The following is a 56401-nucleotide window of genomic DNA, read 5'->3' on the forward strand; positions in this document are numbered from 1 at the left end:
TCAGTGAGGAGGAGCGCGACGCGATCTTTTCCGGCAATGCCCGCAGGATATTCCCGCGGCTCGACGCGCTGTTGAAAAGGCAGGGGCGATGATGACGGGCGGCCGTTCGACCGCCAGCGCTCCATCCATGAAGGAAAACCACGAATGGCCCGCATAACCGCCGGTATTGGCGCCAGCCATGTTCCCGCACTTGGCGCGACGATCGATCAGGGCAAGACTCAGGAGCCGTACTGGAAAACATGTTTCGCCGGTTTCGACTGGACCCGCGCTTGGGAAGCGGCGCAAAAGCCCGACGTCGTCATCCTGGTCTATAACGACCATGCCAGCGCCTTCGACATGAATTTCATTCCTACCTTCGCGATCGGTTGCGGCGAACGGTACAAAAGCGCGGATGAGGGATGGGGACCGCGGCCCGTGCCCGATGTGATCGGCGACCCGGACCTCGCCTGGCACATCGCCCAATCCTGTATCCTCGACGAATTCGACATGACCATCGTCAACCATATGGACGTCGATCATGGCCTGACCGTGCCGCTCAGCCTGATGTTCGACCAGCCTGCGGCATGGCCGTGCAAGGTCGTTCCGCTCGCGGTCAACGTCGTCACCTATCCGCCGCCGACCGGCAACCGCTGCTACGCGCTGGGCGAAGCGATCGCGCGTGCGGTGAAAAGCTATCCCGAGGACCTTAATGTGCAGGTCTGGGGCACGGGCGGCATGAGCCACCAGCTCCAGGGGCCGCGCGCTGGCCTGATCAACGCGCAGTGGGACAATCGCTTCCTCGACGACCTCGTCCATGACCCGGAGCGGCTTCGTCACATCCCGCACATCGAATATCTGCGCGAAACCGGATCGGAAGGGATCGAGATGGTCATGTGGCTCATCATGCGCGGGGCGCTCGGCGCCAATGTGCGGGCGCTGCATCGCCATTATCACGTCCCGGCATCCAACACGGCGGTCGGACATATCGTGCTCGAACCGATTGCCTGATATCAGACGGAAGGATTTCTCATGCGTATTGCCCTGGCTGGTGCCGGCGCGTTCGGCGAAAAGCATCTCGACGGTTTGCAGAAAATCGATGGGGTGGAGATCGTCTCGATCATCAGCCGGACGGGCGAGCAGGCCGCAGCGGTCGCCGCCAAATATGGCGCAAAGCATAGTTCGGAACATCTGGAGGACGCGCTCGCGCGAGCCGATGTCGATGCCGTGATCCTGTGCACCCCCACGCAGATGCATGCGAGCCAGGCTATCGCCTGCATGAACGCGGGCAAGCACGTGCAGGTCGAAATTCCGCTTGCCGATAGCTGGGCCGATGCGCAAGCCGTGGTCGCCAAGCAGCGGGAAACGGGCCTTGCCTGCATGGTCGGGCATACCCGCCGCTTCAATCCGTCACACCAATATGTCCACAACCGGATCGTCGCGGGTGAACTGAACCTGCAACAGATGGATGTGCAGACCTATTTTTTCCGCCGGCGGAATATCAATGCCAAGGGCGAACCGCGCAGCTGGACCGATCATCTGCTCTGGCACCATGCGGCCCATACGGTCGATCTGTTCGCCTATCAGGCGGGCAGGATCGTCAAGGCCAATGCGATCGAGGGGCCGATCCATCCCGAACTGGGTATCGCGATGGACATGTCGATCCAGCTCAAGAGCGAGCGCGGCGCGATCTGCACCCTGTCGCTCTCGTTCAACAATGACGGTCCGCTGGGCACCTATTTCCGCTATATCGGCGACAGCGCGACCTATATCGCCCGCTACGACGATCTGGTCACAGGCAAGGAAGAGCCGATCGACGTGTCGCATGTGGCCGTGTCGATGAACGGCATCGAATTGCAGGATCGCGAGTTCATCGCGTCCATCCGCGAGGGGCGGGAGCCTAACAGTTCCGTCGGGCAGGTGCTCGACTGCTATCGCGTGCTGGGCGATCTGGAAAAACAGCTGGCATCATAAAGGCGGACGGCGTCATCGGGGAAGGCAATGTGCTTCCCCCGATGACATGCGCGATCAGGCGTTCTCCAAGGCGACGACGTTGACGACATGCGCCTGGGTATATTCCAGCAGACCCGCTTCGCCCAGTTCCGCGCCCAGGCCCGACTGCTTGACGCCGCGGAACGGGATGCTGGGGTCGATGGCCAGGAACTGGTTGACCCACACCGTCCCCGAATCGATCCGCATGGCAACGTCGGTGGCGCGCGCCACATCCTTCCCCCAAACCGTCCCGCCCAGGCCATAATCGGAATTATTGGCGCGGGCGATGACGTCGTCGACATCGGTATATTGCAACACCGGCAGGACGGGACCGAACTGTTCCTCCGATACCAGCGGCGCCGTGTCGTCCAGATCGCGGACGATGGTGGGCGGGATGAAATAGCCGGGCCGGTCGAGCGCGTCGCCCCCCGCCAATATGGTCCCGCGGCCCCGCGCATCCTCGATCAATGCCCTGACCTTGTCGAACTGCATCCTGTTCTGGATCGGGCCGATCGTCGTGCCCTGCTTGGCACCATCGTCGACGATCGCCTCGTTGGCCAGCCTGGCCAGTTCGTCGCAGAAATCGTCATACAGCGCGGCGGGCACATAGGCGCGCTTGATGGCGACGCAGATCTGGCCGGCGTTGGTCATCGCGCCCTGATAGACCTTGCGGGCGATCTGGCGCGGATCGACGTCGTCCAGCACAATGGCGGCATCGTTGCCGCCGAGTTCCAGCGTGACCCGCTTTACCGTCCCGGCTGAAGAAGCCATGACCTTCCGGCCTGTCGCGGTCGATCCGGTGAAGGCGATCTTGGCAATATCGGGGTGTCCTGTGATCAAACCGCCCAGTTCATTCTGGTCGCACAGGATGTTGACGACGCCCGCCGGCAGTATCTGCTGGCACAATTCGCCGAACAACAGGGTGGTGAGCGGCGTGGTTGGCGCGGGCTTGGCGATCATCGTGTTGCCGGTCAGCAGCGCGGGCGCCAGCTTGTTCATCAGCAGGATGACCGGGAAGTTCCACGGGGTAATCGCAGCGACGATGCCCAGCGGCGTTCGATGTTCGATGATCCGGTTGCCATTTTCCTCGCGCAGTGTCTTGGGCGCGATCCGCATTTCCGCGATGGCGCGCAGCGTGTAGACGCTGCCCATGATCTCATATCCGGCCTGATCGAGCGGCTTGCCCTGTTCGCGGGTTAGCAGGCTGGCGAATTCCCCGCTGCGTTGCTCCATCGCGTCGGCGAGCTTGAGGATCAGCGCGGCGCGCTCGTCCATCGTCAGGGCGGACCAGGCGGGCAGCGCGCGCTTCGCCGCGATTACCGCCTGCTCCAACATGGTCGCGTCCGCCTTGGGGCACTGGGCGAAGGTCTCCGCCGTAGCGGGGTTGACGACGTCAAAGCTGCTGACTCCTGGAACCAGTTGTCCATCTATCAACATATGAAATTGATGATCCACTATCGCTCTCCACTGGCCGTCATGATCCCCGTCGGCATTGGGTGTCGCTTTTTTAGAATGCAGACTATACTCTGGATATGTACGCCGCGGATACAATTTCGGCAAGAGGTATCGTTCAGATATGAAACAGGGCTCCGACCTCCAGTCGCTGATGGGCTATCAGATCCAGAGGGCGCATCTGGTCATGGAGGCGGACGCCAGGGTGGCCCTGTCGTCCTTCGACATTTCGCCGGCCAAGCTGACGGCGCTAATCCTGGTCCGCGACAATCCAGGCAGTGATCAGACCGCGCTCGGCAAGGCGCTGAGCGTCAATCGTTCCAGCGCAATGAAACTTGTGAATATCCTGGCGGAGCGCAATCTGATCGAGCGTCGGCCTGGCCGGGATTTGCGCACGAACGCGTTGCACCTGCTGCCCGAAGGCGAATCGCTGGTGGCGGCGATGCTGGACGCTACCCGCCAATCGGACGCGCGCATGACCGGCCGCCTGACGGCGGAAGAAGCGCGGACATTGCATATGCTTTTGCGCAAGCTTGGTCCCGAGACGCCAAAGCGCAAGCCTGCGGTCAGGCGCGGGGACAAGGACGACTGACAGGCTCGCAGCGCGAAACAGGGTTGCGCGAAATGTATCTCTAGCGCACAATTAGAGCCGTTCAAAAGGCTGATTCGGGGCAGGATGCGAGGCGATTGCATGGCTGCGGACGTGCATGGGTGCGCCCCTTCCGATTACGCCCGAAAAATATGGGAGTCGTGCGCTTGATCGAAGTTGCCAGCCGTGCCGAACAGGATGGGCATGATCGCGCGATGCTGCCGCTCGATCGCCTGTTGCGACCGCGATCGGTGGCGATCATCGGGGCGTCAGACAAGCCCGGAGCCTTGGGCGCGTCGGTGCTGGCCAATCTCGTTAATCAGGGGTTCGAGGGCGATATTCACCTGGTCAACCCGAAGCGCGCGGACATCGGCGGACGACCCTGCGTGCCATCAGTGAACGATCTGCCCGAAGGGGTGGATGTCGCCGTGCTCGCCATACCGCGCGCGGGTGTGCTGGATGCCATGCGTGGGCTGGCACAGCGCAGGGCGGGCGCGGCGGTGATCTTTTCGGCGGGCTTCGCCGAGGACGGGCCACAGGGTTTGGCCGATCAGGAAGAAATCGGCCGGATCGCGCGCGAAGCGGGCATGGTGGTGGAAGGTCCCAATTGCCTGGGCTTCGTCAATTTTCGCGACCGGGTTTCGCTGACCTTCATCGAAATGCCCGAAGCGCGGGCGCAGGGCGCGCGGCGCGTCGGCATCGTGTCGCAGTCCGGCGCCATGGCGGCGGTGCTGGCGACCACGATGATCCATCGCGACGTCCCGCTCAGTTGCTATATCTCCACGGGCAACGAAGCCGCCAGCGGTGTGGAGGATTATCTCGCCCATCTGATCGATGACCCCGATACCGCCGTCGTCGGCATGATCGTCGAGCATTTTCGGAACCCCGCCCGTTTTCTGGCGCACGCGCGCGTGGCCCGTGACCGGGGCAAGCAGGTGGTGCTGCTGCATCCGGGACGCAGCGACGCCGGCGCGGCCAGCGCGGCGACGCATACCGGGGCGATGGCGGGCGACTATGCCGTCATGCAGGTCCATGCCGAACGCGCCGGTGTCATACTGGTCCAGTCACTGGAAGAACTGGGCGACGTGGTGGAGATCATGATCCGCTGCGCGCACCTCGGCGCGGGTGGAACGGGCGTGATCGCCGAATCGGGCGCGTTCAAGGCGATGATGCTGGACCTCGCCGAAGCGGTCGACCTGTATCTGCCGGTGCTGACCGATGCAGACAGCCCGGCGCTGCGCGCGGCGCTGCCCGATTTCGTGCCCGTCACCAATCCGCTGGATATTACCGCGCAGGGCCTGGTCGATTCGGGCCTGTACGGGCGAACGCTGGCGGCGCTGGCCGCCGATCCGCGCATCGGCACGATCGTGCTGACGCTCATTCAGACGACGACCGGCACCTCGCGCATCAAGTTCGCGGCGGTCATGGAAGCGTTGAAGGCGATCGAAACGGCCAAGCCGATCATCATCGGCGGCGTCGATGAAGGCGGCGGCGTGTTCGAGGCGGATATCGCGGCTTTGCGCCGGGCCGGCGTCACCTATCTGCCGACAGCGGAGAGGGCGTTGCGGGCGCTGGCGCGGATCACGGCCTTTTTGAAGCGGGATAGGAGCGCCGCATCATTGGCGACGACGCCCGTCGCCGGGCTGACGCAGGTGGGCAGTAGCCTCCCGGAATATCGATCGAAGGAGATCATGGCGGAGCATGGCATCGCCTTCCCCGCTTTCGCATTGGCCCGCACCGTGGACGAAGCGGTGGCCGCGGCGGAGCGGCTGGGCTATCCGGTCGTGCTGAAGGCGCAATCCCCCGAACTGCCGCACAAGAGTGATGCGGGCGGCGTGATCATCGGCCTGAAAACCGGCGAGGAACTGGTGGAGGGATGGAACCGCCTGCACGCCAATATCGCCGCCTCCCGCCCTGGACTGGCGCTGGACGGCATATTGGTCGAAGGCATGGCGGAAAGCGGGGTCGAGATGATCGTGGGCGCGCGCAACGATCCGCACTGGGGGCCGACCATCCTCGTCGGCTTCGGCGGGGTGGCGGCGGAATTGCTGCACGATGTCGCGCTGCTGCCCGCTGATCTTGGGCGCGACGCCATTATCGCGGCGATCAGGGGGCTGCGCATGGCGCCGCTGCTGGACGGCTTTCGTGGGGCGCAGGTCATGGATATCGGCGCGCTCGCCGATATGGTGCAGCGGCTGGCGCACATGGTCGCGGCCACGCCGATGATTGGAGAAGTCGATCTCAATCCCGTGATCGTCTATCCCGAGGGAAGGGGCGTGCTTGCCCTGGATGCGCTGATATCATTGTGAGGAAGCAGGAATGATCGCCGATATTCACAGCTATCTGGCCGAACTGGAAGATATTCCCGGCACGCGCATATTCACCGCTGCGCGCGCACGGCGCGGGTTTCATCTCAACCAGTTCGCGATGAGTCTGATGCACGCCGACAACCGCGCCCGTTTCAAGGCCGATGAGGCCGCGTATCTCGACGAATGGGCGATGACCCCCGACCAAAAGGAAGCAGTGCTGGCGCGCGACTATAATCGCTGCCTCGACCTGGGCGGCAACGTCTATTTCTTGGCGAAGCTGTTTTCCACCGACGGGATTCCCTTCGCACGGGCCGTGTCGACCATGACCGACATGAATTTCGAGGATTATACGGCGATGATGATCGCTGGCGGGCGATCGCCCGAGGGATTGCGCTCCATCCGGGACAAAAGCTGAAAAGGGCGCGCCGGCATGTCTCGGCGCGCTCCTTTAGCGTGAGACCTTTTCGGCTTTAGCCTTTCACCTCCGCCTTGGTGAGGTCATAAGCGCCAAGACCGGGCTTGTAGCTTTTCTCGTCGATGAATTGGCGGATGCCTTCCTTGCGCCCGTCAGTCTTGTCATGAAAGTTGGCGGCTTCCTGCATGCGGACCAGATAATCCTCTGCTTCGTCATAGGTCATCGTGCCGACCCGGCGGACGGCATCCTTGGCGAACTTCAGCGCGACCGGGTTCTTCTTGAGCAGGATGTCCGCCACGGCGCGCGTCCGGTCCTTCAACTGGTCCAGCGGCACGCTTTCATTGACGAGGCGCATCGCTGCGGCCTGCTGGCCGTCGATCAGTTCCCCGGTCAGCGTCAGCCACATCGCATCGCGCATCGGCAGTAGATCGACGACCACCTTTGTCACGCCGCCACCGGGCAGGATACCCCAATTGATTTCGGACAGGCCGAACTGCGCCTCGTTCGCGGTGATCGCCAGGTCGCAGGCGAAAAGCGGTCCAAAGCCGCCGCCAAAGCACCAGCCATTGACCATCGCGATCGTCGGTTTCTGAAACCAGCGCAAGCGGCGAAACCAGCCATAGCTTTCGCTTTGCGACTTGCGCACGCCGCGCAGGCCCTGCGACTCGGTTTCACGAAAATATTCCTTCAGATCCATCCCCGCCGACCAGGCCGAACCTTCGCCACCCAGAACCAGCACGCCGACGTCGTCCCGAAATTCCAGCTCGTCCAGTACCTCCATCATTCGCCGGTTCAGCGTCGGACTCATGGCGTTGCGCTTTTCAGGTCGGGCGAAATTGACCCAGGCGATCCTGTCCTCGACATGGACCGAAACAACATCCTTTTCTTGCATCATCATCTCCGTGCAGTGGTTTTGAAACATAAATGACATCAGTGGATATGTATCCCAAGCATACATTATCGACGCCCGCGCGCGCAAGGTGAAAAAATCGATCTTGCCCGGCTCGCTACCGATAATCCTGTTGCGAATCTAGTATGCCTAGGATACATTCCCAATAATTAAAAACGCTGCGTAGATCGACTGGCGTAAATCGGGGGAAGGTGCAGGGTGTGATGGCATGTCCAGATTTTGTCGGCATGCCGCCGGGGCACGCCCTTTGAGCGTGGTGGAGCGTTTCTCCACCAGTCTGGTGCCGCATCAACGCAGGCGCCTGTTCTGGCACGATGTCGTGGCCGAAGCCTTTCCCGGTATGACGGTCACCGCATCGGAAGGCATTCAGGCAGACCTGACGCGCTGCTCTGTCGGCGCGGTGGGCCTCGCACGGGCACGGAGCGACCGGGCCAGGGTAAGCCGGGTGGCCGCGCAGAGCGACCGCCATCTCCTGCTGCACATATTGCGACGTGGCACTATGACGATGGTCCATGGGGATCAGAACAGCTGCGGCCGGGTTGGCGAGGTCATCGTGGCCGACGATAGCCAGCCCTATGCCATCGAGATATCGCAAGCGAATGACTGCCTGATCCTCCAGGTGCCAATGGCCATGATGGGAGAGGCGATAGCGAGCCGCGACTGGCATGGCTGTCTGCTACCCGCCGACAATCCCAATGTGGCTTTCCTGGGACATGTGTTGCAGGGCATCTGGTCGCAGCGGGAGCATCTGGCGGAGTTGGATGACGATACCGGCGCATTGCTGGCCGATGCCGCGCGTATGGCCTGTGGACGCAGACTGGCCGGTGATCGGGCGGTGCGACCGCCCGTCTCCCCCGTGCAATATGCGCTGGATAATCTGGGCAACCCCGACCTTGGCACGGCACTGATCGGGGAGGCGCTCGACCTGTCATCGCGCGCGGTGCAGAAATCCTTTTTCCGCCATGTCGGCCTTACACCGACGAGTTTCATCACGACGCGCAGGATGGAATGGGCCACCAGCCTGCTGGCACGCGACGACGGCCAGACCATCACCGACATCGCCTTTGAAGTCGGTTTCAACGATTCCGCATTCTTTACGCGCTGCTTCCGCCGACAATTCGGCCTGTCGCCGCGTCAGTGGCGCAGGGCGCGGAGCGGCCCTTGTCGTGACGCCACGTCGATCGGGGGATCGCGATCGGGTTCGCGTTCCTCCTGATCACCCGTTCGCCTGCGTCCAAGACCGGCGATGCGTCGACATCTAAAAGACATGCCAAATCGCCGGAACAGGCGTGAATGGAACGGGAGGGATATTCCATGGATAAAACGACCATTGCGCTCTTGCTGGCCTCGACGGCATCGATAGCCGGTCCGGCTATCGCGCAGGGCAGCCCGCAATCAGACGCCAACGCAGCAGCCACCGGTCAGGGCGGGATTGTGGAGATCGTCGTCACGGCACAAAAACGCGCCGAGAATGTCCAGGACGTGCCGATCGCGATTTCGGCTTTCACATCGGAGGCGTTGCAGGAACGCGCGATCGGCAGCGTATCGCAGTTGTCGGCGATCGCGCCCAACGTCAATCTGGATGCCGGCACGCCATTTTCCGGTTCGACGGCTGTGCTGGCGGCCTATATTCGCGGCATCGGTTCCGACGACTTCGCGTTCAATATCGATCCTGGCGTCGGCATCTATCTCGACGGCGTCTATCTGGCGCGGACGGTGGGCGCGAACCAGGATCTTCTGGACGTCGCCCGCATCGAAATATTGAAGGGGCCGCAGGGTACGCTGTTCGGCCGCAATACGATCGGCGGCGCCATCTCCATCGTCACCGCCGATCCGGGCAAGGAGTTCAAGGCCACCGGCGACGTGACGGTGGGCAGCTATGATCTGCTGCAGGTCCGTGGGTCCGTGACTATCCCGATAACCGAGGGTCTGAGTTCCGCCGTCACCTTCGGCGTCAAGACGCGCGACGGCTTCCTCAAGCGCGTGCCCTTCCCTGACGCGCGCGCCAACAACACGCCATCGTTCAACGCCTTTTCCGCGGCCGGCTATGACAGCGCCAGCCGCGAAGGCGGAAACAACAATTGGAACTTGCGCGGCAAGCTGAAGTGGGATGATGGCGGCGCGATCCGCGCGACCTTCTCCGGCGACTACAGCAAGGACAAGGGCACATCGGCCAACAAGCTGCTTGGCACGGCGGAGTTCGTGCCCGGCAATTTCGCGGGAACCACGAACCTGCCGGGCACTGCGTTCGACCCAACCGGCACCACCGGCTTCCTGTTCGCCGGCCTGTATAATTTCTGTATCGGCAGCACCGGTGCGGAAATCGCGGCGCGTAATGCCTCTGCCCTGTGCGGGGTATCGGGCACCCAGTTCAATCCGCAATTCCAGCTGCCAAGCTACGCCAGCGTCAATGTGGACGGCAACCCGGCCAATGATCGTCTGCCATGGGACAACCGATATTTCCTGGCCGACAAGGATCGCAGCTATGCGACCGGGAACAGCTACTCCAGCCTCAAAACCTGGGGTCTCAGCGGCATCGTCGATTTTGATCTGGCGGACAATGTCGCGCTCAAGTCGATCACCGCCTATCGCGAATTGCACTGGAATGCGGGCCTTGATGCGGACGGATCGCCCCTCAATTTCGGGCAGTTAAGCTTTACCATGAACCAGAAGCAGTTCAGCCAGGAGCTGCAACTGTTGGGCGACGCATTGAACAAGAAGCTGCGCTACGTCCTGGGCGCTTATTATTTCAGCGAATCCGGCGACCTGCACGATTATGTCACCTTTGCCGAAGGTCAGGTGCAGGTCGATGGTCCCAATCAGCTTTCGACGAAGAACTACGCCTTTTTCGGCCAGTTGGACTATCGCCCGATCGACCTTATCGGCCTCACCATCGGCGGGCGGTATACCAATGAACGCAAGCGGTTTGAGGGCGGCCAGCAGGAATTGAATGGGTTCAACTACAAGCTGTTCGGCTGCGCCAACGCGGACGGCACCATCAACCCCGGCGGTCCCTTCCCGCTCGCCCCGATCCCGTGCCAGGCGGGATTGAGTTTTCCCGATCCCACCAATCCCGTGCGCGTCTACACGCCCGGCGTGAACCGCAAGAAGTTCAGCGACTTTTCGCCAAAGGTCGGCGTGCAGCTGCACCCGAGCAAGGACCTGATGATCTATGGCAGCTGGTCGAAGGGCTACAAGACTGGCGGCTGGACCACGCGCTTGACGAACCCGCAGGGCAATGTCGCGCCCGACTTTAACGAGGAAAAGGCGACGACCTGGGAGGCGGGTATCAAATCTACCCTGCTGGATCGCCACCTTCAGCTGAACGCGGCGGTTTTTTCGACCAAATATCGGGACATCCAGCTCAACATCCAGGTCGGTACGTCGCCCACCATTTCCAATGCGGGCGACGCGCGTATCCGCGGTTTCGAGTTGGAGGTCCTCGCCGCGCCCGTCGATGGCCTGACGATCAACGGGTCGGTGGGCTATATCGACGCCACCTATTCCTCGGTGTCTCCCGCGACGGCGGCGGTCGGCGGCGCCAATGTCTTTCAGGCCGGAACGCTGGTGGGCGAAACCCTGCCCAAGACCCCGAAATGGAAGATCAATGTCAGTCCCCGGTACGAAGCTAGGCTGGGCAATGGCGGCTCGCTCGTTCTGCTGGCTGATTGGACGCACAGTTCCAGCGCTTGGAACGACACGCAGCGCACGTTCCTTTTGCAGCGCGTGCCCAGCGACATCGTCAACTCCAGCATCAGCTATCGCGAGCCGGGTGGCCATTGGTCGCTGACAGCAGGCGGCACCAACCTTACCGACAAAAGGTTCCTGACCTCGGGGGGATCGAACATCGCGGCAGGAGCAATATTCGGCACTTATAATCGGCCGCGCGAATGGTATCTGCGCTTCGGCTTCGATTTCTGATCGGTGGAGGCGATCAGCATAGACGCGGTTGTTGTCGAACATGCGGGCGGTCCGCTGCGGTTTCAGCGATTGACGATGGATCCGCCGGGGCCAAGGCAAGTAAGGGTACGCATCGTTGCCTGCGGCATCTGTCATACCGACATGGTAATGCGCGACGGGGCGTTGCCTGTGCCCTTTCCCGTCATATTGGGACATGAGGGGGCAGGGGTCGTCGAAGCGTTGGGCGCGCAGGTCGGCGACCTCTCGGTCGGCGATCATGTGCTGTTGAGCTTTCATAGCTGCGGCGCGTGTCCCGCCTGTCACGACCATCAACCCGGCTATTGCAGCGACTTCGTGCAGCGTAATTTTCTGGGGCTGCGCGATGCGGGCGAGGGGACCGTCCGGCGCGGGGGGCATCCGATTGGCAGCAATATTTTCGGTCAATCCGCCTTTGCCAGCCATGCGCTGGCGCATCGGGATAATGTCGTGCGGATCGAGCCGGACCTGCCGCTGGACCTGCTCGCGCCGCTGGGGTGTGGTGTGCAGACCGGCGCCGGGACCGTGCTGGAAACGCTGAACGTGCAGCGGGGACAGTCGATCGCGATAATGGGGGCGGGGGCGGTCGGCCTGTCGGCGCTGATGGCGGCGACAATCGCAGGCGCGGCGCGCGTGGCGATGCTTGACCGGCATCCCCACCGGCTCGATCTGGCGCGCGAACTGGGCGCGACGCAGACGGCTGGCGAGCTTGGATCGCTGGAGGGGTTGTTCGACTATATCGTGGATACGACCGGCGTGCCGATCCTGCTTTCTCAGGCCATCGCTATGCTGGCGCCGCGCGGTACGCTGGCGCTGGTCGGTGCCTATCCCCGCGGTGGCCTGACGATCGACCCTTCGGCAATCATGAGCATGGGGCGGCGGATCGTCGGCGTGGTCGAAGGCGGCGTCGATCCCCAACGCTTCATTCCCCGCCTGATCGGTTATTACCGCGACGGCCGCCTGCCATTGGAAAAGCTGGTCCGACACTATCCCTTCGCCCGGATCGAGGACGCGTTCGCGGCGTCGGAGCGGGGCGAGGTCGTCAAGCCGGTTGTCGTGATGCCGCTCTAATGATCCTTTACCGGCGGCAGTTGCAGTTCGGTGCCGAACCGTTCGAATACACTGCGATTGCCCACGGAGGCGCGTGCGTGGTGGCGCATCAGGCGTTCCGCCTCGTCCGCCTCGCCCGCCAATATCGCGGCGCTGACGGCGCGATGCTGATGATGCGCCGATAGCAGATGCCGATATTCCGTTTCGAGATCGTCCCAGTCCAGAGCAAGGGCCGCCGCAGAGGCGAAGGGCAGGTGGTTGTTGCGCGACAGGGCGATGAGGATCGCCTGATTGGCGCTGCCCTTCACCAGCAGGTCGTGAAAGGCGAGATTATAGCTGTAAAAACGCTCAAGGTCGCCTTCTTCCAGATGGCCCTTGGCGAAAAGCGCGTCGCCAAGCTGGAGGCAGGCATTCAGGCGCATGGCAAACTCCGGGTGCACGGGTCGGGACGCGACGATCTTGGCCGCCAATCCTTCCAGCACGCCGCGCACCTCTATCGCGCCATCGATCTGCGCGGCGCTGGGTCCTCGCGCCGCATAACCGCGCGCGCCCAGTTTCACGACCAGCCCTTCCTGTTCCAGCGTTCGCAGGGCGGTTCGCACGGGCATACGCGATACGCCAAGTCGCTCGGCCGTGGCAATTTCCGCGATCCGCGCGCCATCGGCCAGTTCGCCCGAAGCGATCATCTTGCGCAATGCCACGACCACGCGCTGGCCCGGTTTCATACGCTGTTCCATAGCGACGTCTTAAGGCGTGAAAAGCCCGCAGCAACCCTCAATCGTCCTTGACTCATACGGGTCGAATTGCTCTATTGGATCCAATAATAAGGGGCGGGAGCCGTCCCGCGACGTCAAGGAGACGGCAGTGGACCACCAGCAACCGCCCGCAAAGCCATGGCCCCGCAATGCGTGGTACGTCGCGTGCACGCCCGACGAAATCGACGGCAAGCCGCTAGGTCGCCAAATCTGTGGCGAACGGATGGTTTTCTTTCGCGGCGCCAGGGGTAGCGTCGCAGCATTGGACGACTTTTGTCCGCATCGTGGCGCACCATTGTCGCTCGGCACGGTGCAGGATGGGGCGCTTGTGTGCGGGTATCACGGGCTGGCCATGGGGTGCGAGGGCCGCACGGTCGGGATGCCGGGACAGCGCGTGGGGGGCTTCCCGCCCATTCGCACTTTTCCGGTAATCGAACGCTATGGCTTCATCTGGGTCTGGCCCGGCGATGCGGATGCCGCCGATCCGGCGAAGCTGCGTCATCTGGAGTGGGCCGAAAGCGACGAATGGGCCTATGGCGGCGGCCTCTATCATGTCGGCTGCGACTATCGGCTGATGGTCGACAATCTGATGGACCTGACCCACGAAACCTATGTTCATTCCACGAGCATCGGTCAGAAGGAGATTGACGAAGCGCCCGTGAAGACCCGCATTGTCGGCGATGAGGTCGTTACCAGCCGCTTCATGGACGGGATCAAGGCGCCCCCCTTCTGGCAGATGGCGCTGCAAGGCGCAGGACTGCCCGGCGATGCGACGGTCGATCGCTGGCAGGTCTGCCGATTTTCCCTGCCCAGCCATGTGATGATCGAAGTGGGCGTCGCGCTGGAAGGGAAGGGCGGCTACGACGCGGAGGACCAGTATAAGGCGTCCAGCATCGTCGTCGATTTCATCACGCCCGAAACCGAAACGTCGCACTGGTATTTCTGGGGCATGGCCCGACGCTTTGCTGTCGCGGACAAGGCGCTGACGGATACGATCCGCGAGGGCCAGGGCAGGATTTTCGGCGAGGACATGGAGATATTGCAGCTGCAACAGCGCAATCTCGACCGCTATCCCGACCGCAAGCTGCTGCTGCTGAACATTGATGCGGGCGGCGTTCGTTCACGGATGATGATCGAAAAGGCAATCGCGGATGAAAGTGCGGCGCAGCCGGCGGTCGAACCCGTCCATGCCTGACCCGCGCCGGGGACGTTGGGTAAAGCCGACCCAAATCGGCGGATAATAGGAGAGAGTGATGAGCAGCAATAGAGGCGTGGTCTATGTCGGCCCCGGCAAGGTCGAGGTGCGGGATATCGCGGATTCGAAACTGGAGGCGCCCGACGGTCGCCGGATCGAACATGGCGTGATCCTTAAGGTCTTGTCGACCAACATCTGCGGTTCTGACCAGCATATGGTGCGTGGCCGCACGACGGCACCAGCCGGATTGGTGCTGGGCCACGAAATCACCGGCGAAGTGATCGAAAAGGGCGTCGATGTTGAGATGCTGGAGATCGGCGACATCGTTTCGGTGCCCTTCAATGTCGCCTGTGGCCGCTGTCGAACCTGCAAATCACAGGACACCGGCGTATGCCTGACAGTCAATCCGGCGCGGGCGGGCGGCGCCTATGGCTATGTCGACATGGGAGGCTGGATTGGTGGGCAGGCGCGTTATGTGACTGTGCCTTATGCCGATTTCAACCTGCTCAAACTGCCCGACCGGGATCGGGCGATGGAGAAGATCCGCGACCTGACGATGCTGTCCGACATCTTGCCCACCGGCTTTCATGGCGCGGTGATGGCGGGCGTCGGGGTCGGATCGGTCGTCTATGTCGCGGGCGCCGGACCGGTTGGCCTTGCGGCGGCGGCGTCCGCGCGGATACTGGGCGCGGCCGTCGTCATGATCGGCGATTTCAACAAGGACCGGCTGGCCCATGCCAAGAAGGTGGGCTTCGAACCAGTGGATCTGTCAGCCAGCGACCGCCTGGGGGATATGATCGCGCAAATCACCGGCAGCAACGAAGTGGATGCCGCGATCGACGCGGTCGGGTTCGAGGCGCGCGGGCATACCGGCGGGGAACAACCCGCCGTCGTGCTGAACCAGATGATGGAAATCACGCGGGCCGCCGGGTCGATCGGCATTCCGGGCCTTTATGTGACCGAAGATCCCGGCGCTGTCGATCAGGCCGCCAAGCAGGGCAACCTCTCGCTGCGTTTCGGCCTCGGCTGGGCCAAGGCTCAATCCTTCCACACCGGCCAGACGCCGGTCCTGAAGTATAATCGCCAGTTGATGATGTCCATCCTGCACGATCGCCTGCCGATCGCCGATATCGTCAATGCCAAGGTCATATCTCTGGAGGATGCAGCCGCTGGTTATGAGACGTTCGACAAGGGGGCTGCGGAAAAGTTCGTGCTCGACCCGCACGGAGCAATCCTGAAAGCGGCGTGACGAAATAGGGGGGTGGCGGGCCGCCTTCCCCCCACTCGCCGTTTAGAAAGCGAGCGTGCCGCGCCGGTCGGCAAACAGCCACAAACCGTCTTGCAGGATCAGTCGGTCGAAAAAGTCGCCGACCAGGGTCCTGTCCGCCATGTGCAACAGAACATAGCTGTGCGCGCGTACCTCATGGTCCGACACGATATCGACCACCGTATTGGCCATGACATGGTGCGTCATCCGTTTGGCCCGATCGCGGAAGAAGATGCGAATCGCGTCCCTGCCAATGATCGGCTTGTCCGGTTCGGTGGGCCGGGCGAAGCGACCGTCTTTAGTGAACATCGCCGCAAGGCCGTCATGATCGTGCGCGTCGTTCAACATGGCGAAGCGTCGGATCTGTATTTCCACCGCCCAGACGGCGGCGGTCGTATCGGGCCTGTTCCCAGCGGGCGCATCATGCGGCATCGGGCGTATGCATCCAGCGTTGCAAGGCTTCGGTGACGGCTTCCGGCGCTTCCATGGGCGCCATATGGCCACTGCCGGCAAATAGGACGTAGCACGCCTGGGGAATGATCGCGGCGATCGCCTCATGCTGATCTGGCGGACTCCAGCGGTCCTGGTCGCCAACCCCGATCATGACCGGGCAGGTAATGGCGTTGAGCTGTTTCCGCGCATCGGGCCGGGCCAGCAACGCCGCGATCTGCCTGCGGTGTATCTCCGGCGACATGCGCTCGACCATGCCATATAAAGTATTGCGCAGCGTCGGGTCCTGTTCCAGCGCGCCGTCCCTGACCATCGGCGGCAGCCAGCGGTCTGCCAGTGCCCGCATCCCCGATTGCGCGCTCACGTCCAGCAATGCCTGGCGGCGCGCCGGCTCCTCCGCGGTCGCGGGATGGACGCCGGTGTCGAGCAGCGCGATGCGACTGACCCGCTCGGGCGCCCTGGCGATTACCTCCAGCGCCACCCGCGCGCCCATCGAATGGCCCGCGATCGAAAAGCGCGCCGGGCTGTCGGTCAATATGTCGGCGGCCATTTCACCGATGGATGACTGGCGGGTCAGGTCCGGGATCCGCACGTCATAGTCAGGCGACAGGGCGGCAATCTGATGATGCCAGACAATGGCGTCGCACAAGAGTCCAGGCACCAGATAGAGTGTTTCGCGCACGCTTCATCCTTGTCGGAGACCCCTGTGGAAGAACTGCGCGATCAAGGCATAATGCGCCCGGCACCCACGGCTCTCCAAAAGTCGGACAGTCCTTGATTGTGTCCTTGGGAGACATTTATCATGCCCCGTCGTGCGTCGCAACGGTCAGACTGCCGCAGCGTGACTAAGTGGCGCGGTCATGCCGATCAACTGTCGTTAGAATCACCCGCCCATGCGCGCGATAATCGGGCCAGCATTTCACGAAGCATCATCCGTTCGCCGGAACTCAATGTCGTCCAGGCCCGTTCCTCCGCTTTCCGGATCGTCGGCAGTACATGGTCATGCAGCGTCTGGCCCTTGGCGGTCAGGTGCAGCAGGCTCTGCCGCCGGTCATCGCGATCCGCCTCTGTGGCGATCAGGCCAGCATTTTCCAATTGCCGAAGCACGCGACTGGCGACGGATTTGTCCACCATCACGATTTTGGCCACGACGGCGGCGCTCGATCCGGGCGACATCGCCAGCACTCTGAGCACACGCCATTCGGTCAGCGTCAAATCGGCCAGCGCCCGCGCGCCTCGCGCGGCGAGGATGGTGAGCCGGTTGGCGGCTGAAAGAAAGTCGAAGCTGAGCGAAAGGTCCGTCGGCAGGCCAAGTTCTGGCGGCGGCTCGTCCTTCATCGTCGCAGGTCCTTCACGTTGTTCAACCATCGCGATGTCTGTCCGAAGTGATGAACAGCATCGCAGCGACTGATACGATCCATCCCGCCGCCATCGTCAAGATGAAAGGTCCCCACACGCCGCCCGCCAGCATCGATCGCCACAGCGGCGGGTTGACGAAGGTGGCGAGAGCGCCCGCCTGGTTGACGAGCGCGGCGGCAGCGCCATGACGGGCGGGCACGGCGGCCAGCGGCAATGTCGCCGTCACGATCGCCAGCGAGGCGCCGGAGCACAGAATCCACGCCCCCGCCACGACGTAGCGCGTGGTCAGTCCCAATTCCGGCTGGAACGACAGCGCGCCGGTCGCGAAGCCGAACAGCGCCACGACGAGGAACAGGCGCGACGGCGACAGATAGGCCTTGTTCATCAGCGCGCCCGCGCCGAACGATCCCGGCAGCATCAGCAACGTCAGCAGCGAGAACGCCCCGGCGGCGGAAGCTGGCGAGATATGATGCACCCGGACGAACCAGTCGGGAAAGGTGATGTTCGCGCCAAATCCCATGCTGATAACCATGAATGCCGCCAGGCCGAGCGCGAGCAAGGGAGGACTGGCGCAGGCGGCGGCAAGATCCGCAATTTGCTGCCCCAGCTTCGGTAGCGCGGACGCGTGATGCTGGCGGGGTAGCAGGCAGGCCAACAGGCAGGCCCCTACCATCAGCGCGCCGAAAAGCGCGAACGGCAGCCGCCAACTTTCCGACCCGGCACCAATGCTGCCCAGCCCCAGCCCGACGGCCGTTCCGATCGGCGCATAGGTGGCCCACAATGTCAGCGCCTGCGTGCGCCGGGGGCCATCGACCGTGGCCATCAGCAATGCTGGCGCGGCGGTGTAGATGTGGACCACCGCGACCCCCTCGATCAGGCGTGCGGCCTGCAACATCCAGAAGCGGTCCGCGACGAGATCGATGGCATTGGCGAGTGCTCCGACCACGGCGGCGCCGATCAATACGGCTCGTGCGCCGAAACGCCCGATCACGAGGCTGCTGGGAATGGCCAGAAGCACCGCGGGCACGGCGATCAGCGCGATCAACCAGCCGAACTGCCGATCGTCGATCCCGAAGCGCGACATGATGTGCGTCGCCAACGGGATGATCCGGGCCACGGCTGCCGAAGCGCAGACGCCGAACAGGTAGATGACAAGGATCGACGACCAGCTGCCGGGCTTCATGTGCTTTCTCCACAGCTTAGGTCCGACCTGGCTGTCACTCGGGCGGTTGCGTCGTTATGCTGGAGCGAAGCAAAGCGCCCCGCGTCGTTCCCGGAATCGCCAGCCGTCCGCCGTCAATATGAGATCGTCGCTGGTCGTGCCGATCAGGACGTGCGGATCGCGATGAGGCAGGCCGCCTTCTGCCGGTAGCTGGCCGGTGTATAGAAGGATGTTCGCCGTCACGCTTGCGTGGTCGCAGGCAAGCACTTCGACCAGAATGTTGGAGACGAAATGGCGCACGGCCTTGTTCGATCGGTCGGCATAGGCGGCGCGGATCGCGGCTATTCCCTCCAGACGAACTGCGTCGCGCGGCCCTATCAGGATGGCGGAGGGCACGAACAGGGCAAGCGCGCTGTCGACTTGGCCGGTGTCCACCAGTAAAGCGTAGGTCAGCAGAAGGCGCGTGCAGTCCCGTTCGATCGACATCCGCTGCACCGGCGTCGTGCTCGTTGCCGGGATCTTATCCGCAAGGGACTCTCCCACGGTCGGTTGCATAGTCAGTAGCCGACCGTAAAACGCTGCCGAACGTGAGCGGGCGTTTCCAGTTCGTCTACCATCGCAACGGCATAATCTTCGTACGAAATTGCGCTCGATCCGTCGGGCCTGACGATCAGTTCATCCAGGCCCGTGCGGAACACTCCCGTCCGGCCGCCCGGCTCGGTGCCGTAAGATTCGTCGTTGGAAAACATCATCGCGGGCGAAAGGAAGGTCCACTTCAGATCGTCCGCCTTTTTCAGTTCTGCGAAAAACGCGATACCAGCATTTGGCTCTTCCAGGAACGCGTCTGGAATCTGGCCGCTGTCGATGACCTTGGTAGTGGTTCCCGGCAGGTACAGGCTCGCAGCGCCGCCAACCATCAGGTAGCGTAGCACGCCCGACTGCCGGACCGCGTCGAGTAGGTCGGCCGCATTCATCTTGAGAAAGCGGATCGAGACCATCACCGCGTCATGGCCGCGCAGCAGTTCGATCAGCTCATGCGGTCTTTCGACATTGCCGGCGCGCGGCGTGACGTTGGGATGGGGCGGAACCTTGTCGGGATGGCGCACGATCGCGGTGACGTAGTGCCCGCGATCCAGCAATTCTTGCAGCAAGCGCTTTCCTACAGGTCCCGTCGCGCCGAGCAGTGCAACCTTCATCACGGCCTCTCCATTTTTCGCGACGCTTCTAGCGCCACTTAATCATATAGTTGTCAATGCAACCATGTGTCGATAAGGTCAACCATCATTTGCCGCACCGTCGGGTGCGGCACTGCAAAGGGGAATGCGGCATGCCAGGCGATACTATCACAATCATGGATTCGGCGGAACGGCTGGCCGCGCAGGATTGCCTTGGCCGCTATCTCGCCGCGCTGGATCGGGGTGATCTCGATGGCGTGATGGCGGAACTGGCGATGCCGGATTGCCGGTTCACCGACACGCGTGGGAACGTCCATAGCGGTCATGGGGAGATTCGCGCGATGCTCGCCGGACTGGTCGGTGATCCGGATTTCCGCGGCCGTCAGCACATCGTAACGCCGCTGTTCGCGACGCAGGAAGGGCGCGCCATCGTCGTCGAATCCTACTGGATGGTGGTGAAGTGGACTTTTGCGGACAATCGGAAGGAAATCTTCTCGATCGGCCATTCGCGTGACACGCTCGTACCCGGCGAGGGCGGTTGGAAGATCAGCGAACGCAGCCTGTCATGGCGAACCGAACAGCATGGACCGTGGATCGGCCTAGACCAGGCGTGATCGACTCGCGAGCGCTGCCGATGGCTGTCCGACGGCCAGCAATGCGCCGGACAGCCATCGACCGGACAGTCATTGGCCGGCCTGCGCGAGGGACGCGATGATCGCGTCATGCCGTCGTTGATAGTCCACCATCAGTTCCGGGTGCGTGATCGCCCAGAAGCGTCCTTCGCGATAGGCGTCGATTGCTATTGCGGCGGCCTCTTCCGCCGGCATGCGCGGATAGGCCAGACGTGCCACCACGTCACCCGATGGCGGCGGTGCGACGGGCGGCGGCTCCGTGCCTAATCGAGCGGCGTGGCGTGCTTCGCTATCGCCGATATCTGTATCGACCGGGCCGGGACAGAAGGCGATGCACCCGACCTTGCTGCCGTTCGCGACAAGTTCCGCCTGCAAAGCCTCCGTGGCGCCGAGTGCGGCGAATTTCGATGCAGCATAGGCGCTTGCGCCGACCTGGCCGGAAAATCCCATCATCGACAGCGTGTTGATGATGTGTCCACCATCGCCGTTTGACTGGAGGATAGGCAGGAACTCATCGATGCCGTGGATTGTGCCCCAGAAATTGATGTCCATGATCCAGCGCCGATCCGCATCGGTCAGATCCAGGAATGGGGCATATTTGCCGACGCCCGCATTGTTGCACAACAGGTGAACGGTGCCGAAGGTTTCCACCGCATGCTGGCGCAGAGCACTTATCGATTCCCGGCTGCTGACGTCGACGATCCTGGTGGGCAGGCCCAGTTCGTTGCCGGCAGCTTCCAGCCGCGCGGCATCGACATCGGCGATCATCACTGTCATCCCGGCGTTGCGCAAGCCTTTCGCCAGTGCCTTGCCGATGCCCGATGCGCCCCCCGTGACGACCGCGAAACCCTGCTGCGCCGCGATATACTCCATTTGCCCTTCTCCCATGTCCTTTATTAGCCATGCCTAGCGTCAATCAGTTGCATACACAACGTTATTGGGGTGCGTTACAGCAGGCTGGCTTGCCGCTGCGAACACTGATGACTCCATGTGCTGCCGCGACCTCGCATGCGCCGGCTCATAACCCGCGACTTCACCGCACGTTACAGCCCAACGCTTGACATGTTACCGCGCTTCGCCGATGATAACGATCGTTATGATAAGATCGACGATGATCGGCGAAGCGAGGCGAGATGGATCCGAGAGGTAAAATTGCGGTCGTAACCGGCGGCGCGTCGGGACTGGGTGAGGCGATGGTCCAGCGCTTGCGCGATATGGGTGCCCGCACGATCATACTGGATTTGCACGCGCCCGCCTCCGCCGATGACGACTTTCTGTGTTGCGACATTGCCGATCCGCAGGCGGTCGCCGCCGCCGTCGCTGCGATCGATGGCCCCATATCTATCCTGGTCAATTGCGCGGGGATCGGCGGCATCGGGCAGATTGCGACGACCGATGCGCCGGGGGATGTCGCGGCCTTTCGCAAGGTGATCGACGTAAACCTGATTGGCGCGGTCCATGTGACCAGCGTAGTCGCGCATCGCATGATCGGCAATGATCCCGAGGGGCCGGACGGGGAGCGCGGCGTCATTGTCAACGCCTGCTCGATCGCGTCTTTCGAAGGACAGGAGGGGATGGGAGCCTATGGCGCGTCGAAAGCGGCATTGGCGGCGCTCACCTTGATCTGGGCGCGTGATCTGTCGCGCCACGCCATCCGGTGTGTGGCCGTCGCGCCAGGGTTCTTCGAAACGCCGCTGACGGCGCACATGCCGTCCGACCTGGTAGAGGAACTGGTCCAGGGCGCCGAGTTTCCCAGGCGCGCCGGTCGCGCGGAGGAGTTCGCCGACGCCGCATCGTTCCTGATCGGATCGCCCTATATCAATGCCGAAGTGCTGCGCCTGGACGCTGGCGCCAGGCCTCCCGCGCGCACGCGTTGGACCGCCCCGGCCTGAATCTTCTTCGAAAGGCTTCTCGAATATGCGCTCCACCATCGACCCGGCTGCCGTCGCTGCGGCAAAACAGGCTTTCGCCGCGATCGTTGGCGCGGATAACGTCTTTTTCGATGAACCGGATCAACTGTCCTATCAGGACAAGTTTGCTATCGATGACGCACGCCATCATCCGGCGGGGGCCGTCGCGCCAACGACCGTGGAGCAGATCAAGGCGATCGTGCGCGTGGCGAGCGAGCGCAGGCTGCCGCTCTGGCCGATAAGCCGGGGCAAGAATCTGGGCTATGGGGGATCTGCTCCCCTTATGGCGGGGTCGATCATCCTCGACCTGAGCCGAATGAAAAAGATCGAATATGATGAAGCGAATGGGACCGTGTTGCTGGAACCGGGCGTCGGCTTCTACGATCTTTACGATTTCCTGAAATCCAAGGGAATGAAGCACTGGTTGTCGGTTCCCGGCAACAGTTGGGGGTCCGTCATCGGAAACGCCCTCGACCGGGGGGTGGGCTATACCCCGTATGGCGAGCATACGACGAAGATCTGCGGCATAGAGGCAGTGATGGCCGATGGTCTGGTCGTGCGTACAGGGATGGGGGCGCTCGACGGCGCACCGACATGGCAACTCTACAAGTTCGGCTTTGGCCCGTCCTGGGACCAGATGTTCGTGCAGTCCAATTTCGGGATCGTGACTAAGATGGGCCTGTGGCTGATGCCAGCCCCTGAGTCGCTGATGGGCATGGATCTGGAATTTGACCGCCCCGAAGATCTTGGGCCGCTGATCGACGCGATCGCCCCGTTGCGGCGGGAAGGGCTGCTCCAGCAATCGCCGACCATCGGCAATTGGCTGCGCGCGGCGGCCGTCGTAACGACGCGCGATCAGTGGACCGACAAGCCGGGCGCTTTGTCCGACGACGTCATCGCGGCGATCCGCAAGAAGTTTCACGTTGGCTGGTGGGGCGTCAGCTTACGGCTCTATGGTCGAGAAGGGGTGAACAAGGCCGCCTACGCCGTGCTGGAGCAGGAATTGACGAAGCTGAAACCGATGAGCCTGCGACCCACAAGCTGGAAGACGGGTGAGCCGCTGGAGTCGACCGGGTGGACCGGCACGCCGCTGACCATGCCGATGCAGAACGCGAACTGGCATGGCGGGCGGGGCGGGCATATCGGCTTCTCGCCCATTCTCCCGCAATCGGGGAAGGCGGCGATGGAGCAATTTCAGCGAACCTACGCCTGTTACAAGGAGTTCGGCATGGATTATCAGGCGAGCTTCGCGTTCGGCGAACGGCACCTCATCAACGTGAACGCGGTCCTGCTGAACAAGGATGACGCAAACATGATGAAGCGGGTCGATCCGTTTTTGAAACGTCTGATCTCGGACGCCAAGGCGCAGGGCTATGGCGAATATCGCACCCATCTGGACTATATGGACGCGGTTGCTGGAACCTATGACTTCAATGGGGGCGCTCTGGCAAAACTGAACCGCAAAGTGAAGGATGCGCTGGATCCCCAGGGTGTCATCGCGCCGGGCAAGAGCGGGATCTGGCCTTCCTCCATGGCGGGAGAGCGAGCATGATGCGGCATAAATGGCTTTTGCTTGTGCTCGCAGTGGCTGCGTGCGGGGGCGCGTCGGAAGATCGCAAAGACGCGGTCGATCAGCCCAAAGGCCCGCCACCGCTACCGGCACCTGAAACATTGTCGTCGCGCCCCGGTGCGGCACCGGGCGAGCGGTTGTTTCTGGGTAAGTGTGCGATGTGTCATGGGCCGGGCGGTATGGGGACTGGCCTGTTGGCGCGACGCACCGAACAGCCGTTGCTGGAAAAGCGCACCGACCTGACGCCGGATTTCGTGATCCAGGCAGCGCGCATGGGCATTGGCAACATGCCTGCCATTCCTCGCGGCGAAGTGAGCGATGCCGATCTGGAGCTGATCGCCAACTATCTCTCTGCGAAGAAAGGAGGAAGCAAATGACGCCTGTCTCACGGCGAAGCTTCGTTTCAGGCGCGATGGTCGTCACCGCCGTTGGTGCTACCTTTCGGTCGACCGCGATCGCACGGCCCGGCAATGCCCTATTGCTATATGATGCCGATCTGGCAGCCGGGGCGCGCTTCGCCTCCCATGCACAGGCGCTGGGCGGCGAAGCCAGCCGGTTGGAGGGCGACCGGGTCAGGCAGGTGCAGGCACTGCTGGCAAATGACCCTACGACTATTTTCGGCGTGTCCCGCCATGGCGACGAATGGCTTGTGACAGATGTCGCGGCGCAGGCAGGCTATCGCCGGCTATCGCTGATCCAGCATCGCGTAGCGGGCGACATCCTTCCGTCCTGCTCGCCCGAAAGCGCGTCAATCGCGACTTTGGCTCGGCTGGCTGGCGGGCGCTGGCCGGAGGCTTTTGCGGAATTGGCGATGGGCGGGATCGAGCGTTGCGAAACACGATACCATCCGGCGGCGGCCGAGCCGGCTTTCAGTTGGGTGTTGGCGCGCGGATGACCGTGGCCCGGTTGAGCTTTTTCAAGTTATTGGTGGCTGATCTTGACGCCATGATCGCCTTCTACGCGGCGGCCTTCGACATGACAGTCCATGCCCGCATCAATGACACCGATTTTGAAGAGGTGTTGGTGCGGCAGCAGGATCAAGACTTTCTGCTCGGCTTGCTCTGTTGGAGGAAAGACCGTCCCGTCGATGTACGCCCAACGGGCTGCGTGACCGGTTTCGTCACGCAGGATATCGATGTAGCGGTCGAAAAAGCGATTGCGGCGGGCGCTTCGTTGAAGCGCGCGCCCTTCGATATTCCCGGAACCCGCGTGGCTCTGGTCTACGATCCCGAAGGGCATGAAGTCGAGTTCGTTCAGTTTGTGTAACTGACAGAGACTGGCGTCGACAGAAAAACCCGATAGCGATCGTCCCGGCGCCGGACTCCAATGTTGCAGAATCACATTCACATGTGACGCTGGTCGGCCCTGGACGCGGGATGTTGCAACGTTTTTCTGGGCCAACGATGTGTCTTGCCGCCAAAAATATGGCGCCCTACCCGGTCCGGGTGGAGCGCCATTTCATCAGCGTTATAATTTAAAAACAGAGGCGCGGTCAGAACTTCCGCTTCAGGCTGACCACGAACTCGCGGGGACGACCGGGCTGACCATAGGCGTTGCCGGACTGCGCGAAGCGGTCAAACTTGTTCGTGTAGTAGAATTTGTCGGTCAGGTTGGTGACGGCCAGCGCCGCTTCCCATCCTTCGTCCGGCGTGCGGTAAGTGATGCGGGCATTGAGGAGGCCGCGCGACTCCACCTTGCCGAGCAGGAAGTCGGGAATATTATTGGGGATCGTCGTTTCGAATTGCGACTGCCAGGTATAATCGACGCGCGGCGTCAGCGAACCATGGTCGCCCAGGTTGATTTTATACTGACCACCCAGTGCATATTTCCATTTCGATACGAATGGCGCTTTGGTCAGGCCCGGCACGATGCCGCTTCCCGCCGTCGCGCTGACGAAACGAAAATCGGTGTAGCTGACCGAACCATCGATCGAGAGGCCCGGCAAGGGCCGCGCATCGAATTCCAATTCCACGCCATCGATCTTCGCGTCGCCCACATTGCGGGTCGCCGAACAGAAGGGGAAACCGGGCGGGCTGATATCCGGACAGCTTGCGGTTTGGCCCTGATAATTTTTGTAATCATTATGGTAGTAAGCCCCGTTCAGACGGAGTTTCCGATCGAACAGAAGCGTCTTGAAGCCGGCTTCGTAGCTGGTCGAGGTTTCCTGTGCGAACGGCACCACCTGCTGCGCGAGATAGGGACGCGGGTTGACGCCGCCGCCCTTGAAGCCTGTAGCGACCTGCGCATAGAAGCGAATGTCGGGCACGATCTCATAATCGACCGCAACCCGGTAATCCCAGCGATTTCCGGAAAAACGGCCCACTAGCCCGTCGAGCGAAGCGACGCGAAAATCGGTCGGCACGCCCGGTATGGGGCTCATGCGATGGAAAATGTAGCTCTTGCTCTCGTCCGTGTAGCGGATTCCGCCGGTGATGTTGACGTTTTCAAGGGGATGCAGCACGCCATGCAGGAATGCCGATTTGGACGTCTGCTTGAACGGATCGTCATAGAAAAAGTCGAGCTGCGCCACACCGACCTGAATACGGCCGCTCTGGTTGCTGTTGCCCTTGTAATAATAAGCGCCCGTGGTGATGTCGAGTAGCTTGCCGAAGGTGGCGGATAGCCGCAATTCCTGCGTGAACTGCCGGTGCAGGAATGCGACGGCGTTGTTCGATATATCCTCGGGCGAATTGTCCGCGTCCCAGGAGCTCGCGCCCTTGGCGTAGCGATAGGCGGTGATCGACTTCAAGGACAGCATGTCCGATAGCCTGATATCCAGCGTGTTCGAAATGCCCCAGCTGCGCAGATCGCTTTGGCCCTTGTTCGTGTATTGATTGGCGGTGCCGGGAAGGCCGGTGTAATTAGCGTAACTGGTGTAGCTCTTGGGTCCCGTCACATAGTTGCGGCCACCGATGGGCGCCAGAAAAATGGCCTTGCCCGGCGACGCTTCGGAATCGTCCTGCGTAAAGTCGGTGATCAGGTTGTTTTCGATGTTATCCGACGCGATCCAGCGAAGCGCGCCGCGAACGGCATAGATATTCTGCCCACCCTCGGTGCCGATCACGCATTTGTCGGCCGGCGAGGCGAACGTACCGCCCGGCGCGGCGACGCCGTTGACGCAGCCGTAGTCCAGCCGTTTGAAGAAGCCATCGACATGGCGCGCCATGCCCGAAATGCGTGCGTACAGCTTGTCCTGCGCCAGGGTCACGTTGGTTGCGCCGCGAATGCCGACGCGGTTATAGGATCCGTACAGCGCCTCGACATAGGCGTCCGCATCATCGTTGGGCTTGCGCGAAAACAGCTTGATGGAGCCGCCGATCGAGTTCTTGCCGGACAGCGTGCCTTGCGGCCCGCGCAGGATCTCGACGCGGTCGAGGTCGACCAGATCGAACGCCGCGCCCGAACTGATGCCATAATAGACGTCGTCGATATAAATGCCGACGCCAGGCTCGTTGGGAAACTGAAAGTCGGTGGCGCCGATGCCCCGGATGCTGACGGCGGCGGTTTGTGCGCCGCCACCCTGGCCACCGGCTGAAAAGGTGACGCTGGGCGCGCGCTGGGCCACGGATTCGACGGTGGTCTGGCTCCGCGCTTCCATCAGCGATGCATCGACCGCCGTAATGGCGAGCGGTGCTTCCTGCACGCTCTGGTTGCGGAATTGCGCCGTGACGATGATGTCCTGGATGCCATCGGTGGGCTGAGCCTGGGCCGTGGTTGCGCTGGCATTATTCTGGGCCAGCGCCGGTGTGGTGATCGACCAGGCCAGGGCGCTGATTGCGACTCCCGCCCGGATTGTGATCAACGGATTCCTTGTCATACTATCCTCCCCTACGAAGTCAGGGAGTGCCTGCATCGAAGACCCTCATCACAACCCGATTACAGCATCCTAGTGCATCGCTGTCGTCGCGTCATTCTTCAGGTCGAACGTCGTGTCGCAGACCTCTCCTCATTCGACTCTGAAACTGCGAAGCCGCATGTCCGGTCGTGAAAAAACGATAACGAACGTTACGAATGTAAGCAAGCGATGAATGGATAATAATATCATTCGTTATGGTATTTTGCCGTATCCGTGGCTTCGTTCCGAACGTCCGGCGGCTGATCCGGTACATCAATGGCGCAATCCGGTGTCCGACAGTGATAAGGGTTCAGCCCTCTATTCTGTTTTCATTGGGGTCGATCCGAAGCATCGCGGCACTTTTTATCGCAGGGTCCCAATGTTCGACGATCCTGCCATTCTCGATACGGAAGAGATCGAACCAGCTCGTATAATAGACATCGCCCTTCGCATCTTTCTCCGTCCGCACAAATGTAAAGCTCACCATGTCCCGCTCGGCGACGATCGACACCAGCGGCAATTCTATGCGGGGGGCGATGGCGCGTTGCGGGCGGGAGCCCCGAATAAAGGCTTGCAACGCTTTGACGCCGCTCACGACGTTGGGATTGTGCTGAATATAGTGCGGACCGATGAAATCGGGCGCGCGGTCGGCATGGCCGCCCTGCAAGACCGTGCGATACATGTCGTAACACAGGCGCTTGTTGGCCGCGAGGATGGGGTCGTCGCTGTGCATCAACTGCGCATGATCTGCGGAAACGACGGGCAGGGTCTGCCCGTCGGGCATCCGCTGCGTCGCGGGCTTCAGCGTGGTCGTCCGTTGGGTCATCACATCCTCGTCAAATCCGCTGCGCCTGCGGGCGCTTACCAGGGCTTGGGCCATTTGCGGGTGTCGTCCCAATGTTCGACGATCATGCCATCTTTCAGGCGATACATATCGAAGGCATGACCCGCATAGGTCTGGCCCGGATGGTGCGGGTCGTCCTGCGCCTGTTCCCAGATCACGACCACGGAGTCGCCCTGCGCCATCGTCCGTACCAAATGTTTGTGATGGGGCGGCTTGAAATCGGCTGGTTTGTCGTTGATCATATCGACCAGCCGCAGCAGATGGTCGCGGCCTGACGGCATGTTCACATTATGCTGGATATAGTCCGGCGCGATATAGCGCAGCACCGCATCGCGGCTGCCTTCACGGATCACGCCTTGCCACATATCCAGGACGATCCGCGTGTTGCGATCTTCCAGGGACTCGTCGTGCTCGGACATCGGGATAGCCTTCAGGTCAGCGCATAGTAGCGCAGGACATTGCCATCGGCGCGACGTTCGCCGACGCCGATGAAGACATGCTTGGTCAGCCAGTCATGCTTGCCGACGGAACATTCGAAGCTGGGATTGCCGCGCAGATAATAGTCCTGCTGCTCGACCGGATCGCCATCGCCAAAGGCCCAGTCGCGCAGCCTTGCCATCGTGTCGGGCTTGCGACCCCATAGAAAGCCGCGATTGTTCAGCAGGATGAGCGTGCCGTCCTCTTCTTCCAGCATATAGCGCGCGTCGAACACCGCGACATCATCCGGCCGGAAATAGGCATAGTCGCCGCCTGATCCGGGGACGGCCTTGCCCCGCAGCCGCGGTCCTTCGAAAGTGCCGCTTTCGACATAAACCGCGCTGCGCGTTCCGCCCCAGGGGCTGTTCGCGATCGTCTGGACGCGGGGAAATTGCAGCCGCACCTCCATCGCCAGTTCCAGCCGGGGGTTGTCGAGCGTCGAAAATGGGCCATTCATGGTCTTTACTTCCTGCGTTGCCAAAGCCTTTGCGGACCCGGTCCTGTTTCACCCCAGTTCAAGTGTCCCGCCATCCACGAACAGGTTGGCGGCCGTCACATAGCTGGCGTCCTGCGACGCGAAGAACAGCACGGCGCGCGCGACTTCGTCCGGGTGTCCCATGCGACGCATCGGCACCGCATTGATCATGGTTTCGCGCAACCTGTCGACAGCATCCCCCGATATGCCCGGATTGCGATAGAGGAGCGGCGTTTCGATGGGGCCGGGGCTTACCATATTGACGCGGATGCCTTCGCTCACCAATTCCCCCGCTATCACCTTCAGGGCGGCGTAAAGCCCACCTTTGGCTGCGGCATATGTGGTGTTACCCGGCACGAAGGCATGGCCGCCGATCGACCCCGTCGCGACGATGGAGCCGCCCGATCCCATCAGGCGCAGCGCCTTCTTGATAGTGAAGATGCAGCCGCGCAGATTGACGTTGTGAACATGATCCCAATCTTCTGGCGTGATGTCGCGCACGGGCGCAAAGCCGCCGACGCCCGCATTGGCAAACAGCACATCGATACGGCCATGTTCAGTCTCGATCGCGTCGATGACGGGATCCAGACTGTTCAGGTCCGCGATGTCGGCGCGATATCCTCTCGCCCCCGGAATCGAGGCGATTGCGGCGTCGATCGTTGCCTGATCACGGCCGGTCAGATGGACGATGCCCCCCTCCTGTGCAAAGGCTTGCGCACTGGCAAGGCCGATGCCGCTGTTCCCACCGACGACCAGGATGATCTTGTTCTTGAAGCGCATGTATCTTCTCCCTGTTCTCAAAAGGGCGAGTTGGGATTGGGGCTGCTTGTTGCGACATCCTGCACGACATCCCAATGTTCGACGATCAGGTCAGCGTCGATGCGGAAGATGTCCATGACGGCGAAACCGGCGTCGCCGTCCCATCGACGGACATGATAATGGACGATGACATGGTCGCCATCGGCAAACATGCGTTTGATGTCGTGAATGGCCTGGGGATTTTCGCTCTTCACCTTGCGCAGGAATACCTTGAGCGGTTCCAGCCCCGTATCGACCCACTGATTATGCTGAATATAATCGGGTGCGATATAATCATCGGCGGCGTCGCCATTCATGGGGATCAGGACATGGTCGAACATCGCCTCGACCAGTTTCAGGTTGCGCTCTTCCTGCGGGCTTCGGCTCATGTCTCGCATCCTCACTTGGTCCGCTTACGACGAACTCTTGCAACAACCGTAACGAACGTTATTAAATGACGCAAGCCGAGAGTGCGGTGAGGGGAGAGGGCGATGGAACGGGCGGAGTATGAGCGTTACGCGCAGGCGTTCAACGATCGGGACTATGACAGCGTGTTCGACTTCTATGCGCGGGGCGCTCGCATCGGCTTCTTCGGCGTCGATCTGAGCGATCGCGATGCGTTCAAGCGTTTCTACGGCTTTCTCCATAGCTATGTGAAGGAAAGCATCGTCATCGAACGCTTTGCGAGCAGCGACGAACTTGTTGCGCTCGAAGGGATCATCCGTGTGGAGGGGCTGCGCGACCTCAGCGTCGATATGCTAAAGGCGAACGGGCTGGATCAGTTCTTCCCCATCGCCGAGGGCGAGGTGCAGGAAATGCACCAATATATTCATTATCATATTGCCAATGGCAAGTTCACCCATGTCGGTTGCGCCATCGTCAGATCGCAGGAGGCTTGACTTACAAGCATCCAACCGTGCTAGGCGGGGACATGCCGAAGAACAGCGCCCGAGAGAGCCTGGATGCCACCGAAACGCCATCGGCGTTGGCAGGGCGCGAAAGCAGTTCCACCGACGCGCTGCACGGCGTCCTGAAACTCGCCAACAAGTTGATGGCGCCTTTCGCCACGTATCTGGAACATCGACATAATATCAGTCTCAACGAGTTTCGGCTGCTGATGCTGATCGGACGTTACCCCCACACAGCAAGTCATGAACTGGTCGATCTGACCGGCGTCAATCCCATGAGTGTGTCACGTGCCGTCGCCGCCCTGCAAAAACATGGCCGCATCATGGTCGACCGTGACGAGACGAATCGTCGCCGCAAGACCCTTAGCCTGACTGAAGAGGGCACGCGCCTGTACGAGGCAATGCGACCGCAGACCGATTCCGTTGCCGAATATCTCGTTTCTGGCCTCAAACCAGCGGAGATCGTGAATTTCAACAGCATGCTACGCAAGTTGATTGATACGCTGGAGGCGCGGGACGAGCAGGGTGCATCGCTGTTCCTGGAGCGTACCAAGCCGTCCGATGCGTAAAAGGCACGATATCAGCGCCCTTGGGGCCGCAACAGGGCCATCGTCACCAGTACCAGCACAAAGCCGCAGCCCAATATGCTGATGAGCGGAACGATGGTGAAGGACGGGAAGAACGACACGGCCGCGCTCGCCCCCGCCGTCACCGCGAGCTGGAGCGTTCCAAGCAATCCCGCCGCCGCCCCGGCCCCCTGATCGGACGCATCAAGCGCGGATATGGCCGCCGGGGTCAGTATCAGGCCTGATGCCGCAAAGATCAGCATCGAATAGGCTTGTAACAGGGCGAGCGGCAGATTGGTTGTGGCCGCGAAGGCCATGCCGCCCGTCGCCAGGGCCGCGATCAGCACGACGCGCGTCACCAGCCGCCGGACCCCTAGCCGCCGCATTAGGCCGGGTGCGAATTGTGTGGCGATGATCGATACCACGGCGTTCATGGCCAGCAATAGGCTGTAATGATGTGGCGTCAGCCGGTAGCTCTGGGTGAACAGGAACGGAGCCGCGGTCACGAAAGCGAACGGAATGGTCGTCGCCATGCCCGCGACGAAGGCCCAGGCGATGAATGCGGGCTTCGCCAAAAGATGCCTGCACGCTTGCAGGATTGAGCGGGATGCGACGCGGCGGCTCGGCGGCAATGTCTCCCGCAGCAACAGCAGGACGGCGAGCAGGGCGATCAGTCCGCCGCTTGCCAGGATGACGAACAGCCCCTGCCACGATGTGGCCCTGAGCAGATAACTGCCCGCAAGTGGCGCCAGCACCGGCGAGATGCCGATAATCAGGAAGGTGAAGGCCATCAGCCGCGCCGCATGATGGCCGCTATATTCGTCGCGGATCATCGCGCGGACGCTGGACGTGCCGGCGCAGGCTCCCATGCCTTGCAGGAAGCGCAGGGCGATCAACTGATCAATGTCGCGGGCCAGCGCGCAACCGATCGAGGCGGCGACGAATAGCGCAAGTCCCCCGATCAGCGGTCTACGCCGGCCGAAGCGGTCTCCCATCCAGCCCAGCGGAATCTGAGCAAGCGCCAGTCCCAGGAAAAAGGCGGACAAAGTGCGCTGCACCGCACCGCTGTCTGCGGCCATCGCTTTCGCCATGGTCGGCATCGCGGGCAGATAAAGGTCGATGGCGAACGGCCCAAGCGCCGACAGCAAGCCGAACGCCAGCCCCGTGAGAAGGTTCGGCCCCTCTCCTGATCCCGGCGTCATTTCCGGTGCCGTGCCGATGCGCGGCACGCCGTCCTGCTTGCCCGTGCTCATTCCCGTTCCCCGTGTCGATGATATGGTTTCGTATTTCCCGAGCGCAGATCAGCGGCGGATGATGAGTGATTCCGGCCGTTTGCGCGGGATCCACTCTCCGCGACCAGGAAATTTTTTCAGCACTTCGCCGTCCCATAAGCGCACGGTGCGGCGCTGAAACCGCCATTGTCCGTCGATATCCTTCACCGCGTGGTCGTCGTACCAGCCGGCGAAGCGCAGCAGATAGGGCGGCTCGCCCTCACATTCCGTCACAAATGCGAAGCCGCGCATTTTGCAGCTTCCATCGTTCTGCGGCATATATTGCACCTGTGTCACATGATGCTGACGACCAGGAAAGCCGGCCGCATTGCGATAATGATCGGCGAGGCCGCGGATGCCCTCATGCCCTTTCCAGATATCCGGTTCGTCGAACACTTCCTCGCTCATGCACGCATCCGGCGTGAAGCAGGCGACCAGCCCTTCGACGTCGCCGGTGTCCAGCGCCCAGCTGTAGGCCGCGATCAGATCCTGCAGGGCGATCCGGTCCTCGATGGGAAGTGACGGCATCTATCTTTCCTCTCCGCATTGGTGCGTGTTGACGGGATACTAACAATCGTTACTATTGAACGCAACGGCATTGATAGCGCCGGGCAGAGGATGGCGATGGGAAAAATCATCATAACCGGGGCGTCCGGAGCGTTCGGAGGCGGAGCGGCGGAGCTTCTGCTGGATGTTTGTCCGCCAGAGGACCTGATCCTGCTATCCCGCACGCCGGCCAGGCTGGCCCATTTCGCCGAGCGTGGCGCCGATGTGCGTCAGGCCGATTTCGACGATCCCTCGACTCTGCCCGCTGCGATGCGAGGCGGCGAGCGCATGCTTCTGATCAGCACGGCGCGGGTCGGATCGCGGGTCGGCCAGCATCGCAACGCCGTTGAGGCGGCGGTGACGCAGGGCGTGCGCCATGTCGTCTACACCTCGCTCATCTCCGCCGACCGGCCCGGCAATCCCGCAATCGTGAAGTATGACCACCGCGCAACGGAAGAAATCATTGAGGCATCGGGTGCGCACTGGACGCATCTACGCGACAGCCAATATGCCGAAGCGGTGGCGGCCGCTATGGTGATCCCCGCGCTCATCGCAGGGCACAAGCCCGACAATTGCGGCGACGGGAAGGTTGGTTTCGTCAGCCGTGACGATTGCGTCGCGACGGCCGCCGGCGTGCTGACGCAGGACGGGCATCATGATCGCGCCTATGATCTGACCGGGCCGGAACTGATCTCGATTCCAGAAGCGATGGCGATGGCGACGGAACTGACCGGCCAGCCCATCACTGTCGAACCGGTCGATAACGACGCCATGTTCGCCTATTTCGACTCGCTGGGCGTCCCTCGTCATGCATCCGACATCATGCCCGAGGGACCGATCCCCTGGTCGAGCGACGACATGGTGACATTCGGCCAGTCCATCCGTGAAGGGTATTTCGGGCATTTGAGCGACACCGTCGAGCGTGTCACCGGGCGCAAGCCCAAGTCGCTGCGCGAGGTGATGATCGCCCATCAGGCATCGTGGCCGGCCTGATGTTCGTGTGGGGAGCAGGACTGCGGCGGCGGATCGCGATGGCGGGGATGGCGTTGCTGTCCGCCTGCGCCAGTGGGGGCGGCCCCTCGTCCAATTATGGCGCGGGCGACGATTGGCCCTTCACTGGCGGAGATATTAATGACAGTCATTATTCGCGGCTGACGGATATCGATGCAGGTAATGTAGGGCGGCTCGGCCTCGCCTGGAGCTATGATCTGGGCACCAATCGGGTGCAGGAAGCGACGCCCGTCGTCATCGACGGGATCATGTACACCAGCGGCAATCTGGGCCGCGTCTATGCGCTGGAAGCGGCCAGCGGCAAGCCCGTTTGGACGTTTGAACCGGACGTCGACATGCAGGCCAACCGCGTGGCGTGCTGTGATCAGGCCAATCGCGGCGTCGCCGTGGCCGATGGCAAGCTGTTCGTGGGGTCGCTCGACGGCAAACTCTATGCGCTCGATGCCAGGACCGGCAAGACGCTCTGGTCGGTCGATACGATCGTGGATCATGGTCGCGGTTACACGATCACGGGGGCACCCGATGTCGCGGGCGATCTTGTCATCATCGGCAATGCTGGCGCGGAATATGACACGCGGGGCTATGTCACTGCCTACCGCGTGAAGGACGGCAGGCAGGCATGGCGCTTTTTTACGGTGCCTCACGATCCCAAGACCGGGCCACAGGAAAACCCGGAACTCAATGACGCGCTCAAGACCTGGGATCCCGCGAGTCGCTGGGACATCGGCGGGGGTGGCACGGTATGGGACGCGATCAATTACGATCCTCGTTTCGATACCGTCTATATCGGCGTGGGTAATGGCGGTCCCTATGCGATCAGCCGACGGTCGCCCAAAGGAGGCACGAACCTCTATCTGTCGTCCATCGTCGCGCTCGATCGCAAGACCGGCCGCGTCAAATGGCATTATCAGGAGACGCCGGGCGACAGCTGGGATTATACGGCCACACAGCCGATGGTGCTGGCCGAAATGGCGATCGACGGCACCCGGCGTCCGGTCATCCTGCATACGCCCAAGAACGGCTATATGTTCGTGCTGGACCGGGAAACGGGAAAGCCGCTGCGCATCAACGGGCTGGTGCGGACCAATTGGGCGAATGGCTACGATATCAAAACCGGCAAGCCCCATATGACGCCTGAACATTCGGAATATTGGAAAGGGCCAAAGATCATCTTCCCTGCCTCGGCGGGGGCCCGAAACTGGTATCCCGCCGCTTATGATCCTGCTCGGAAGCTCTATTTCGCCAATGTGGTCGACATGGGCAACCTGATGTTCACGATGCCGTCGAACAAGCCGGGCGATCCCCGCCGTCCCCGCGCCATGAATGTCGAAACGACGATCATCTTCACACCCAATTTGCAGACCGTCCTTCCGACCCTGCCCGCGCCGCTCAGGGCGCAGATCGAAGCCCTGCCGGCATGGCAGTGGGTGAAGGACAAGCCCTACACGTCGGAACTTCGCGCCATCGATCCGCTTACCGGCAAGGCGCGCTGGACCGCCCCGATGGAAGGGTGGCAGGATCGCAGCGGCGTATTGTCGACGGCATCGGGCCTGATCCTGCATGGCGGGATCGGCGGCAAGTTCATGGTGCGCGATGCTGATACCGGCAAGCTGCTGAAGGAAGTCCAGACGGGCAGCTCGATCATGGCGGCGCCCATGACCTATCGTGTGAAGGGCGTGCAATATGTCGCGGTGGCGGCGGGCTTTGGCGGCGGCGGCTGGTCCTACGTGCCAGGCTATGCGGCGGCGTATCGCAACGGCAATGCCAATCGCATCCTCGTGTTCCGGCTCGATGGTGGCGCGGTGCCGCAACCTATGCCCTTGCCGCCCATGGAAGCGGCGCCCGAACCGCCCGTACAGGCGGCGGGCGTGACGCCTGCCAGCATCGCCAAGGGGCAGGGGCTGTTTTTCCAGAATTGCGCGATCTGCCATGCCAACCAGTTGCGCTCGACCGCGCCGGACCTGCGCCGGATGCAGCCCGGCGTCCATGAGTCCTTCCAGCGGATCGTGCGCGAAGGGCTGCTGCTGCCGGGCGGCATGCCGCGTTGGGATGACATACTTTCTACCCAGGATGTTGCCGCCATCCACGCCTACCTGATTGATGAACAGGGCAAGACGCGGGCGAAGGAGCTTAAGCTCAACGCTGCTGGCAAGCCGCTCGACGCGCCCAGCGCGGCGATCATGTCCAGCTTTTGACGGGACGATATCTATGACGCAAGAACCGGACATCATCATCGTGGGAGGCGGTTCGGCCGGGGCGGCGATGGCGGGGCGACTGGCCGATCAGGGATTGAAAGTGACCCTGGTCGAAGCGGGTCGGACCGACCGACACTATCGTTCGCGCATCCCGGCGCTCACCAGCGCCGTTGTCCAAAATCCTGCATTCGACTGGTGTCATCAGGTCGAACCCGACCCGACATTGGGCGGTCGCGCTGACATCTGGCCTGCGGGACGGATGCTGGGCGGCGGCAGCGCGCTTAACGGCATGATGTTCATTCGCGGACATCGCTGGGACTATGATGAATGGGCACGGCAAGGGGCGACGGGATGGGACTATGCGTCCGTCCTCCCCTATTTCCGGCGGATGGAAGATAATGAGCGCGGGGCGGATGCCTGGCGTGGGACCGGCGGGCCGATCGCGGTGTCGGAAGGCCGCGCGCGCTATCCTATCACCGAAGCGTGGATCGAGGCGGCGCAAAAGGCGGGCATAGCGCGCAGCGCCGATCTCAACGGGGAACAGGCCGAAGGCGTCGATTTCGTGCAGGTGTCGCAGCGAAGCGGGACCCGATGTTCGGCGGCGCGCGGCTATCTGCATGAACGCAAGGGCGATAACGCCCCGCATATCCTGCTGGAAACGCAGGTGACGCGCATCGAGGTGGAGGGTGGCCGCGCCACCGCCATCCTCTATCGTCAGGATGGACAGGACAAACGGCTGACCGCGCGCCATGGCGTGGTGTTGAGCGCCGGTGCGATGAACACGCCCCGGCTGCTGATGCTGTCGGGTATCGGACCGGCCGATCATCTGACCGCGATGGGCATCGACATCGTGTGCGATCGGCCCGGTGTCGGCGCGAACCTTCAGGATCATGTCGGCACGCACCTGGTAAACGATGTGGAAGCAGTCACGCTGAACACCGACGCGAAGGGACTGCGCGGCGCATGGCAGGTGTTGAAATTCGCCTTGGCGCGCAAGGGCGCGCTGACCACCGCGATCGGCCATGCGCAGGCTTTCGTGAAGAGCCGGGCCGATTTGCCCGCGCCCAATCTCCAGATTTCCTTCGCGGCCTTCGCCTTCGACTTCGACGATCAGGGGCGCCTGATGCTGCGAAGAGATCCGTCGATCTCGACGCTGGTGGGTCTGATGCGCCCCAGGAATCGCGGGCGCATCACGCTGCGATCGGCGGATCCGTTCGCGCCGCCGGTCATCACGCACCATCAACTCGCGCATGACGACGACATCGACCAGATCGTCGAGGGCATCGGAATCGCGCGCGACATCTTGGGGCAGCCGCCGATCGCACGGCTGATCAAGAGCGAATTGCGTCCGGGGGCGGCATTGATCACGGCCGAACAATTGCGCGGCTATGTGCGGATGGCGTCGATCCCGCTATATCATCCGGTCGGCACGGCGAAGATCGGCCGGCGGGACGACCCGATGGCGGTCGTGGATCATGATCTCAAGGTCATCGGCGTGGAGGGTCTGTGGGTCGCGGACGCGTCCGTTATGCCCAGCTTGCCGCAGGGAAATACCAACGCGACGGCGATCATGATCGGTGACAAGGGGTCGGACCATGTGATCCGGTCGCTGCGGCAGAATGACAGGATCGGGGCGCGGGCCACGGCATGAACCGTGCGGCCTTCCCATGCGCAATCATCATCAACAACCCATATGCAGGAGAGCGACGGTGGCGAATTTCCCCAACACCATCCATTTCACGGGGCTGAACACGCCGGTCGGCATCGAATGGTCGGCCCTCAATCTGGAGGTGATCGGACAGATACCCGAAGAGATCGATGGCGCCTTCTTTCGGGCGGTGCCCGATCCGGCACTTCCCCCGATGTTTGACGACGACATCGTGCTGTCCGGTGACGGCATGGTCGCCGCCTTCGACATTAGCGCCGGGAAGGTCGACTATGCGATCCGCTATGTGGAAACAGAACGCTATCGGCTGGAACGGGACGCGCGGGCGCCGCTCTTTGGCAAATATCGCAATCCGTTCACCGATGATCCTGCGGTGGCGGGCAAGGACCGCACGGTCGCCAACACCACGCCCGTGTGGCACGCCGGGCGACTGTTCATGACGAAGGAGGACGGCCTTGGCTATGAGGTCGATCCGCATACGCTTGAGACGATCGGCCGCTGGGATTTCTATGGCGCGCTGCGGTCGCAGACCTTTACCGCGCACCCCCGCATCGATCCGGAAACAAACGAGATGTTCTTCTTCGGTTACGAGGCAGGCGGCCTGTGCAGCACCGACGTCTCCTATTGCATCGCCGACAAGGACGGCAATCTGACCAGCGAACAATGGTTTCAACAACCCTATTGCTCGACCATTCACGACTTCGCGATCAGCGAGAAATACGCCATCTTCCCGATTTTCCCGACCACCGCCGACATCGACAGGTTGAAGGCGGGCGGAGCGCACTGGGCGCATCAGCAGAATCTGGAAAGCTGGGTCGGCATCATGCCGCGCTATGGCAAAGTGGAGGAGATGCGATGGTTTCGCGGGCGTCCGGGCGTGTCCGCCTTTCATCTGCTCAACGCCTTTGACGATGGCGACATGGTGCATCTCGATCTCTGCCTGTCGGACACGAACGCTTTTGGGTTCATGCGCGAAGCCGGCGGCGTCCACCGTGACCAGCAGGACATCGGCGGTGGGCTTACGCGCTGGAGCTTCGACATGAGCAAGGATGGCGACAGCTATGAGGAGCGCGTGATCGGCCCGCCGGGCGACATGCCGCGCCTGCGCGATGCCGATCAGGGGCGACCCTACCGTTCCGCGTGGTATATGTCGATGAACCCGCGGGGCGGACCGCCGCTTCCCGGCGGGCCGGTCGGCGCGGCCTTCAATGCTCTGCTGCGAATCGAACCGGGCAATGGCCGGATAGACATGCTGCCTCTGGATTTCGGGATGGCGATCAGTGAACCGGTGCACGTCCCCGCCCGTGCCGCCGATCATGATGGATGGCTGCTTGCCATTGTCGATCGCCAGACGGCCGACGACGCTTTCCGATCCGAATTGTGGATCATCGACGCAGGCAATATCGCAGGCGGAGCGATCGCGCGGGTGCCGATGCCGCTGCCGATGCGGGCGCAGGTGCACGGAAGTTGGGTATCGCGCGCGCAACTGGGCCAGGCGCGGACGCGCCAGGATGCCATGGTGGCCTGACCCCATGCGCTTGTCGGGCAAGGTCGCTCTCATCACCGGCGCGGGCAGGGGGTTGGGCCGGGCCTATGCATTGGGGCTGGCGGCGGACGGTGCCTTGGTCGTCGTCAACGATCTGGGCGGGGGCAGTAGCGGCCAGGGCCAGGACGACAGATTGGCCCAGAGCGTGGTCGACGAGATCGTCGCGGCGGGTGGGCAGGCGGCGGCGGACGCGACCGATATTGCCGACTGGCCCGCCGCACATGCTCTGGTCGCCGGCATTTGCGCGCGTCACGGGCGCATCGACATTCTCGTCAACAATGCCGGCATCAGCCGCTCGGGTCTCCTTGGTACGTTGACGCAAAACGACTGGGACCGGCAGTTCGCCGTCAATGTGAAAGGCGCCACGGCGCTCGTCGATGCAGCCGCGCGGCATTGGCGAGAGGCCGGATTGGCGTCGCGCGCCATCGTCAATATTTCCTCTCCCGCCGGGCCGCATCCCATCCCCCGGATCGGGCTCTATAGCGCGACCAAGGCGGCGATGGTGGCCTTGACCATGAGCGCGGCGCAGGAACTGGCGTCGCTGGGCGTGCGGGTCAACGCTATCGCGCCGATCGCACGGACCCGCCTGATCGACGAAGCGCCACAGGACATACAGGACATGATGGCGCAACGGGAGGGCTATGACCCTTTCGCGCCCGTCCATGTCGCGCGGTTGCTGCTGTGCCTGTGCCGGCCGGAAAACCGTCTCACCGGGCGACTGTTCGGGTGCCAGGGCGATCAGGTCTATCTCTATCGGCCATGGTCGGCCGAACGGGGGATCGACAATGGCGGTACACCCTGGACCATCGCGGCGCTGGAGCATGCGCTTGCTCGCCTGCCTCGCCAGAATCCATGTTCGATGATGGCAGTCGGTGGGCTGGCGGAATACGCTTTTCCGCCCGATGAAACGCTACAGGCATTAAGCTGAGGGCCAGGCCGCCCCCACCGCCGCGACGCGCGCGTCGAACTTGTCGCGATGCGTCGGGTGCGTGATGATATAGAGCTGGTTCGATCGGATGCCGTTCAACACCATCCGTCCGACATCCGACGGCTCGATCCAGCCGTCCGACCCGGCGCGGTCCTGATCCTCCGGCATAGTCTCGCGGTCGGCGACGCTGCCGCAAAAGCGCGCTGGGCGATTGCCATCGACGTCTTGAATGTTGCTGCGCACAAGGCCGGGGCATAAAATGCTCATGCCGATGCCCATGCTCGCCAGTTCCGGCGCGACCGCCTCGCTCAGGGCGACGATCGCCGTTTTGGTCGTGCCGTAAACAGCCAGGGCGGCTGGAACAATGGCCAGCCCCGCGAGGGATGCCGTATTGACGATGTGACCCCCGTCCGGATTGGCGCGGAGCAACGGCTCAAACGTCATCATGCCGTTGATGACGCCGCCCAGATTGACCTGAAGCCCGAAGTCCCAGTCGGCATAGCTCACCTTGTCCCAACGGCGCTGGATGCCCACGCCGGCATTGTTGACGAGTATATCGACCCTGTCGAAGCGCTTCACGATAGCATCGGCCGCCTGGGCCATGGCGGCGCGATCGCTGACGTCCACCTGATGAAACGCCAGACATTCGCGATGACCGGACAGCAACGTTTCCGCCCGTGCCAGGTGATCGGCGCGCAGATCGAGGATGGCGACACGCGCGCCAGCGGTCAGCAGGGCCTGGACGATGCCCAGTCCTATCCCGCTCGCGCCGCCGGTGACGACGGCGATTTTGTCCTGGAACGACATCATGCCGCCTCCTGCGCTTTCTTGTGCTGATGTTCGGCAGGCGGAGCGGTACGGCCCAAGATCATGTCGGCGGCCTTTTCCGCGATCATGATCACCGGCGCGTTGGTATTGCCCCGGATGATGTTGGGCAGCACCGAGGCATCCGCCACCCGCAGGCTCTCCACGCCCTTAACGCGTAACTTTGCATCGACCACTGAACCCATCGCGCAGGTGCAGCTTTGGTGCGCGCCGCTGATCGTGGTCGCGCGCAACCATCCGTCGAGCGCCTCGTCGCTGGTGGCGTCCGCTCCGGGAGCCATTTCCCCCGCGACCAGTGCGCGCGCCGCGTCGGTGGCGAAGAACCGGCGCGTGAACCGCATCGCTTCGCGCAGGCGGCGGCGATCGTCCTCGGCCTCCAGAAAGTTGAGCGAAATGCGCGGCACGTCCGTTGGATCGGCGGAGCGCAGCGTAACGCGGCCGCGGCTTTGCGGGTTGAGCAGCAGCGCGCCGGTCGAATATTCATGGCCAGCGCCCCTGCGCCAACCAGGGAACCAGGGTCGCGCTGCATATGAACTATGCACGATCTGAAATTGAAGGTCGGGCCGGTCCTGCTCCGGGCCGGAGCGCACGAAACCCTGAATCGACATCGGGCTTTGCGCCATCGTGCCCGTGCCGGTCAGCCACCACTGGGCCGCCGCGAAAGCCAGCCGGTCGACCCGCAGTCGATCGTCGAAGGTGATAGGCGTAGCCGCTTTCCAGAAGGACATGGCGATCGGGTGGTCCTGAAGATTGCGGCCCACGCCGGGAAGGTCGATGCGGGGTTCCACACCGCTATCCTTCAACTCCTCCGCCGGACCGATACCGGACAGCATCAGCAGATGCGGTGAATTGAACGCGCCGCCCGACAATATGACTTCGCGTCGACACGCGATGCGATGAAGCTGGCCGTCGCGTCGATACTCGACGCCGACAGCGCGCCCGCCCTTGATCAATATTTGCGTGACCAGTGCATGGCATTCGATACGCAGGTTGTCGCGCCGTCGGGCGGGGTCGAGGAAGGCGCGTGCGGTGCTGGCGCGGCGTCCCGCGCGGATGCTGCAATCGGGCATTCCGAACCCTTCGGGCGCGGCAATGTTGAAGTCGTCGATGATGCCGTAGCCCATCTCTCCGGCCGCCCGCGCAAAGGCAGGAAAAATCCGGGGGTCCCGCTTCATGGGCGATATGTGCATCGGTCCCGACCCGCCATGATAGGGGCCGTCCCCCCGCCAGCTATTCTCCGATCGTCGGAAATAGGGGATGAGGTCGGCAAAGCTCCATCCTTCAAGCCCTCTTGCGGCCCAGTCATCATAATCGGCCGCCGCGCCGCGAATATACATCGTGCCGTTGATCGCCGAACAACCGCCCAGCAACTTGCCGCGCGGCATCGCTTCGCTGCGGTCGTCGCGATGCGGGTCGGGTTCGGCGGTGAAACCCCAGTTGAAGCGCGGCGTCGTCGATGCCTGCATCCATGTCAGCGGCATGTCGATCAACGGATGGCGGCTTTCACCCCCGGCTTCCAGCAGGACAACTTGCGATCCTGAATCCTCACTCAGCCGGTTCGCCAGCACGCAACCGGCGCTGCCCGCGCCGACGACGATATAATCTACCGTGTCGCTCATCGCTCAGACGACCTTGTAATAGCGGAGCATATTGCCATCCTTCAACCGCGCGCCCGCGCCGACGAACACATGGCGGGAAAGCCAGTCATGCGGGCCACGGGGGACGTCAAACGTGGTGGAGGTGCGGAAATAATATTCCGACGCATCGACGGTCTCGTCGCTCGCACCGTTGGCGATCCGGCTGAAGCGGGCCATTACTTCGGGCGCGCGACCCCAGACGAAGCCCCGGTTATGCAGCATGATCGGCGTCCCGTCGGCTTCCTCCAGTAAATAGCGGGCGTCGAGTTGCACCACGCCGTCGTCGCGGAACGCGGCATAGTCGCCGCCGCTTGCCGGCAGTACCCTGCCATTGAGGGCGGGGCCGCGAAACTCGCCGAGATCGACCACGACCATCCCCTTGTCCGGGCCGGTCGGAAGATTCTTCAGCCGGGGCAGCGGGTGAAAGCGCAGGCGCACCTCTAGAACCAGTTCCAGAGCCGGCGTTTCGGGAAAGCTGTCTACATGATCGAACAGGGACATGATGCGCTCCATTTGACTATGGCCGGCGTCTCGCCCGCTGCGCCATCGGGATCAGCCAGGTGACGGCCATGCACGCCGCCGGTGCGATCGCGGCGCACAGGAAGAAGCCGCTTGTACTGACGCCGGATGCGATCAGCCCGGCACCCGCCATAGGCCCGCCGATTGCGCCGATACGTGCGACCGCGACGCCAAAGCCGATCGCCGTGGCCAGATAGCGATCCGGAAAGAAATCCGTGGCGATCGCGATGATCGCAAGGTGGACACCAGCGGCACTGCCCGCCGACAGGAAAAGCAATATACCCCAGACCCATGGATCGGGCCTGACAAAGGTCAGGAGCAAAAACGCCAGAACGATGGTGGCGTATGCGCCGCTCAGTACCCGGACCACTCGCCCTCGGTCCAGCAGCTTCGCGATCAGCAGGCCCACAATCAGCCCGCCCAGATTGATGACCGATAGGGAACGGGCGGACAGGTCGAGCGAAAAGCCCACCCTAGGCAGCAAAGTCGGGATCCAACTGCTCGTCAGATAGATCGTAAACGCGTTGAGACCGTAGAGCAGGATGAAGATCGCCGTTGCGGTCAACAAAGGTGGCCGCAATATGTGGAGCAATTGATCGCGAGCGCGAGGGGGCTGGTGGGCTGCCGGTTCCTCCTGCCGCTCGGCCAGCACGCCTTTGTCCGGAAGCAGGAAGAACAGCAGCACCGCCAGCAGCATGATGCCGATACCGGGTATGAAGAAGATCGCGCGCCAGCCGCCGATCGAAACCAGCAGCGGCACGACCAGGCCCGAAGTGATGCCGCCGATGGCGACGCCGAGTGAAACGATCGTGATCGTGCTCGCCCGCTTGCCCTCCGGCGCCCAGATCGCAGTTTGCGCCGTGACATTGGGCAGGCACGCGCCCAGCATCAGGCCGGTCAGCAGCCGCCAGAAGGTAAAGCCCGCCACGCTGGCCGCGCTCGCGGTGCCCATCGTCGCCAGTCCGATCAGCGCGACGGTCACGACGATGGCCGGACGGCGGCCATAATGGTCGCCCAGCGGTGCGAGCAGGATCGCGCCAGCGCCCAGGCCGATCAGAACCGCCGACAGGGCGAACCCGAAATCGGAAGGCGGTATACCGAATTCGCGCACGATATGCGGCAGCGCGAGCGGCATGGCGGCCAGGTCATATCCATCGACGAACAATATCATGGCGCATAAGGTCAGGCCGAGCGGCAGCCGCGCGCCATAGCCCTGCGCATCCGGACGCCTGCGCTGCCACATCGATAGGGTGCGGCTGTCGCTCACGCCCTTTGCAGCCGCTCTGCCAGCATGGCCGGAAGGTCCCAGTCGACATCCAGATAGCAGCCCGACAAAGCATCGAACTGCCCACAAGCCAGATCGACGGCAAGATGTTGCAGCTTCTTTCTGGCATCGGCGCTGTCCTGGGGCGTTATGCTTTCCAGCAAGGCGACAAGCGGCGCGGCATATGTCCGTGCGTCGGGGGACGCCAGCGTCTGGTTCGACATGTCGGTCAGGATAGTGCCCGGCTGGATCGCAAAAGCGCGAACGGCGCTGCCAGATCTCTCGGCGTCGACATGCTCGGTCAGGCGGATGAGGCTGGCTTTGGCGACCGCATAGGCCGATGCGTTGGGCGCGACGAAAGTCCCGGCCTGTGACACGATGTTGATGATGCGACCATGGTCCGCCGCCTGCATGGCGGGCATCGCCCGGCTCATGCACAGCATCGCGCCCAGCACATGTACGCCCTGCGCGCTCCACCAGTCAGCGACACTGATACTGCCCACCGGACCGATCGGCCCCTGTACACCGGCATTGTTGACCAGAATGGAGACGGGGCCGAGCACGCGCTCTGTTCGTGCGAAGACGGCGTCGATGCTGGCGGCGTCGGTTACGTCACAGGACACGGCGATGACGCGACCGCCGCGCGCGGCCAGATCGCCGGCGACGTGGGCGATTTCGTTTTCCGATCGTGCGGCCACGGCGACCGAAGCGCCGGCGTCCGCCAGCGCTTCGGCGATGGCCTGACCCAGGCCGCGTCCGCCGCCGGTTACCAAGGCGACCTCCCCCTTCAGGCGCATGGGGGTCATGGCCTATGTCCGTTGGCGCCGTACGGAGCCACCAAGGCGTTTCGCATTGTCCTCTCCCTACAGGGATATGCAAGGGCCACTCTCATGGCAGCCTAATCGTAACGATCGATATAATACGACACGCTGAGGCTTGCCTGTCAAGCGATCAATGACGGTCCATCCGTAGTTGATTTAATCATAACGTTCGTTATTGTTATTGCGGAATCGAGGAGAGGAAAACAGATATGACACCCCACGATATTCACATCGCGCATCCCGACCGGCTCTATATCGGAGGCCGCTGGGTGGAGTCAGTGGGCACACAGTCGATCGAGATCGTCTCACCCAACAGCGAAGAGGTGATAGCGCGCGTTGCCGATGCGGTCGACGCGGACATGGACCGGGCCGTCGCCGCTGCCCGCCAGGCGTTCGACGAGGGACCATGGCCCAATCTCAGTCCGGCAGAGCGCGGCGTGTTCGTGCGCCGGATGGGTGAGGAGCTTCGAAAGCGCGAGCCGGAATTGGCCCGCGCCTGGACAGTGCAGGTGGGCGGGCTTGCGAGCTTTGCCCCGATCATGACAGGCGGCGCGACCGCGACCTTCCTGCAAATCGCCGGCTATGCCGACAGCTTCACCTTCGTCGAGCGCAGGCCGTCCATTCAGGTCGACACCGCCATCGTCGCGCACGAACCGGCGGGCGTCGTCGCCGCCATCGCGCCGTGGAACGCGCCCTATGGCATCATGGCGAGCAAGGTCGCCTATGCGCTGGTCGCGGGCTGTACCGTCATCATGAAACCATCGCCCGAAACGCCGCTCGAAGCCTATATCATGGCCGAAGCCGCCGAAGCGGCGGGCATACCCGCCGGTGTCGTCAACCTCGTCTGCGGTGGTCGGGACGCATCCGATCACCTGGTCAACAATCCGGGCATTGACAAGGTGACGTTCACCGGATCGACCGGCGCGGGGCGGCGGATAGGGGAGGTATGCGCCGGTCGCATCGCGCGCTGCACCCTGGAGTTGGGCGGCAAGTCCGCCGCGATCGTGCGCGATGATTTTCCGATCGACATCGCCGCCGCCATATTGGGCAACACCATCACGATCATGAGCGGGCAGGTGTGCGCCATGCTGAGCCGCGCCATCGTGCCCCGGAAGCGGCATGACGAACTGGCCGATGCGATTCGGAATGTCATGCAGGGGATCCGCATCGGGTATAGCGACGCGGTAGAGACGCAGCTTGGACCCCTGGCGATGAAGCGCCAGTTGGAGCGGGTCGAAGACTATATCGCGCTGGGCAGGGAAAGCGCCGACCTCGTCACCGGCGGCAATCGGCCCGCGCATTTGAACAAGGGATATTTTATGGAGCCTACCCTGTTTGCAAATGTCGACAACAAAAGCCGCATTGCGCAGGAAGAAATCTTCGGCCCCGTACTATGCCTCATTCCGGCCGACGATGAGGAGGACGCCATCCGTATCGCCAATGACAGCATCTACGGTCTCAACGGATCCGTGCTGACCAACGATGCCGACGCCGCCTATCGCATAGGCCGACGCATCAGGGCGGGCGGTTTCGGGCAGAATGGCATGAAACTGGAATTTGGTCAGCCGTTCGGCGGGTTCAAACAATCGGGCATAGGTCGGGAAGGCGGCGTCGAGGGACTCTCTCCCTATCTGGAAACCAAGACGATATTGCTCGATGGAGCGCCAACGGTAATTTAACGGCCGACCGCCAACCACTCAGAACGCATTCGCTACAGCCGCTGTCGCGCGAAATCGAGAAATACGGACCGCTTTTTCAGGATCGATGTGGAAGACGCGCTCGCCCTTGCTGAGGACGCTGAAACTCAACCTTATCGGCTCTTTGTTTCCGGCGAGGAACTGAACTCGGAGCTTTTAAGAAAGCCGCCGTTTCCACAGATAGTTGCCGCTGGACCGCGGTCTCTGAGCGGCTATAATTGATCAATGGATATTGCATTGAAAAATAACGCAATATCCATTGATCCATCACCGCAAAAATCACCCGACTCGCTAGAATAGCGCAAGCTGATCCGGGTTTTTCCGTTGCCGTCGTCGGCGTTGTCCTGAAAATCGCACGATATTTTCATACTGCCGATCCGTGAAGCTGAGGATGTGGACGTCACCGCGATCTGGCAGGCTCGACTCGACCCGCCGCATATAGGTTTCGAATTGTTCCTTGCCGTTGCAAAAGCGAGCATAGACCGAAAACTGGCTCTTTTCAAAGCCTTCATCCAGCAGAAATTCGCGGAATTTCGTTGCTGCGCGCGCCTGTTCCCTGGTGGTCACGGGCAGGTCGAACATCACGAAAATCCACATCAGCCGATATCCGCTTAGCTGGCTCGCGCTCATGACAGTAGCGAGTCGAGTCCGGCCAGTTCCAGCGCGGACGGGGGAATAGGAAGCACAATGTTAGCCGCCTGTCCGCTCTGGAACGCGCGCGACAGGCTTTGTGCGACCCGGTTCGCGGCGCCCGCCACGGTGGTCGTGCCGTCTGCACCGGGCAGGTCGAGCGCGATCAGTCCTGCAAAGGCGCGCTTGGCTTCGGGCGTCACAGTATCGATTCTTCGTGCGACAAGACGCAGGGCGAGCGCATCGACCAGTGGCCGAAACGATTCGATCAGGTCGTCGGCCAGAGCAAAGGCGTTGGTCCGATTGGCGTGATGCACGCCGATCGACGGATGCAGGCCGGACGCGACCACGGCGCGTGCGCACAGTGACCGCAGCACAGTATACCCATAATTGAGCAAGGCATTGATGTCTTCCGCATCCCGATCGCGCCGGAATCCCTCCCCCATCAACAGCGGCCAGTAACGCCGCGCTGCCTGTGCCTCAACATTGTCCGGATCGCCTGAGCCCACGCGCAGGGCAAGCAGATCGAAGGCTGAGGATGAGATGCCATTGGCCTCCAGCACCGCTGCTTGCCAGCGGATCTTAGCGATGACGATCCGGCGCCACAATTGCTTGGACAGCGGCTTGCCCGCCTCCCACTGCGCACGCATTCGGCTGTTCTGGGCATGATGTCCGTCCAGCGGCAGGCACACGGCGACGGGCGCGTGATTGCTGCCGCACAGCAGCATTACCGCGCCGCGCTGTGCCAATGCGACGATCAAGTTGGTCGACCATGTAACACCATGGGCATGAACGATGACGGCCGCGACATCGTCAAGTGGCACGCGACCCACTTCCTCGCGATCCTCCGACACGATCAGGAAGCCGCGATAAGCGGACAGGTGGCGGCCATCGGTGGCGATATCGACGATCCGGTCCATCTGTCGCGCCCCCGCCCTTGGTCAGATGTTCTTGCGCGTCTTACGACGGGCGGTGCGGGCGGGGAAACCGGGGTCGAGGACGCGGCCTATTTCGTCGATGCGAACCTTGCGAAAAGACCATGCCTTTTGTTTGGCGGGGAAAAAGGAAAAATAGGAAAAGGGATCACCCTTGTCCGCATCTCTGGATTTAAGCGCGCCGCTTTCCTGCGGCTCGGCAAGGTAAAGCCTGCCATCCTGGCCGAATTTTACAACGCGCAGCAACAACCGCTCCTGTTCGGGGCTGGTTGCGGCCACGACATCATTCTGCTGCAGGCTCAGAACCTTGCGCGCGGTCGGATTAAGATCACGAATTTTCGATATCCAACTCGGCTGGTGCGCGTCGAATGTTGAAACCACTTCCGCCTCCCACTTGCCACCCGGTAATTCCCACACATCGTAACGATAATTGGAGTCGCCCTTATATCCCTTATAGATATGTCCATTTCGGTCGCTTATCGGGATGACAGACAAGGCTTCGGTCACGCGCACACGACGTACGCCAGCAAAGGGGTGCCATTCCCGATCAGGAAAATCCGTCACCGCTCTTTCAAACGCCTTGCCTTCCAGCCCGTTCAGATGCTGGTAGAGCGCGGCCTTTAGATCGGCGTCTCGAATGCGGTCCAGATCAGCGAGCTTCTTGAAGCTGGACAGTGGCACGCGGCGCACGACGATGTTGTTGCCCTTGGCGTCGGTTTCGCCGGTAAAGCCATAGGCGGTGTCATTGTGCAGGCGGCCTGCGGTCGCGTCCTTGCCCTTGGGCAAGCCCGCCTTGGACGCCGTGCCATGGTCGGCACGATGACTGACGGTGATGGCGTTGACGGCGGTGCGCAGATCGTCGCGGAACCCCTCCCATGGTGCGAGAATGATGATCCGCTCGCGCCCTTCCGCGCCTTCCAGGCCGGATTCACGTGCAATCTTGTGGAGCATGCCGCGATCGATGATCGCCACGACCACCGCGTCGATGCCGGTTTTTGGACAGGGTGTTCTGAACTGCTGCCGGTCCTATGGGCACCCGTTTAGGCTACATTCGCCCGATTCTCGAAGTCCATGGGGCTGAGATAGTCCAAGGTCGAGAGCCTGCATGTGGGATTGTAGAAGCGCTCGATATATCGAACACGTCCTGCCTTGCTTGGTTGCGCGTCCGGTAGATTTGCGGTCGATGCGTTCGTTCTTCAATGACGAGTAGAAGCTCTCCATTACAGGCATTGTCCCAGACGTTGCCGGACCGGCTCATCGGGCAGGTGACGCCATGGTCAGCCATCAGCCGCTGGAACTGCTCGCTGGTATACTGGCCGTTCTGATCGAAGTGGTGCAGCAACGCATCGGGTTTACCGCTTCGCCAGATCGCCGTGACCAACGCGTCGATGACGAGCCGCGCCGTCATCGTGTCGCTCATCGACCGCCTGAACGAATCTCAGGCCGCCTGATTGGCCGGGTTGGAATAGCGCTGATGCAGGAAGTGAAGCACGGCCTGCCGCGCATGATGATATTCCACCGTCTCCGCCGCCTCTATGCGGTTGCGGGGGCGCGGCATTGTAACAGCCAGGTCCTCGCCGATGGTCGCGGCAGGGCCGTTGGTCATCATCACCACCCGGTCGGCCAGCAGCACGGCTTCATCGACGTCGTGGGTAATCATGACGACTGTATTGTTGAGCTTGGCCTGAATCTCCATCACCGCATCCTGCAAGCTGGCGCGGGTCAGCGCGTCCAGTGCGCCGAAGGGTTCGTCCATCAGCAACACGCGTGGCTGCATGGCGATGGCGCGGGCAATGCCGACGCGCTGCTTCATGCCGCCGGACAGCTCACCCGGCCGTTTGGTCGCGGCATGGGCCATGTGGACCAGATCCAGATTATGCCGCACCCAGTCGCGCTTTTCCGCCTTGCCCGCCGCCTTCATCGTCTGGTCGACGGCGAGGCGGACATTTTCCTCCACCGTCAGCCAGGGCAACAGGCTGTGATCCTGAAAGATGACGGCGCGGTCGGGACCGGGCCGGTCGATCACCCCGCCATCCAGCAGCACGACGCCGCGCGTCGGCTTGACGAGGCCGGCTATGATGTTGAGCAAGGTCGACTTGCCACACCCCGAATGGCCGATCAGCGCCACGAACTGCCCCTTGTCGATGGCAAGATCGACATTCCGAAGCGCGGTGAACGCGCCCTTGCGGGTGGGAAAGGCAACGCCGATGTCTTCGAGCGAGAGATAGGCCTGCTGTTTCATGAGTGTTCCTTTCAACCCTGGCGGGCGACGCGACGGCCGATCCAGCCGACCAGGCGGTCGAGGCTGAAGCCGACCAGACCGATCCAGACGAGAGCGACGATGGTGTCGGTGAGGAGCGAGCTGTTATAGCTGTCCCAGATGAAGAAGCCGATGCCGGTGCCGCCCTGCACCATTTCCGCCGCGACGATGGCGAGCCAGCTCATGCCCACGCCAATGCGCAGGCCGGTGAACATATAGGGCACTGTCGCGGGCAGCATGATGCGGAAGAGATAGCTGACCGGACTGAGCGCCAGTACCCGGCCGACATTGCGATAGGTTTCGGGGATATTCTGAACGCCCGTCGCTGTATTGAGGATGATGGGCCAGATGGCGGTGATGAAGATCAGAAAGATCGCCGATGGCCCGGCCTGCTGAAAGATGGCGAGGCTGATCGGCAACCAGGCGAGCGGGGGAACGGTGCGCAGCACCTGAAACAGCGGATCGAGGGCGCGAAAGGCGAACAGGCTCTGGCCGATCAATATGCCGAGCGCGATGCCGACGATCGCCGACAGGCCGTAGCCGATCGCGACCCGCTCCAGACTGGTCAGGATATGGCCGGCGACGCCCACATCGCCGCCATCCTCGATATGCAGGCCGCTGGCGTCGAAGGTGACGCCCTTCAACGGATGCATGATGACGTCATGGCTTTCTGTCCAGACCCGCGACGGGCTGGGCAGGCTCGATTCCGGGTTGCCGCAAATGGCTTGCCACAGGCCCAGCAATATCACGAGCATCAGCATTGTCGGCAGGATCGCGGCCAGAAAATCCCGCGCCCGCTCCTGCAAAGGTCTTGAAGCGGGCGCGGGCAGCGGTCGGTGATGTCCGTCCGTCTCGGACATCACCGGCGCTGATGGCGTTACAGGGTCGGCGGAGGCCAGCATGGCAGGATCGCTTTCAGGCAGGGCGTGCAGGGATGGCGGCGGTGCGCCATCCATGAACGGGGTTGCAAGGACGGAAGTGGCGGTCATGGTCGTAGCCTCCCTGGCGACGGCTCAGCGCTTGATGGCGAGGCTGGCGAGATAGGCGGCGGGATTGCCGGGGTTGAAAACCTTGCCGTCGAAGAATTTTTCGACGCCGCGGCTGTCGCCCTTCGGAATCTGGTTGGCGGGCACCTTCGCCAGCGCGGCCGCCTTGCGCCAGATGTCGGATCGGTTGACCTTGGCGATCGCCGCATTGGTGTTGAGCGCGGCGGGCAATTTGCCCCAGCGCTTGTTCTCGACCAGGAACCACAGGTCATGGCTCTTGAAGGGGAAGGAAGCGTTGGACGCCCAGAATTTCATCTTGAACGGCGCATTCTTGATGATGCGGCCATCGCCCATGTTGAAGGTGCCGGCGAGCCGGTCCTGAATGTCGGCAGGCGCGACCTTCAGCCAGTCGCGACCGCCGATCATCGCGGCGAGCTTGGCATTGTTGGCCGGATTGTCGGCCCAGCGCTGCGCGTCGATGATCGCAGCGGTGATCGCGACCGCCGCATTGGGATATTTCGCGACCCAGTCGCTCCGCATCGCGAAGCTCTTTTCCGGGTGGTTCATCCACAGCTGCCCCGTCGACACGGCGGTATAGCCCAGCCCCTGCGAGATCAGCTGGTCATTCCATGGCTCGCCCACGCAAAAGGCTTCCATCGTGTTCGCCTTCATATTGGCGACCATCTGCGGCGGCGGGATGGTGATAAGTTCCAGATCCTTGTCGGGATCGATCCCGCCAGCCGCCAGCCAGTAGCGCAGCCACATGTCATGCGTGCCGCCCGGAAAAGTCATGGCCATGGTGATCTTGTTGCCTGCGGCCTTCCGCTTGGCGATGATGCCCTTCATCTTGGCGGCGTTGATGTCGGCCTTGGCGGACAGATATTCCTTCTCCACCGAAATGCCCTGGCCATTGACGTTCAGCCGGGCGAGGATGCTCATCGGCGTGGTCTTGCCGTTGGTGCCCAGGGTCAGGAAATAGGGCATGGGCGTCAGGATATGCGCGCCGTCGATCCCGCCGCCGTCAGCGCCCAGCACGAGGTTGTCGCGCGTCGCCGCCCAGCTGGCCTGCTTCATGACCTGTACGTCGGGCATGCCATATTTGGCGAACAGGCCCAGTTCCTTGGCCACGATCAGCGGCGCTGCGTCGGTCAGCGCGATGAAACCCAGCTTCGCGCCCTTGACTTCCGGTCCGCTTCCCGCCGCGAGCGCTCCGCTCGGCAGCAGCGCCGTCGCGGCCGCAAACGTCGCCGCTGTGCCTCCCAGTGTCAGGAAACGCCTGCGCTGCATCGCAGCATCGAAATGTGATGAATCGTCGGCCATTATTCCCCCCGGATTTTGAACATAAAAAAGCCGCCTCGAACGTCGATCCGACTGGATCGCTTCGGGCGGCATCATTGCCATTGGCGTCGCTTAAAAGCTGTCGCTTACGTCTCGCTCCGTCATTGGAGAAAGCGCGTAAATCTGACCGCGCCATGTTGCGCGGTGAACCAAAGCTTACAAATTTTGCTGCGCAGCACAAGGGACTTTATGATGCGCCGCAAAAATTCTTATAAGTTCGAATTATCGATTAATATGAGTATGTTATTTCGCCCAGCGGTCGGCATCGCAGGGGCGACTGGATCATGCCGGTCACAGTCTCCTGCACTGTCCTGATGGATATAAGACCCCGATTCGGACTGCGCGCGGCTATGTTGAAGGGAGCGCGCGCCGTCATGCAGACGCCGCACGCTCCCATTCAGTAGATCGAGGACCGCCTTACAGCGAATAATCGATCTGCATCCACAGCTTGCGCGTATCCGTCGCGAAAGCGTCCGCATTATAATCGGCATATTTGACCAGCGCCGACAGCTTCTTGTTGATTTTGAGCGTCGCCTGCGCGTTCCACTCGCTGCCATAGTCGATGCTCAGACGGTCGCTGTCATAGCGATGATAGCTCACCAACAGCCCCAGCGGTCCCATTTTGCCGACTTTGGGCAAGGTGTAGCCGATGCTGCCATAGGCATCGCGCAGCCCGTTGGGCGGAGTGACGAGGAACTTGTCGGCCCAGCCGTTGAACTTGTGCAGCGTCGCCAGCGGCGTCTGGAGGCTGGCGACAACCGCCGCGCCGGTCACCTTGTTGGTGGCGGAGGCGTCCGCGCCCAGCACTTCATAGCCGCCCGTCAACGTCCATCCCTTGGCCGAGACGCCGATTTCGCCCAGCCAGTAATCGGCTCCATAGTTGATACGGCTGCGATGATAGTCGGACTGGCGCGCATAGCTGGCGAGCAGGTTGAGCTTGATCGCCTTCGAAAGTGGCACACTGAACGCGGCACGACCGCCATAGGTCTGGCTCGACAGGCTGAAGGGCTGGGCCAGATAGGTGACGGCAGCCTCATCCTGATCGACGATATAGGCAAAGCCGGTGATCGTCCCGGTCTTGAGCTTCCAGGACAGGTTGGCGAGAATATTGTCGCCGCTGACCGCCTGCTGCCGGGTGCCGAACCCGTCCACGCCCCAGATGGTGCGCTGGCTCCAGGCATAGGTGACGTCGGCCTTCAGATTCTTGATGCCGGTCCATTCGATGCGGGCGGCGTCGAACGTCTGTTCATTCTGGCGCCAGCCGACCGATCCGACGAAGCGCTGATCGTCGAGATTGATGCGCTGGCGGCCAATGGTCACGACCGTCTTGGGCAGGCCCTTATACTGGATCTGGATGCGGTTCAGCTCGACATTTTCCGGATCGGCGACGATCGGATAGGCCGCCTTGCCGTTGACGCCGCTATTATAATGTTCGGACAGGGCGAGGGTGGCTTCGGCCTCGACAAGCACGGAGAAAGGCCCGCTGGTGGCTTCCACGCCGCTGCGCATCCGCATCGTCAGCGCGTCCGCATCCTTCGCCAGACCGTCCTGATCGACGCCCTCATACCGCAATCGCGCATCGATGATGGGCTTGAGCTTGAAGCCGTCGGCGCTGGCCGGTTGCGCTGCGGTCAGCGCGATGGCCGAAATGCCGATCGCGGATAAGAATTTGTAATGCATAGCTTCCCCCTTTTGGAATCGTTGAATATCGGCCGGCGTGATCCCGGATTCTGGACAAGAAAAAGCCGCCTCGAACAGCGATCTGGCGGATCGGTTCGGGCGGCGACATTGCCGTTCGGCCTGGCGTCTGCGCAGGCATCGCGCCTTTCCATCGTTGGAAAACGCGCGACCAAGGCTTGCACCTTGTTGTGCGAGCGATGCAAAGCCTAATCGTTTTGCGGCGCAGCACAAGCGCTTTTATGCGGCAGTGCAAAAAAGCCGAGAGGAGCGGTTTACCTGATGGCAATCATGGAAATCTGCCGGCCATAATCGGGTTCGCCGCGATGGCAGGACCGGCGATAGCTGAAGAACCGTTCTGGCTGGGTATAGGTGTCCTCGTCCAGCAAGGCGATCTGTTCGATCCCCGCGCCGCGCAGCCGGGACGCGACGTAGCCGGCAATGTCGAAGCGGCAATGTCCGGCGCGGCCCGCCGCGAAGAAGCGGCCATTATCGGGATCGTCGCGCTCGAACCGTTCGGCGAAATCGGTGTCCACCTCATAGGAGGACCGGCCGATACAGGGGCCGATCGCGCAGACGATCCGCGCCCGCACCGCGCCGAGCGCCTCCATCGCGGCGATACTATTGTCCGTCACGCCCGCC

56 protein-coding genes and 1 pseudogene (2 of these 57 only partly in view) are annotated in these 56401 nt (G+C 62.3%); 25 read left to right on the forward strand and 32 right to left on the reverse strand.

The genetic code is table 11. The features are described from left to right. The 3 genes in view from ACODSN_RS05875 to ACODSN_RS05885 are tightly spaced (at most 52 nt apart) and all read left to right on the forward strand, a layout consistent with a single transcriptional unit that may run on beyond the window. On the forward strand, positions 1–92 hold the 3' portion of the coding sequence (locus ACODSN_RS05875; protein ID WP_489053872.1) for an amidohydrolase family protein. The gene continues 934 nt to the left of window position 1, outside the view; only the last 92 of its 1026 coding nucleotides appear in the window; its start codon lies beyond the left edge, outside the window; the stop codon is at positions 90–92. A gap of 52 nt (positions 93–144) precedes the next feature. Further along, positions 145–987 carry a class III extradiol dioxygenase subunit beta gene (locus tag ACODSN_RS05880; protein WP_489053874.1) on the forward strand — a complete coding sequence of 281 codons (843 nt, stop codon included), beginning with the start codon at positions 145–147 and terminating at the stop codon, positions 985–987. 21 nt (positions 988–1008) lie between these two features. Further along, positions 1009–1950 (forward strand): Gfo/Idh/MocA family oxidoreductase, encoded by a 942-nt coding sequence (locus ACODSN_RS05885; protein ID WP_489053876.1) that lies wholly within the window; start codon positions 1009–1011, stop codon positions 1948–1950. A gap of 54 nt (positions 1951–2004) precedes the next feature. Here the strand turns inward: ACODSN_RS05885 and ACODSN_RS05890 are convergent, their stop codons facing one another. Beyond that, complete coding sequence (locus ACODSN_RS05890; protein ID WP_489053877.1) at positions 2005–3405, reverse strand: aldehyde dehydrogenase family protein; 1401 nt, start codon at positions 3403–3405, stop codon at positions 2005–2007. Between the two features lie 139 nt (positions 3406–3544). On the opposite strand from ACODSN_RS05890, the gene ACODSN_RS05895 reads away from it, so the two are divergent. From ACODSN_RS05895 to ligA, 3 genes are all read left to right on the forward strand, one after another. Further along, the gene (locus ACODSN_RS05895) at positions 3545–4012 is read left to right on the forward strand and encodes a MarR family winged helix-turn-helix transcriptional regulator (protein WP_489053879.1); all 468 of its coding nucleotides are present in this window, start codon (positions 3545–3547) and stop codon (positions 4010–4012) included. Between the two features lie 212 nt (positions 4013–4224). After that, positions 4225–6318: an acetate--CoA ligase family protein gene (locus ACODSN_RS05900; protein ID WP_489054130.1), complete on the forward strand. Its 2094-nt coding sequence runs from the start codon at positions 4225–4227 to the stop codon at positions 6316–6318. A gap of 10 nt (positions 6319–6328) precedes the next feature. Beyond that, positions 6329–6733 (forward strand): protocatechuate 4,5-dioxygenase subunit alpha, encoded by a 405-nt coding sequence (gene ligA / locus ACODSN_RS05905; RefSeq protein ID WP_489053880.1) that lies wholly within the window; start codon positions 6329–6331, stop codon positions 6731–6733. Positions 6734–6788: 55 nt separating this feature from the next. On the opposite strand, the gene ACODSN_RS05910 is transcribed toward ligA, so the two are convergent. Continuing rightward, positions 6789–7631 (reverse strand): p-hydroxycinnamoyl CoA hydratase/lyase, encoded by an 843-nt coding sequence (locus ACODSN_RS05910; protein ID WP_489053881.1) that lies wholly within the window; start codon positions 7629–7631, stop codon positions 6789–6791. 220 nt (positions 7632–7851) lie between these two features. Between ACODSN_RS05910 and ACODSN_RS05915 the strand changes: the two genes are divergently transcribed. From ACODSN_RS05915 to ACODSN_RS05925, 3 genes are all read left to right on the forward strand, one after another. After that, complete coding sequence (locus ACODSN_RS05915; protein ID WP_489053883.1) at positions 7852–8859, forward strand: AraC family transcriptional regulator; 1008 nt, start codon at positions 7852–7854, stop codon at positions 8857–8859. Positions 8860–8957: 98 nt separating this feature from the next. Beyond that, on the forward strand, positions 8958–11564 hold the full coding sequence (locus tag ACODSN_RS05920; RefSeq protein ID WP_489053885.1) for a TonB-dependent receptor: 2607 nt from the start codon (positions 8958–8960) through the stop codon (positions 11562–11564). Positions 11565–11567: 3 nt separating this feature from the next. Further along, on the forward strand, positions 11568–12650 hold the full coding sequence (locus ACODSN_RS05925; RefSeq protein WP_489053886.1) for an NAD(P)-dependent alcohol dehydrogenase: 1083 nt from the start codon (positions 11568–11570) through the stop codon (positions 12648–12650). Here the strand turns inward: ACODSN_RS05925 and ACODSN_RS05930 are convergent. Further along, on the reverse strand, positions 12647–13354 hold the full coding sequence (locus tag ACODSN_RS05930; protein WP_489053888.1) for a GntR family transcriptional regulator: 708 nt from the start codon (positions 13352–13354) through the stop codon (positions 12647–12649). The two genes, ACODSN_RS05925 and ACODSN_RS05930, sit on opposite strands and share 4 nt — an antisense overlap. A gap of 139 nt (positions 13355–13493) precedes the next feature. On the opposite strand from ACODSN_RS05930, the gene ACODSN_RS05935 reads away from it, so the two are divergent. After that, positions 13494–14579: a Rieske 2Fe-2S domain-containing protein gene (locus ACODSN_RS05935; protein WP_489053889.1), complete on the forward strand. Its 1086-nt coding sequence runs from the start codon at positions 13494–13496 to the stop codon at positions 14577–14579. 58 nt (positions 14580–14637) lie between these two features. After that, positions 14638–15828: a formaldehyde dehydrogenase, glutathione-independent gene (gene fdhA, locus ACODSN_RS05940; protein WP_489053891.1), complete on the forward strand. Its 1191-nt coding sequence runs from the start codon at positions 14638–14640 to the stop codon at positions 15826–15828. 42 nt (positions 15829–15870) lie between these two features. Here fdhA and ACODSN_RS05945 read toward each other — a convergent pair whose 3' ends face one another. The 6 genes from ACODSN_RS05945 to ACODSN_RS05970 all read right to left on the reverse strand — a co-directional run bounded on the left by ACODSN_RS05945 (position 15871) and on the right by ACODSN_RS05970 (position 20013). Continuing rightward, entirely contained in the window at positions 15871–16278 is a 408-nt protein-coding gene (locus ACODSN_RS05945) for a nuclear transport factor 2 family protein (protein ID WP_489053893.1), read from the reverse strand. After that, the gene (locus tag ACODSN_RS05950; protein ID WP_489053895.1) at positions 16268–16978 is read right to left on the reverse strand and encodes an alpha/beta fold hydrolase; all 711 of its coding nucleotides are present in this window, start codon (positions 16976–16978) and stop codon (positions 16268–16270) included. Before ACODSN_RS05950 ends, ACODSN_RS05945 begins: the two co-directional genes overlap by 11 nt. A 185-nt stretch (positions 16979–17163) precedes the next feature. Further along, a complete protein-coding gene (locus ACODSN_RS05955; RefSeq protein WP_489053897.1) occupies positions 17164–17634 on the reverse strand; it encodes a MarR family winged helix-turn-helix transcriptional regulator in 471 nt (156 codons plus the stop codon). Positions 17635–17656: 22 nt separating this feature from the next. Beyond that, the gene (locus ACODSN_RS05960; protein ID WP_489053898.1) at positions 17657–18838 is read right to left on the reverse strand and encodes an MFS transporter; all 1182 of its coding nucleotides are present in this window, start codon (positions 18836–18838) and stop codon (positions 17657–17659) included. Between the two features lie 54 nt (positions 18839–18892). After that, complete coding sequence (locus ACODSN_RS05965; protein WP_489053899.1) at positions 18893–19360, reverse strand: nuclear transport factor 2 family protein; 468 nt, start codon at positions 19358–19360, stop codon at positions 18893–18895. Positions 19361–19374: 14 nt separating this feature from the next. Next, positions 19375–20013 (reverse strand): NAD(P)-dependent oxidoreductase, encoded by a 639-nt coding sequence (locus ACODSN_RS05970; protein WP_489053901.1) that lies wholly within the window; start codon positions 20011–20013, stop codon positions 19375–19377. Positions 20014–20144: 131 nt separating this feature from the next. Here ACODSN_RS05970 and ACODSN_RS05975 point away from each other — a divergent pair, with 131 nt between their 5' ends. After that, the gene (locus ACODSN_RS05975) at positions 20145–20606 is read left to right on the forward strand and encodes a nuclear transport factor 2 family protein (protein ID WP_489053903.1); all 462 of its coding nucleotides are present in this window, start codon (positions 20145–20147) and stop codon (positions 20604–20606) included. 69 nt (positions 20607–20675) lie between these two features. On the opposite strand, the gene ACODSN_RS05980 is transcribed toward ACODSN_RS05975, so the two are convergent. Beyond that, positions 20676–21497, reverse strand: a complete 822-nt coding sequence (locus ACODSN_RS05980; RefSeq protein WP_489053905.1) for an SDR family oxidoreductase — start codon at positions 21495–21497, stop codon at positions 20676–20678. A 260-nt stretch (positions 21498–21757) separates the two neighbouring features. Here ACODSN_RS05980 and ACODSN_RS05985 point away from each other — a divergent pair, with 260 nt between their 5' ends. From ACODSN_RS05985 to ACODSN_RS06005, 5 genes are read left to right on the forward strand one after another with little or no spacing between them, the layout of a single operon-like run. Next, entirely contained in the window at positions 21758–22516 is a 759-nt protein-coding gene (locus tag ACODSN_RS05985; RefSeq protein ID WP_489053906.1) for an SDR family NAD(P)-dependent oxidoreductase, read from the forward strand. Between the two features lie 25 nt (positions 22517–22541). Further along, positions 22542–24086, forward strand: coding sequence for an FAD-binding oxidoreductase (locus ACODSN_RS05990; protein WP_489053908.1), 1545 nt, complete (start codon positions 22542–22544; stop codon positions 24084–24086). Beyond that, positions 24086–24481, forward strand: a complete 396-nt coding sequence (locus ACODSN_RS05995; RefSeq protein ID WP_489054132.1) for a c-type cytochrome — start codon at positions 24086–24088, stop codon at positions 24479–24481. The genes ACODSN_RS05990 and ACODSN_RS05995 overlap by 1 nt, the downstream gene beginning before the upstream one ends. Then, the gene (locus tag ACODSN_RS06000; protein ID WP_489053909.1) at positions 24478–24999 is read left to right on the forward strand and encodes a hypothetical protein; all 522 of its coding nucleotides are present in this window, start codon (positions 24478–24480) and stop codon (positions 24997–24999) included. Before ACODSN_RS05995 ends, ACODSN_RS06000 begins: the two co-directional genes overlap by 4 nt. Further along, on the forward strand, positions 24996–25370 hold the full coding sequence (locus ACODSN_RS06005) for a VOC family protein (RefSeq protein ID WP_489053910.1): 375 nt from the start codon (positions 24996–24998) through the stop codon (positions 25368–25370). The genes ACODSN_RS06000 and ACODSN_RS06005 overlap by 4 nt, the downstream gene beginning before the upstream one ends. 226 nt (positions 25371–25596) lie before the next feature. On the opposite strand, the gene ACODSN_RS06010 is transcribed toward ACODSN_RS06005, so the two are convergent. The 6 genes from ACODSN_RS06010 to ACODSN_RS06035 all read right to left on the reverse strand — a co-directional run bounded on the left by ACODSN_RS06010 (position 25597) and on the right by ACODSN_RS06035 (position 30922). After that, positions 25597–27906, reverse strand: coding sequence for a TonB-dependent receptor (locus tag ACODSN_RS06010; protein WP_489053912.1), 2310 nt, complete (start codon positions 27904–27906; stop codon positions 25597–25599). 343 nt (positions 27907–28249) lie between these two features. Then, positions 28250–28765: a nuclear transport factor 2 family protein gene (locus tag ACODSN_RS06015; protein WP_489053913.1), complete on the reverse strand. Its 516-nt coding sequence runs from the start codon at positions 28763–28765 to the stop codon at positions 28250–28252. A 35-nt stretch (positions 28766–28800) separates the two neighbouring features. Further along, entirely contained in the window at positions 28801–29202 is a 402-nt protein-coding gene (locus tag ACODSN_RS06020) for a nuclear transport factor 2 family protein (protein WP_489053914.1), read from the reverse strand. Between the two features lie 11 nt (positions 29203–29213). Further along, on the reverse strand, positions 29214–29717 hold the full coding sequence (locus ACODSN_RS06025; RefSeq protein ID WP_489053915.1) for a DUF3237 domain-containing protein: 504 nt from the start codon (positions 29715–29717) through the stop codon (positions 29214–29216). 48 nt (positions 29718–29765) lie between these two features. Beyond that, the gene (locus ACODSN_RS06030) at positions 29766–30515 is read right to left on the reverse strand and encodes an SDR family NAD(P)-dependent oxidoreductase (protein WP_489053917.1); all 750 of its coding nucleotides are present in this window, start codon (positions 30513–30515) and stop codon (positions 29766–29768) included. 17 nt (positions 30516–30532) lie between these two features. After that, the gene (locus tag ACODSN_RS06035; protein ID WP_489053918.1) at positions 30533–30922 is read right to left on the reverse strand and encodes a nuclear transport factor 2 family protein; all 390 of its coding nucleotides are present in this window, start codon (positions 30920–30922) and stop codon (positions 30533–30535) included. A gap of 102 nt (positions 30923–31024) precedes the next feature. On the opposite strand from ACODSN_RS06035, the gene ACODSN_RS06040 reads away from it, so the two are divergent. Then, a complete protein-coding gene (locus ACODSN_RS06040) occupies positions 31025–31432 on the forward strand; it encodes a nuclear transport factor 2 family protein (protein WP_489053920.1) in 408 nt (135 codons plus the stop codon). A gap of 32 nt (positions 31433–31464) precedes the next feature. Next, a complete protein-coding gene (locus ACODSN_RS06045; protein WP_489053921.1) occupies positions 31465–32010 on the forward strand; it encodes a MarR family winged helix-turn-helix transcriptional regulator in 546 nt (181 codons plus the stop codon). Between the two features lie 11 nt (positions 32011–32021). On the opposite strand, the gene ACODSN_RS06050 is transcribed toward ACODSN_RS06045, so the two are convergent. Together ACODSN_RS06050 and ACODSN_RS06055 are read right to left on the reverse strand one after the other, a co-directional pair. Then, complete coding sequence (locus ACODSN_RS06050; RefSeq protein ID WP_489053923.1) at positions 32022–33260, reverse strand: multidrug effflux MFS transporter; 1239 nt, start codon at positions 33258–33260, stop codon at positions 32022–32024. 48 nt (positions 33261–33308) lie between these two features. After that, positions 33309–33806 carry a nuclear transport factor 2 family protein gene (locus tag ACODSN_RS06055; RefSeq protein ID WP_489053924.1) on the reverse strand — a complete coding sequence of 166 codons (498 nt, stop codon included), beginning with the start codon at positions 33804–33806 and terminating at the stop codon, positions 33309–33311. Positions 33807–33902: 96 nt separating this feature from the next. Between ACODSN_RS06055 and ACODSN_RS06060 the strand changes: the two genes are divergently transcribed. The 5 genes from ACODSN_RS06060 to ACODSN_RS06080 are packed head-to-tail and all read left to right on the forward strand — an operon-like array spanning position 33903 to position 41170. Next, entirely contained in the window at positions 33903–34817 is a 915-nt protein-coding gene (locus ACODSN_RS06060; protein WP_489053926.1) for an NAD(P)H-binding protein, read from the forward strand. Further along, positions 34805–37030: a PQQ-dependent dehydrogenase, methanol/ethanol family gene (locus tag ACODSN_RS06065; RefSeq protein ID WP_489053927.1), complete on the forward strand. Its 2226-nt coding sequence runs from the start codon at positions 34805–34807 to the stop codon at positions 37028–37030. Before ACODSN_RS06060 ends, ACODSN_RS06065 begins: the two co-directional genes overlap by 13 nt. A gap of 13 nt (positions 37031–37043) precedes the next feature. Beyond that, the gene (locus ACODSN_RS06070; RefSeq protein WP_489053928.1) at positions 37044–38681 is read left to right on the forward strand and encodes a GMC family oxidoreductase; all 1638 of its coding nucleotides are present in this window, start codon (positions 37044–37046) and stop codon (positions 38679–38681) included. A 58-nt stretch (positions 38682–38739) separates the two neighbouring features. Then, positions 38740–40224: a lignostilbene-alpha,beta-dioxygenase NOV2 gene (gene nov2, locus ACODSN_RS06075; RefSeq protein WP_489053930.1), complete on the forward strand. Its 1485-nt coding sequence runs from the start codon at positions 38740–38742 to the stop codon at positions 40222–40224. A 4-nt stretch (positions 40225–40228) separates the two neighbouring features. Beyond that, positions 40229–41170 (forward strand): SDR family NAD(P)-dependent oxidoreductase, encoded by a 942-nt coding sequence (locus ACODSN_RS06080; RefSeq protein ID WP_489053931.1) that lies wholly within the window; start codon positions 40229–40231, stop codon positions 41168–41170. Here ACODSN_RS06080 and ACODSN_RS06085 read toward each other — a convergent pair. Genes ACODSN_RS06085 through ACODSN_RS06105 form a run of 5 tightly spaced genes read right to left on the reverse strand, consistent with a single transcriptional unit; the run spans position 41162 to position 46221 of the window. Further along, positions 41162–41980 carry an SDR family oxidoreductase gene (locus ACODSN_RS06085; RefSeq protein ID WP_489053933.1) on the reverse strand — a complete coding sequence of 273 codons (819 nt, stop codon included), beginning with the start codon at positions 41978–41980 and terminating at the stop codon, positions 41162–41164. The two genes, ACODSN_RS06080 and ACODSN_RS06085, sit on opposite strands and share 9 nt — an antisense overlap. After that, positions 41977–43614, reverse strand: coding sequence for a GMC family oxidoreductase (locus ACODSN_RS06090; protein WP_489053934.1), 1638 nt, complete (start codon positions 43612–43614; stop codon positions 41977–41979). Before ACODSN_RS06090 ends, ACODSN_RS06085 begins: the two co-directional genes overlap by 4 nt. Before the next feature lie 3 nt (positions 43615–43617). Beyond that, positions 43618–44133: a DUF3237 domain-containing protein gene (locus tag ACODSN_RS06095; protein WP_489053935.1), complete on the reverse strand. Its 516-nt coding sequence runs from the start codon at positions 44131–44133 to the stop codon at positions 43618–43620. A 16-nt stretch (positions 44134–44149) separates the two neighbouring features. After that, a complete protein-coding gene (locus ACODSN_RS06100) occupies positions 44150–45418 on the reverse strand; it encodes an MFS transporter (protein WP_489053936.1) in 1269 nt (422 codons plus the stop codon). After that, positions 45415–46221, reverse strand: a complete 807-nt coding sequence (locus tag ACODSN_RS06105; RefSeq protein ID WP_489053937.1) for an SDR family NAD(P)-dependent oxidoreductase — start codon at positions 46219–46221, stop codon at positions 45415–45417. Before ACODSN_RS06105 ends, ACODSN_RS06100 begins: the two co-directional genes overlap by 4 nt. Before the next feature lie 224 nt (positions 46222–46445). On the opposite strand from ACODSN_RS06105, the gene ACODSN_RS06110 reads away from it, so the two are divergent. Further along, positions 46446–47915 carry an aldehyde dehydrogenase gene (locus ACODSN_RS06110; protein ID WP_489053938.1) on the forward strand — a complete coding sequence of 490 codons (1470 nt, stop codon included), beginning with the start codon at positions 46446–46448 and terminating at the stop codon, positions 47913–47915. Positions 47916–48224: 309 nt separating this feature from the next. On the opposite strand, the gene cas2 is transcribed toward ACODSN_RS06110, so the two are convergent. The 9 genes and pseudogenes from cas2 to pgeF form a co-directional block, all read right to left on the reverse strand. Further along, entirely contained in the window at positions 48225–48563 is a 339-nt protein-coding gene (gene cas2 / locus ACODSN_RS06115; protein ID WP_007711423.1) for a CRISPR-associated endonuclease Cas2, read from the reverse strand. Beyond that, on the reverse strand, positions 48560–49483 hold the full coding sequence (gene cas1, locus ACODSN_RS06120) for a type II CRISPR-associated endonuclease Cas1 (protein WP_489053939.1): 924 nt from the start codon (positions 49481–49483) through the stop codon (positions 48560–48562). The genes cas2 and cas1 overlap by 4 nt, the downstream gene beginning before the upstream one ends. A 21-nt stretch (positions 49484–49504) precedes the next feature. After that, positions 49505–50470: a hypothetical protein gene (locus ACODSN_RS06125; protein WP_489053940.1), complete on the reverse strand. Its 966-nt coding sequence runs from the start codon at positions 50468–50470 to the stop codon at positions 49505–49507. Positions 50471–50538: 68 nt separating this feature from the next. Then, positions 50539–50921: pseudogene (locus tag ACODSN_RS06130) on the reverse strand (DDE-type integrase/transposase/recombinase); the annotation flags it as partial. A gap of 15 nt (positions 50922–50936) precedes the next feature. Next, positions 50937–51740, reverse strand: a complete 804-nt coding sequence (locus tag ACODSN_RS06135; protein WP_489053942.1) for an ABC transporter ATP-binding protein — start codon at positions 51738–51740, stop codon at positions 50937–50939. An 11-nt stretch (positions 51741–51751) separates the two neighbouring features. Beyond that, positions 51752–52747: a nitrate ABC transporter permease gene (gene ntrB / locus ACODSN_RS06140; protein ID WP_489053943.1), complete on the reverse strand. Its 996-nt coding sequence runs from the start codon at positions 52745–52747 to the stop codon at positions 51752–51754. A 24-nt stretch (positions 52748–52771) separates the two neighbouring features. Continuing rightward, positions 52772–54064, reverse strand: a complete 1293-nt coding sequence (locus ACODSN_RS06145; protein ID WP_489053945.1) for a CmpA/NrtA family ABC transporter substrate-binding protein — start codon at positions 54062–54064, stop codon at positions 52772–52774. A gap of 435 nt (positions 54065–54499) precedes the next feature. Then, positions 54500–55762, reverse strand: a complete 1263-nt coding sequence (locus ACODSN_RS06150; RefSeq protein WP_489053946.1) for an alginate export family protein — start codon at positions 55760–55762, stop codon at positions 54500–54502. A 272-nt stretch (positions 55763–56034) separates the two neighbouring features. Continuing rightward, positions 56035–56401, reverse strand: the final stretch of a protein-coding gene (gene pgeF, locus ACODSN_RS06155) for a peptidoglycan editing factor PgeF (protein WP_489053947.1). The gene runs 392 nt beyond the window's last position; the window shows 367 of its 759 coding nt (coding positions 393–759); its start codon lies off the right edge, out of view; the stop codon is at positions 56035–56037.

The organism is Sphingobium sp. FG11, assembly GCF_057809915.1.

Coding starts and splice junctions, on each gene's coding strand:
- ACODSN_RS05880 (WP_489053874.1), top strand. CDS start 145: ATGGCCCGCATAACCGCCGGTATTGGCGCCAGCCATGTTCCCGCACTT.
- ACODSN_RS05885 (WP_489053876.1), top strand. CDS start 1,009: ATGCGTATTGCCCTGGCTGGTGCCGGCGCGTTCGGCGAAAAGCATCTC.
- ACODSN_RS05890 (WP_489053877.1), bottom strand. CDS start 3,405: ATGTTGATAGATGGACAACTGGTTCCAGGAGTCAGCAGCTTTGACGTC.
- ACODSN_RS05895 (WP_489053879.1), top strand. CDS start 3,545: ATGAAACAGGGCTCCGACCTCCAGTCGCTGATGGGCTATCAGATCCAG.
- ACODSN_RS05900 (WP_489054130.1), top strand. CDS start 4,225: ATGCTGCCGCTCGATCGCCTGTTGCGACCGCGATCGGTGGCGATCATC.
- ligA (WP_489053880.1), top strand. CDS start 6,329: ATGATCGCCGATATTCACAGCTATCTGGCCGAACTGGAAGATATTCCC.
- ACODSN_RS05910 (WP_489053881.1), bottom strand. CDS start 7,631: ATGATGATGCAAGAAAAGGATGTTGTTTCGGTCCATGTCGAGGACAGG.
- ACODSN_RS05915 (WP_489053883.1), top strand. CDS start 7,852: ATGTCCAGATTTTGTCGGCATGCCGCCGGGGCACGCCCTTTGAGCGTG.
- ACODSN_RS05920 (WP_489053885.1), top strand. CDS start 8,958: ATGGATAAAACGACCATTGCGCTCTTGCTGGCCTCGACGGCATCGATA.
- ACODSN_RS05930 (WP_489053888.1), bottom strand. CDS start 13,354: ATGAAACCGGGCCAGCGCGTGGTCGTGGCATTGCGCAAGATGATCGCT.
- fdhA (WP_489053891.1), top strand. CDS start 14,638: ATGAGCAGCAATAGAGGCGTGGTCTATGTCGGCCCCGGCAAGGTCGAG.
- ACODSN_RS05945 (WP_489053893.1), bottom strand. CDS start 16,278: ATGCCGCATGATGCGCCCGCTGGGAACAGGCCCGATACGACCGCCGCC.
- ACODSN_RS05955 (WP_489053897.1), bottom strand. CDS start 17,634: ATGAAGGACGAGCCGCCGCCAGAACTTGGCCTGCCGACGGACCTTTCG.
- ACODSN_RS05960 (WP_489053898.1), bottom strand. CDS start 18,838: ATGAAGCCCGGCAGCTGGTCGTCGATCCTTGTCATCTACCTGTTCGGC.
- ACODSN_RS05970 (WP_489053901.1), bottom strand. CDS start 20,013: ATGAAGGTTGCACTGCTCGGCGCGACGGGACCTGTAGGAAAGCGCTTG.
- ACODSN_RS05975 (WP_489053903.1), top strand. CDS start 20,145: ATGCCAGGCGATACTATCACAATCATGGATTCGGCGGAACGGCTGGCC.
- ACODSN_RS05980 (WP_489053905.1), bottom strand. CDS start 21,497: ATGGAGTATATCGCGGCGCAGCAGGGTTTCGCGGTCGTCACGGGGGGC.
- ACODSN_RS05985 (WP_489053906.1), top strand. CDS start 21,758: ATGGATCCGAGAGGTAAAATTGCGGTCGTAACCGGCGGCGCGTCGGGA.
- ACODSN_RS05990 (WP_489053908.1), top strand. CDS start 22,542: ATGCGCTCCACCATCGACCCGGCTGCCGTCGCTGCGGCAAAACAGGCT.
- ACODSN_RS05995 (WP_489054132.1), top strand. CDS start 24,086: ATGCGGCATAAATGGCTTTTGCTTGTGCTCGCAGTGGCTGCGTGCGGG.
- ACODSN_RS06000 (WP_489053909.1), top strand. CDS start 24,478: ATGACGCCTGTCTCACGGCGAAGCTTCGTTTCAGGCGCGATGGTCGTC.
- ACODSN_RS06005 (WP_489053910.1), top strand. CDS start 24,996: ATGACCGTGGCCCGGTTGAGCTTTTTCAAGTTATTGGTGGCTGATCTT.
- ACODSN_RS06015 (WP_489053913.1), bottom strand. CDS start 28,765: ATGACCCAACGGACGACCACGCTGAAGCCCGCGACGCAGCGGATGCCC.
- ACODSN_RS06020 (WP_489053914.1), bottom strand. CDS start 29,202: ATGTCCGAGCACGACGAGTCCCTGGAAGATCGCAACACGCGGATCGTC.
- ACODSN_RS06025 (WP_489053915.1), bottom strand. CDS start 29,717: ATGAATGGCCCATTTTCGACGCTCGACAACCCCCGGCTGGAACTGGCG.
- ACODSN_RS06030 (WP_489053917.1), bottom strand. CDS start 30,515: ATGCGCTTCAAGAACAAGATCATCCTGGTCGTCGGTGGGAACAGCGGC.
- ACODSN_RS06035 (WP_489053918.1), bottom strand. CDS start 30,922: ATGAGCCGAAGCCCGCAGGAAGAGCGCAACCTGAAACTGGTCGAGGCG.
- ACODSN_RS06040 (WP_489053920.1), top strand. CDS start 31,025: ATGGAACGGGCGGAGTATGAGCGTTACGCGCAGGCGTTCAACGATCGG.
- ACODSN_RS06045 (WP_489053921.1), top strand. CDS start 31,465: ATGCCGAAGAACAGCGCCCGAGAGAGCCTGGATGCCACCGAAACGCCA.
- ACODSN_RS06050 (WP_489053923.1), bottom strand. CDS start 33,260: ATGAGCACGGGCAAGCAGGACGGCGTGCCGCGCATCGGCACGGCACCG.
- ACODSN_RS06055 (WP_489053924.1), bottom strand. CDS start 33,806: ATGCCGTCACTTCCCATCGAGGACCGGATCGCCCTGCAGGATCTGATC.
- ACODSN_RS06060 (WP_489053926.1), top strand. CDS start 33,903: ATGGGAAAAATCATCATAACCGGGGCGTCCGGAGCGTTCGGAGGCGGA.
- ACODSN_RS06070 (WP_489053928.1), top strand. CDS start 37,044: ATGACGCAAGAACCGGACATCATCATCGTGGGAGGCGGTTCGGCCGGG.
- ACODSN_RS06080 (WP_489053931.1), top strand. CDS start 40,229: ATGCGCTTGTCGGGCAAGGTCGCTCTCATCACCGGCGCGGGCAGGGGG.
- ACODSN_RS06085 (WP_489053933.1), bottom strand. CDS start 41,980: ATGATGTCGTTCCAGGACAAAATCGCCGTCGTCACCGGCGGCGCGAGC.
- ACODSN_RS06090 (WP_489053934.1), bottom strand. CDS start 43,614: ATGAGCGACACGGTAGATTATATCGTCGTCGGCGCGGGCAGCGCCGGT.
- ACODSN_RS06095 (WP_489053935.1), bottom strand. CDS start 44,133: ATGTCCCTGTTCGATCATGTAGACAGCTTTCCCGAAACGCCGGCTCTG.
- ACODSN_RS06105 (WP_489053937.1), bottom strand. CDS start 46,221: ATGACCCCCATGCGCCTGAAGGGGGAGGTCGCCTTGGTAACCGGCGGC.
- ACODSN_RS06110 (WP_489053938.1), top strand. CDS start 46,446: ATGACACCCCACGATATTCACATCGCGCATCCCGACCGGCTCTATATC.
- cas2 (WP_007711423.1), bottom strand. CDS start 48,563: ATGAGCGCGAGCCAGCTAAGCGGATATCGGCTGATGTGGATTTTCGTG.
- cas1 (WP_489053939.1), bottom strand. CDS start 49,483: ATGGACCGGATCGTCGATATCGCCACCGATGGCCGCCACCTGTCCGCT.
- ACODSN_RS06135 (WP_489053942.1), bottom strand. CDS start 51,740: ATGAAACAGCAGGCCTATCTCTCGCTCGAAGACATCGGCGTTGCCTTT.
- ntrB (WP_489053943.1), bottom strand. CDS start 52,747: ATGACCGCCACTTCCGTCCTTGCAACCCCGTTCATGGATGGCGCACCG.
- ACODSN_RS06145 (WP_489053945.1), bottom strand. CDS start 54,064: ATGGCCGACGATTCATCACATTTCGATGCTGCGATGCAGCGCAGGCGT.
- ACODSN_RS06150 (WP_489053946.1), bottom strand. CDS start 55,762: ATGCATTACAAATTCTTATCCGCGATCGGCATTTCGGCCATCGCGCTG.